Raw genomic sequence first — 43746 nt, 5'->3', positions numbered from 1 at the left:
TTCTTCCCGGGAAAAGTTTTCGACCAAGAAGGTCGCCACCGGCAACCGCTCTTCCCAACAGCCCGGTACATTTCTACAGGGCAAAGAGGATTGAGCCCGGCGGCAGTAGTTGAAGGTAACCATCATTCCCAGGTGGGGACAATAGATTTCTAAAGAGTCAAAGGTTTCATTCATGGTGAAAATAATAGGTCCATGGTCCAAGGTGCAAGGTGCAAGGCCTTTTGGGGCCGAATACCTTACACCTTAAACCTTGGACCTGTTTTTATGGTTTCGGTTTTGGAAAACTTTCCAGGGCTTTCAAGGATTTCTGGATCTCCTCATCGGGGAGTTCATAGTCGGTCAACTTCCCTTCAAAATAGGCGTTATAGGCCATTAAATCCACCAGGCCATGTCCGCTCCAGTTCACCAGAATAGTTTTGGCCTTGCCCTCTTCCTTGCATTTCTTGGCCTCGGTGATCACCGCCGCCAGGGCGTGGTTGGTTTCCGGGGCCGGGATGTAGCCTTCGGTCCTGGCCCAGGTGACACCGGCGGCGAAGGTTTCCAACTGACCCACGGCCCTGGGTTCGATCATTTTGTCCAGGATCAACTGGCTGACAATGGGGGCCATTCCATGATAGCGCAGACCGCCGGCATGAATAGGGGCCGGGACGAAGGCGTGGCCCAGACTGTGCATGCACAACAGGGGGGTCATTTGGACGGTATCCCCGAAATCATAAACAAAGGGGCCTTTGGTCATGGTCGGGCAGGAAGTGGGTTCGACGGCGATCACTTCGACCTTTTTACCGGCGATCTTGTCCCGGATAAAGGGTAGGGCCAGTCCGGCAAAATTGCTTCCGCCGCCGGCGCAGCCGATGACGATGTCCGGATAGTCCCCGAGTTTTTGTAGTTGTTTTTGGGCTTCCAGGCCGATAATGGTCTGATGGAGCAAGACATGGTTTAAAACGCTGCCCAGGGAATATTTGCTGTTCGGGGTGGTCACCGCATCTTCCACGGCTTCACTGATAGCGATTCCAAGACTTCCAGGGGAATTAGGATCCTGTTCCAGGATTTTTCTGCCGGCCTGGGTATCCGGGCTGGGACTGGGGACGCAGGTGGCTCCCCAGGTATTCATCATCAGACGGCGGTAAGGTTTTTGGTCGTAGCTGATCCGGACCATATAGACCTTTAACTCCAATCCAAAAAGGGAACAGGCGAAACTCAAGGCACTGCCCCATTGGCCTGCCCCGGTTTCGGTGGCTATCCGTTTGGTGCCAAAGACTTTGTTATAATAGGCCTGGGGTATGGCGGTATTGGGTTTGTGGCTGCCAGCCGGGCTGACGCCTTCGTTCTTAAAATAGATTTTGGCCGGTGTCTGTAAAAATCGCTCCAGACCGTAGGCCCTGGCAAGGGGGGTAGGCCGCCAGATCAAATACTTTTCCAGGACAGGGTCGGGAATATCGATAAAGCGTTGCGGGCTGACTTCCTGTTCGATCAGATTCATGGGAAAAACAGGGGCCAGATCATCGGGACCGACCGGTTGACCGGTGCCGGGGTGCAGGGGGGGCTGCATGCCGTTCGGCATATCGGGCAAAATGTTATACCACTGGCGGGGCATTTCATCTTCACTCAGGGTTACTTTCTTCTGCTCCATGATTCCTCCTTTTTCGTTAAGGTTGCCGTTTATTTTATTGCTTTGAATTCCGTTTTCTGTGAGAATAATTTTTCCGGGTAAAGGAAATGACCCGCTTGAAACCGGCCTTTCTTAAGAAAATAAAGTTCGTCGTTCGGTTTGTCGAAACCCATTTCAAGGTTGTGGGGCTCCAAAGGAGCATGAGCGTTTAAGAGAATCTGGCATTAAATATCCACTATATACAGGGTCATGAAAAACTGTCAATTAAATTTAAGATGAATAAAGAAATCCTGCCTTTTAAAGCCGTTGTTCAAGAGTTGTTAACCGGAAAGGATGCACTGGTGGATCCTTTGATCCCGGCTGTTATCGATGCCTGGATCCAGGCCGTTCCCGAGTCCTTACGATCGGGAATTTATATGGAAGGGATTCGGGAAGGGACCCTTTACCTATCGGTTTCCAATCCGGTTGTCGGGCAACAGTTCCAATTTCTAAAAGACTCCATTCGGGGAAAGATAAATGAAACATTGGGAAAACCGGTGGTCAAAACGATCCGGTTAAAGCCGGGATCGGTCGAGGTAATGAGCCCCGGCCGAAAAGAAAAAACGGATTCGACACCACCCCGACCCCGTTCCTTGTCAAAAAAAGAAAAATTACGGATCCAACATATTTGTGCCGAAATCAAGGATCCTGAAGTTCGTGAACGGGTCCGGGCGGCTATGGAAAAGAGTCGTTGTTATGAACCGGCCAAGCGCTCCCTGATCCCGTGAAGGTGCCCCCCGGGTCCCGTTTAGCAGGATTAAAGGAAAGTGTTGAAAAATTTACTCCTTTGAACCTGATCGCTATAAACCCCGACTTCCTGGTAAACGATAAGGGGGGGAAGGACCTTAAGCTCCTCACGCCCTTGATAAACAGCCTCCATGAGAATCCATTCGGCCTCTTTGCCTGGAAAGGAATGGACCAATTGGATTGTTTTGGGCTCCAGCCCGTTTTGTCTGGATAAGGTCAGAAGGGTCACCAGCCGCCAGGCCGGGTAAATAACATACCATTTCCCTCCTTTTTTTAATCCGTGGGCTACAGCCTGTAAAAGTTCAGATAAGGTAACCCGAATTTCATGGCGGGCCATGGCTTTCTGAGGGTCGGGGTTTATCCGGCCTGTTCGAAGAGGACGAAAGGGGGGGTTGCAAACAACGGCATCAAAGGTCCCCTTTTTAATAAAAAAGGGGATGTAGCAAAGATCTCCATGGATCAGGGAAATGCGTCCCTGAAGTCCGTTCAGGTCCGTATTGCGTCGGGCCAGATCTAAAAAGGCGGGGGACAGTTCCAGGGCCACAATCCGGGCAAGGGGGTAGGCCCTGGCCAGGAGCAGGGCCAGGATTCCACTGCCCGTTCCCAGATCCAGGACCCGATGATCTTCCTTTATCCGGACAAATTCAAACAGAAGTAAAGAGTCTATGGAAAAACGATAACCGGTTTTTTTTTGAATGACCCGAACAGTCCCTTTTCCCCAGGAATCGAGTGTTTCATCGCTGTTTATCTTTACCCGCTTCTCAAATGATGAATTCATTCAAATTCAGGGGATTCATTACCAGGCCGGTCAGGGTTTTAGGGTAAAAATAGGTTGACTTCCTGGGCATAACCAGGGAGGCTTCGGCAATCTGCCTGACCTGATCGATAGGGGTTGGGTTTAAGATGAAACTCATCTGACTTTGTCCCTTTACCACCAGCTGGAGGACCTCGAAAGCATCATGACGATACTCGATGATGTTTTCCTGATCCAATTCTTCCCGGCGAACGCCTAAGGCTTTTTGAAAGATCAGGCGGCTTAAAATCATGACATCCAATCTTCGTAATAAGGGATGCAGATCTTCTCCCCAGGCACCGTCCAGACTTTCTTGCTTCAGAGTCAGGAGGTAAAACCAGGAGGTTTGGGCCATAAAAAGACCAAATGACTGAGCCACTCTTCCTTTTGCCCCAAGTCTGGACAAAAAATCCCGTGTGACTTGCTTTTTGTTTTCGCCGTTAAAAGGGATTTTTTCTATAAAAAAATCCTGATCCAATTTTTTTTCCAGCAACGAGGGCTCAAGATCCAAAAGACGGTTCAATGCCCGATGAACCGGGAAGATGGTCAACCCCGGATCTTCCATCGGACAGAGAAACATCAGGGTAAAATTAAAGGCTGCGTTTTTTCCCGACTCGGGATGCCTTTTAAGCATATCCGCTTGATAGGCCAGACTGGTCTCGTAACGATGATGGCCATCGGCGATATAAACGGTCTTATCGGAAAAGGTCTTTTGAATGGTAGTTAAGGTCGACGGGTCGGTAATTCTCCAAAGCTGATGGCGGATAGAATCCTGATCGACAAAATCAAGAAAGGGTTCTGCCGGGGCCTGGCCGGAAAGAAGAGAAATGACCCTGTTTTCAGGATCAAGATAAAAAGAAAAGATCGGACAAAACTGCATTTGACACTGCTGGAAGAGCTGATAGCGATCCTGCTTGAAAGCCGAGAAGGTCTTTTCGTGGGGCCGGACCTTCCCTGAATCAAAAGGCTCCAGGCCCAGCAGGGAAATAAACCCGGTTCGAATCCGTAAATTTTCCCCTGGAAGCTGATATTGAATTTTATAAAGATAAATGGCCGGTTCAGGGTCCTGAACCAGGATCTGTTCCTTTTCCCAGATCCGTAATATCCGGGCCGCCCGGGTGTATCGATTGTCTTCAGGTGTATCACTGGGGAAATTTTTGCCAAAATCCAGACGAACAATATTATAGGGATGCTGTTGATAAAACCGTTCCTGTTCCTGAGGTTTGATCACATCATAGGGCGGAGCGACGACCTGGGAATAATCCTTAATGGTCTGAGAATTATAAATAACCCCCCGAAAAGGGGCGATATGTGCCATGGGACTTAATACTCCTCTCTACTCATAAAAATAACTTTTTTGTATAACATTTTCTTATTAGTTGGTAAAGGAAAATAATAGGATAATGTGGTCTCGAAGGGGTGCGAGGGGAAAACGGTATTTATGGGGTCAATAAGTTGATCCGTGAGATATAAAATGGGCCTCTGTCCAAAGATATCTTTTCCTCGGAAAAGGTATCTTTGGACAGAGCGTAACCTAAAGACTTCTTCAATACAATTTTGATGACCGGTGTCGGCTCAGAAGGAGAACCTTATTTCTTTTTGGGAAGAGGTTTTACTTTCCTTCCTTTCAGGTATAATTTTAAAGCCTCGTCGACCACCTCTTTAATTCCTGTTTTTTCCCAGTAGGTAATGGCTTTAATCTTCCCATGATTCGTTTCCCGAATCATGACCGTAGTCCGAACCCATTTTTCCGGAGTTTTCTGAGGTCCTTTGTCTTTTTTCGCAACAGCAGCACTTGTCTTTTTTATTGCCGGTTTCTTTTGGATGGCCATAGTCCTTGCTCCCTCTTAATAAGGATTGGATCGATTAATGGTGTTCTTCCTTGCTTCCCCCTCCTGGTAGTTTCGTGACCTGGGGAAAAGTTATTTTTTCGGAGGAACAACGGCGTCTTTAAAGGCTTTGGCTATCCTCATCTTAGTCACGGTCTTGGCGGGGATCTTAATGGGGTCACCGGTTTGAGGGTTTCTGCCTACCCGTGCCTTTCGTTTGGAAAGAACGATCTTGCCGATGCCCGGCATGGTAAATGATCCGGTTTTCTTGGTCTCAGCAACCGCCAATCGGGCCAATTCATCGAGGATTTCCTTTGACGCATTTTTCGTCATTGAAAATTTTTCCGCCAGGTAAGCAACGAGCTGGGTTTTAGTCAAGGGTTTTTTTGTAGCCATAACCAATCCTCCTTTTTATTATAAATTTTTTTTTAATTTACGCTTCTATATAGAGGAAAAAATGGAAAGGGTCAAGCGAAAAACACACCAATCATCAAAAAAACCGCTTTTTTTCTAAGGTAAACAGGTCAGGGGCTCATGGAAACCCGGATTGGAGCGGGGTTGCCGCTTCTTTGGTCCTCCGGATCAGAGTTTTTGACAGGAAGCACAAAAATGAGTGCCGCGACTGCACACCCGTATTTTTTGAATCGGGGAAAGGCAGAAGGGGCAGGCCAGGCCGGTCCGTCCATAGACCTGATGATAGTTTTGAAATCCACCGGAGGTTCCATCAGGCCTTCGGTAATCTCTCAGGGTGGAGCCTTGTTTTAAAATCGCCTGCCTCAGAACACGCCGGATAATCCGATGGAGGTTTTTAATCCGGTCTGAAGATAGAGCCGAAGCCGGAGTCAGGGGGTGGATTTTGGCTTGAAATAAGGATTCATCCACATAAATATTACCTAATCCGCTGATCAGGGATTGATCCAGAAGAAGGGTTTTAATGGCCTTTTTTTTAGAGTGAATGATCCGGGCGAATTGACCGGCGTTGATTTCAAAAGGGTCGGGGGCCACCTTGCCGTCAAAGGGGTTTGAACCGGAGGGCGCGGCCGGGATCACATCAAAGAAGCCGAATTTCCTGACATCTCGGTATCGGAGCTGGAAATCCGGAGGCAAAAAATCAAAAATGACATGGGTGTGGCGGTCGACAGGGGTTGACGCGGGTTCCAGTAAAACCTGGCCGGTCATTTTCAAATGGAGGATCAGGGTCCTATCGAGATCAAGATCGAAAAGGATCAGCTTGCCTTTACGCCTTATTTCCCGTATGATGCTACCGGTCAGGGTTTGGATGAAAAGCTTTTCGGGCGATCGAAGGATTTTAGGGGTGAATACTTGAACTTTTTGAATCTTCAGGCCGGTCAGATCCGAACGAAGACGGCGAACAATGGTTTCAACTTCGGGCAGCTCGGGCATGGTTTACCTTTCAATCCTTGTGTTCGATTTTAGATGGCCGGTGACCAGCCATCTGAGTTGGCGGCAGATACCGCGGATCATGCGCACCTCCTGAGGATAGAGCCCTATGCGGGAAAAAAAACGCCTGAGGCTCATCATCCAGAGTTCGGGGTTCTGTTCGTCTAAAAAATCCATCAACTGCAGGACTTCCGACAGGTGCTGATACATGCCCTCCAGTTCGAAGGATGTGGCCAGGGGATGTTCGGAGTTCGGAGTTCGGAGTTCGGAGTTGGGAGTGATGGATGACGAGATTTCAAGGTTTAGGGTTTGATCACTCCGAACTCCGAACTCAACACTCCGAACTTTTTCATCACTATGGGCCAGAAGGATTTCATAACAAAGGATCAAAACACCCTGCGCCAGATTGAGAGAGCTGGCCGAAGCCGTAGGGATATTGACCGTGCAATGGCAAAAGCGGAGTTCTTCGTTGCTGAGTCCACGGTTTTCCGGGCCGAATAAGAGGGCAATACGGTTCTGACCGCCAAGGGATTGAATTTTACGGGCTGCCTGGGCAGGGTTTATAATTTCTTTCCGCTGCCCTCCTAAACGGGCCGTTGTTCCAACAATATAGTGGAAAGGTGCCAGGGCCTCGGCCAGAGAGGAATAGCTTTGCATTTTTTCCAGAAGCCCCCGGGCCACATGGGTTGAAAGCTTGGTCATCCGTTCCCAGTCTGTATCTTCCGGATTGACTAAGATGATATGCGGGAAGCCCATATTCCAGGCAGCCCGGGCCGAGGCCCCTATATTTTCCGCAAAACGGGGTTGGTGCAGGACGATGGTGATATGGTCGAAGTTGATGTCAGGAACCATTTTTGATAACCGAAAATATTATTTTAGTAGCTCAAAGCTGAAAGCTCGTAACAATTTAGCCCTATGAAAAACTTGAAACTTTTACTTGAAAATCCTGACTTTCGCACACGTCATTCCGGTGAAAACCGGAATCCAGACGTTATGCTGAGACGAAAAGAACCTGGTTTCCGGTTTTCACCGGAATGACGGAGAGGTTGTCGACGTTTTTTCAAAAAGCGCTAAACTGATACGAAAGCTCAAAGCTCAAAGGAAAGACATTTTCTAACCTTGAACCTTTTTTTATTATCACAGAATCCGAAGGAAAACAATAAACCATTATGTGCTTAGGCCCAGGGAAAAATGGATTCTTACGAGGCATGACCCTTTTTTGGGCTGCCGTGCTGCTTGGCGGCTGCGGTGTCTGGAACAATCCCTATCCGGCCCAGGATCGGGGAGGCAATATCCTCTATTCGGCTTTTTCCGAACGCCCCAAGCATCTTGACCCGGTTCAGTCCTACAGCGAAAATGAATCCACTTTTACCGCCCAGATCTATGAACCTCCCCTGCAATACCATTATTTTAAACGGCCATACACCCTCATACCGGCCACGGCCCAGGAAGTCCCCCGGCCTCAATTTTTTGATGCCGCCGGACGTCCTCTGCCTGACGATGCCGAGGCCGGCCTGGTGGCTTACAGCCTGTATAAGATCAGTATCCGCCCGGGTATTCACTATCAACCGCATCCCGCCTTTGCCAGAGACCACCAGGGCCGTCTGCTCTTTCATAACCTCGATCCTGGTTTTATGGCCTCCATCCGCCGCCTTTCGGATTTTAAACAGCAGGGAACCCGCGAGCTTATCGCCGCGGATTATGTTTACCAGATCAAGCGCCTGGCTCACCCGAGACTGCATTCCCCGATCTTCGGTCTGATGATGGATTATATCGTCGGGCTCAAAGAATTCGCGGCGGTTCTGAGGAAAGCCGACCAGGAACTGGTCCATAACGGTCGCGGTGAAGTCTATTTGGACCTTAACCGGTTTCCCCTGGCCGGGGTCCAGGTCCTGGACCGGTATACTTACCAGGTGAAACTCAAAGGGAAGTACCCGCAGTTTATTTACTGGCTGGCCATGTCTTTTTTTGCACCGATACCGGAAGAAGTGGCCCGTTTCTATTCCCAACCCGGGATGGCGGAGAAAAATTTTTCTTTGGACTGGTACCCGGTAGGCACCGGACCTTATATGTTGACGGAGAACAATCCCAACCGTCAAATGGTGCTGGAGCGTAACCCCTTTTTTCATGGAGAGACCTATCCGGCCGAAGGAGAACTCGGGGACCGGGAGGCCGGGTTTTTTGCAGATGCCGGGAAACCCTTGCCTTTTATTGATAAGGTCGTCTTCAGCCTGGAAAAAGAGGGAATACCTTATTGGAACAAGTTTCTTCAGGGGTATTACGACGCTTCCGGAATCAGCTCCGATAGTTTCGATCAGGCCGTACAAACTACCAGTACCGGAGATATTGCCATCACAGAGGGCATGCGGCGGAAAGGTATCCGCCTCATGACTTCGGTGGCCCCCAGTGACATCTACATGGGGTTCAATATGCTGGACCCGGTGGTTGGCGGAAATTCGGAGCGGGCCCGCAAACTTCGCCAGGCCATTTCCATCGCAGTGGACTACGAAGAGTTCATCAGCATTTTTGCCAACGGCCGGGGTATTGCGGCTCAAGGTCCGATTCCTCCTGAAATCTTTGGTAACCGTTCCGGGAAGGAAGGAATCAACCCTTATATTTATGATTGGGCAAATGGCGGCGCTAAGCGAAAATCCCTTGAGGAAGCCCAAAAATTGCTGACAGAAGCCGGTTATCCCAATGGGGTTGAAACGGAAACCGGCAAGCCTTTGGTGCTCAACCTCGATGTCACAGCCCGGGGGCCGGATGACAAGGCGCGTCTCGACTGGATCCGCAAGCAGTTCCAAAAGCTTAACCTGCAATTAGTGATCCGGGCCACCGACTATAACCGTTTCCAGGACAAGATTAGAAAGGGTAATGCCCAGATCTTCAATTGGGGCTGGAATGCCGATTATCCCGACCCGGAAAATTTCCTCTTCCTTTTATATGGGCCCCAGGGGAAAGTAAAAACGGACGGGGAAAATGCGGCTAACTACGCCGATCCCGAGTATGACCGGTTGTTCGAAAAGATGAAAAACATGGAAAACGGGCCGAAGCGACAGGCCATTATCGACCGTATGGTAGAGATTGTCCGCCGCAACGCCCCCTGGCTTTGGGGGTTCCACCCCAAAGAGTATACCCTGGTCCATTCCTGGGTTTTCAATCCGAAACCGAACCAGATGGCACGTAATGGGCTGAAGTACCAGCGCATCGATGCCGGGCTTCGGGAACGGAAACGGGCCGAATGGAACCGCCCGGTGATCTGGCCGATATTTCTGATCCTGTCCCTCTTGGCCGCGAGCGCCTTGCCGGCCATTTTGTCCTTTCGACGCCGGGAGAATAGGAAGGCCATCTGATGTTGCATTACATTGTCCGTCGTATCCTTTATGCCATTCCGATCCTGATCGGGGTGAATGTCATTACTTTTACCCTGTTTTTCGTTGTCAATACCCCGGACGACATGGCCCGTATCCATCTCGGGGTCAAACGGGTAACCGCACAAGCCATTACGAAATGGAAACAGGAAAGGGGCTACGACCGGCCCCTTCTATTTAATCCTGCTGCCCAGGGTATCAATAAGGTGACCGCCACCATCTTTTTTGAAAAATCAGTCAAGTTATTCGCTTTCAAGTTCGGCCGTGCCGATGACGGCCGGGACATCGCCTACGAGATCAAAAACCGTATGGGCCCGAGCCTGGCCATAGCCCTGCCGGTGTTCCTCCTGGGTCTTATCTGTTATATTTCTTTTGCCCTGATAATGGCCTTCTTTCGCACCACCTATCTGGATCTATGGGGCGTGGTATTGTGCGTCGGGCTCATGTCCATTTCGAGCTTGTTTTATATCATCGGCGGTCAGTATTTGCTCAGTAAACTTTGGAACCTGGTGCCTATTTCGGGATACGGAACGGGATGGAACGCCGTCAAGTTCCTGATATTGCCCGTGCTGGTGGGAATGATCAGCGGAATCGGAGCCAGCGCCCGCTGGTACCGCACCATCTTTCTGGAAGAAATCGGTAAAGACTATGTGCGCACGGCCCGAGCCAAGGGTTTATCCGAGGGACGGGTACTGTTCAAACATGTCCTCCAGAATGCCTTGATCCCCATCCTTACCGGGGCGGTGGTGGTCATTCCGCTGCTTTTTATGGGCAGCCTGATCAGCGAGTCCTTTTTTGGCATACCGGGACTCGGCAGCTATACCATCGACGCTATCAACTCACAGGATTTTGCCGTGGTCAGGGCTATGGTTTTTCTGGGTTCGGTGCTCTACATCATCGGCCTCATCCTGACTGATATTGCCTACACCCTGGTGGATCCGCGGATCAGGCTGGAATGAAAAAATGATGATTCAAGAATCCAGAATTCAGGAGTCAGAATCCAGAATGAAAAGACAACCGTTAATAAATTTTAGAGATTTAACTGTCTGGCAGAAAGCCCAACCATTTGTTTTAGTAGTTTTCCGATACACTGAATTATTTCTCAGGAATGAAATATATGAATTGATATCACAGTTAAGAAGAGCCGCCATTTCCATCGTTGCGAATATGGTAAAGGGTTTCAATTCTGGCTCCTGGCTCCTGAATTCTGGATTCTAATGGAGATGCCCTTTAAACCGATCATACTCTGGACCGATGCCCTGATTTACCTGCTCCTGGCAGCCGGTCTCATCTTTGGCTGGGTGGTGCGGGGCCGCGAACACCTGCTGGCCCCTTGGAAACGGGTGGCCCAGAACCTGAATGCCATGGTGTCCATGGTCGTGTTGGGAGGGTTTCTGGTAGTCGGGCTGCTGGATTCGGTGCATTTTCGTCCGGCTATTGAAACCGGCCATAAAGGCGGGCGGTCCTATGCGGTTGAGGTCTTAAGTTTGCTGGATGTTATGGTCCAACCCCTGAGGAGACAGACTGAAAAAACCTACTCAGCCCCCTTCGCTACCCATCTTTATGCCCGGGAAACTATTGAGTTTCCCGATGGCCGTCAAGTGCGGACCTTCCCCCGTCTGCGTTATGGCGGGGCCCATCTCAATAACCCCGACCGGGATAAGACCGGTGACATCGCCTTGCGGGGCGGGGCCGGTGCGTTGCTGGCGGTTTTGCTCTGGGGGTTGCTCGGCGGTGTATTCTTGTGGCATCTTGCCCGGCGCCGCAGAATCCGTTTCGGCACCTGGGTACCTCTTGTCTTTCGAGGACAAAGCGAGGTTCCCTGGAACGCCTGCCTGCTGACACTACTGGGGCTCCTGCTCCTGGCGGCCCCTACCGCCTTGTTGTGTACCAGGTATCATGTTCTCGGGACCGATAAGGTCGGACAGGACGTGCTTTACCTGGCTTTGAAGAGCATCCGCACCGGTCTGGTGATCGGCACCCTGACCACACTGGTGATGCTGCCTTTTGCGGTCCTGTTGGGGATCATGGCCGGCTATTTCCGGGGCTGGATGGACGATCTGATCCAGTACGTCTATACCACGCTCAATTCCATACCTGCCGTGCTGCTGATTGCGGCGGCGGTGCTGATGACCCAGGTTTATATGGATACCCATCCCAACCTGTTTGAAACCGTCAGCGCCCGGGCCGATCTGCGTCTATTGTTCCTTTGCATTATCCTCGGGATTACCAGTTGGACGGGATTGTGCCGTCTGCTGCGCGGGGAGGCCCTGAAACTGCGGGAGATGGAATATATCCAGGCCGCCCAGGCCTTCGGCGTTTCCGACCTCCGGATCATCTTGCGCCATATTTTGCCGAACGTCATGCATATTGTTCTGATCGCCCTGGTCATGGATTTCTCCGGTCTGGTGTTGGCGGAGGCCGTACTGTCCTACGTAGGGGTGGGCGTTGATCCCTCGATGATCAGTTTCGGCACCATGATCAACAGTGCCCGCCTCGAAATGGCCCGGGAGCCCATGGTCTGGTGGTCGCTGGCCGCCGCCTTCGGCTTCATGTTTCTTCTGGTTTTGTGCGCCAATCTTTTTTCGGATGCGGTGCGGGACGCCTTTGATCCGCGGACGCAAACCCGGACGGTACAGCTTCAGATCCTTCAGACCGAAAAGTCAGGCGGCTCGAAAGAGGGAAATCCGTGAACAGGCCCTTGCTCGCAATCGATCATCTCAGATCCTGGATCGTTACGGCCGGCGGGATTGTGCGGGCCGTGGACGATCTGTCACTTGACATCAGACGCGGGGAGACCTTCGCTTTGTTAGGAGAATCGGGTTGCGGAAAATCCATGACGGCCCTTTCCATCATGCGCCTGTTGCCGGAGGCCGGCCGGATTGTCGGCGGCACTATCCGGCTTGACGGGTTCGATCTTTTGACCTTGCCGGAAACGGAGATGCGTACTATCCGGGGGAAACGGATCGGCATGATCTTCCAGGAACCGATGCTGAGTCTGAATCCGGTGATGACCATCGGGAATCAGGTGGCCGAAATGCTCCAGCAACACACGGCCCTACGGGGGGAGACGGCCGCCGGCCGGGTGAAGGAATTGCTCGAGGCCGTGGGCATCCCCGAGGCGACCCGGCGCAGTAAGGAATACCCCTTCCAGTTTTCCGGAGGCATGAAACAGCGGGTGATGATCGCCATGGCCCTGGCCTGTGACCCGGACCTCTTGATCGCCGATGAGCCCACCACCGCTCTGGATGTTACCACCCAGGCCCAGATCCTCGATTTGTTACAGGGGTTTCAAAAGAGGGCCGCCATGTCCATCCTGCTCATTACCCACGATCTGGGGGTGGTCTCGGAGATGGCCCACCGGGTGGCGGTGATGTATGCCGGGGAAATAGTGGAAAAGGCCGATCGCCAGCGCTTTTTTTCCGGCCCGGCCCACCCTTATTCCCAAAAGCTTTTTGCCTCTCTACCGGCCCGGACCAAGCGGGACCGGTCCCTGGCCGTGATCAGGGGGAATGTGCCCCCCCTGACCCGTGAGTTCAATGGGTGCCGTTATGCTGAACGGTGTGATTTCGCCTGGGATCGTTGCCGAAAGGAAGCCCCTTTGTGGTCCGAATGGTCCGAAGGGCAGGGGGTGCGCTGTCATCTGTATGAAAAAGGCACGAGGGATGAGGCGCGAGGCATGAGGCACGAGGCACGAGACGAGGGGGAGGAAAGAGGTGCGAGGGATGAGGCACAAGGCACGAGAGGGGAGCTGATTCCCGGACAGGATAATGGTTCGTTTATCCTGAAGGTCGCGGATTTAAAGATCCATTTCCCTATCCAAAAGGGGTTTTTGAAGCGAACCGTTGGACAGGTCAAGGCCGTAGACGGGGTATCCTTTTCGATCCCCCCAGGCAAAACTCTGGCCCTGGTCGGAGAATCCGGCTGTGGCAAGACCACGCTGGGTAAGGGCGTCCTTCGGCTCATTCCGGTGACCAGCGGCACTATCCTCTTTCAGGGGATCGATCTCAGGACCTTGAAACCGGCCGGGATGCGGCCCTTGCGTCGCGAGTTGCAGATTATCTTCCAGGACCCTTACGGGTCTCTCAATCCCCGCATGCGGATTATGGAAATCATCGAGGAGGGTATGGCGGCCCTGGGCATCGGCTCCGGAACCGAGGACCGGATGGCCCGCATAGGCCACCTTCTGGAAGAAGTCGGGTTGCCGGCCGGGATCCATTACCGCTATCCCCATGAATTTTCCGGAGGGCAGCGCCAGCGCATCGCTATCGCCAGGGCCCTTTCCGTAAATCCAAAGTTGATTGTCTGCGACGAACCCACCAGCGCCCTGGATATTTCTGTCCAGGCCCAAATCCTCAACCTGCTCAAGGAACTCCAGGACGGACACGGCCTCTCTTATCTCTTTATCACGCACAATATCTCCGTGGTTGAGTTTCTGGCCCACGAAGTGGCGGTTATGTACCTGGGCCGGATTGTCGAACAAGGGAAGGTTGACGAAGTCCTGGGCAATCCAAGGCATCCTTATACCCGGGCCCTCCTCTCGGCGGTGCCGGTAATCGATCGGGATACGAAACGGGAGGTAATCCGGCTTCAGGGAGACCTGCCTTCACCGGTCAACCCTCCGGCCGGCTGTCATTTTCATCCCCGTTGTACGGAAGCCGGGCCGAAATGCCGGACGGATTATCCAGCCCCAAACAGTTCCAGCCCCACCCATAGTGTTCATTGCCATCTGAATTCCGGCTCCTGACTCCTGGATTCCGGAATTTTAAATATCTTTGATTAGAACTTGTCCTCCCTATCCCTTGTTTCCTAATTTTATTGTCTTTAGGTAAGAGTTGTGTTTAAATAAGAAATAAGAGGTTGCATAAATTTTCGATTTTGTAGCAGTCAGCAGAATTCCTATTCATGAAAGGTGATCTATGGGAGTAACAAAAGTAACTGCGACGATTACCAATTTATCCAAGAATTTTCCTTCTTATGAATCTATCTTTCTGGTGGATACCGGGGCGATTGATAGCATGGCACCAGCCAGTGAGCTGATTAAGGCTGGTATCCAAGTGGAAGGAAAAGAGGTGTATGAATTGGCTAACGGCCAGCCCGTAGAATACCCCTATGGGTTTGCCAGGATTTCTTTTATGGGAGCGGAAACCGTGACTCAGGTCATATTCGGTCCTGAGGACTCTGAACCAATCCTCGGAGTTGTCGCTTTGGAAAATACGGGGATTGCTGTTGACCCCGTATCCATGAGCTTGAAAAGAATGACGGCTAAACCATTAAAATAAAACTCACCTTGTTGGAAGCCCTCTTCAGATAGTTCCCTCGGTCCGTTCGTCAAAATCGCTTGCTAAATAATCGTTTCTTCTATAAAATATTTAGTACTAAAATAGGATTCCAGGGTTCGAGGGGTTTTAAATTCCATGCCTTTCACTTGAACCCTTGGCCCCTGGACCCCTTGAATCCTTTTTCTTGCTTAGTGGTGACCCGATGGGTCATGAGTGTTTAATATATATGGACCTGTCCCAAAAAATTTATACCGTCTCCGAGCTGACTCAGGAGATCAAAGACCTGTTGGAGGAGGAGTTTCCTTTTCTGTGGCTGGAAGGGGAGATCTCCAATTTCCGGGTCCCCCCCAGCGGACATTATTATTTTACCCTGAAGGATGTCTCGACCCAGATTCGGGCGGTTTTTTTTAAGTCCGGTCAATCAGGAATATCCTTTAAGCCGGAAAATGGCCTGCAGGTCCTGTGCTTCGGCCGGCTGGGGGTCTATGCCGGGCGGGGGGAATATCAGATTATTATTGAAAGGATGGAATTAAAGGGCTGGGGAACCCTGCAACTGGCCTTCGAGAAGTTAAAAGAAAGGCTTTGGAAGGAGGGGTTGTTCGAGTTGGAGCGAAAGAAACCCTTACCCCTTCTGCCCAGGCGGGTGGCTATAGTTACATCCCCTACCGGCGCGGTTATTCAGGACTTTTTGAAGATTCTTTATCGCCGTTTCCGGAATATCCATGTTTCCATCTTTCCGGTCCTGGTCCAGGGGGAGACCGCTTCTTTTGAAATTGAGGAGGCCATAAAAAAGTTAAATCAATCCGACCTGGGCATAGAAGTCATCATCCTGGCCCGTGGGGGAGGGTCCATAGAGGATCTCTGGCCTTTCAATGAAGAACGGGTCGCCCGGGCCATCGCCGGTTCGGCCATCCCGGTCGTCTCGGCCATCGGCCATGAGGTTGATTTTACCATATCCGATTTTGTGGCCGATCTGCGGGCTTCAACCCCTTCGGCCGCGGCTGAATTACTGATCCAGCCCCAGAGGGAATGGGAATCCAAAATCGGAGATATTCAAGTCCGGTTGGTTCAACCCTTGCGGAGGAAGTTGGGGCTTTATGAAGAAAAGCTTTTCCATTTTCAGAAAAGGATCGGGGATCCCCGCCGCCGCTTGATCGACCTTACCCTCCGCCTGGATGATTACGGTACCCGGCTAAGACTGGCCCTTCGAGGGATTTTGGGAAAAAGACAGGATACCTTGACCTGGATCCAGGAAAAGTTATTGTTGAAGGCCCCGCGGGACAAGGTCCTGGCCGGACAAAACAGCCTGGAAATCCAAAGATTAAAATTAAGAGGTCTGATCAATAGAAAATTGGAACAATGGGAGATGGCCCTGGAGGCTCAGGGAAAAACCCTTCAGGCCTTGAGCCCCTGGGGGATACTGGATCGGGGCTATGCCCTGGTCCGGACCTTGCCGGATTTGGCTTTGCTCAAAAAGGTGGAGGAGGCCCCTCCCGGGAAACACATTCGAGTTTCCATTGCCCAGGGCGAATTGGATTGTCTGGTTGAGCGGACCAGGAAGAAGGAGGACAGGACCTTTGTCCAAAGAACGATTTGAAGATACCTTTAAAAAATTGGAAGGGATTGTCACTAAATTGGAATGCGGAGAGCTTTCCCTTGAAGAATCCATGAAATTGTTTGAAGAAGGGATGCGGTTGTCGCAACTCTGTTCTCAAAAACTGGTGGAGGTTCAAAAAAGAGTGGATCTCCTCCTTAAGGCCGAGGATGGAAGCCTGCAATCCCAATCTTTTTCCTTTGAAGAGGAGAAGGAATAAATTGAAGATTCCGCAGCCCCTGGAACTCAAGAAATTTCAGAAAATGGTCGATGAAGCCTTAATGACCTATTTTCCACAACCGGAGGCTTATGCCCATCAGGTTCGAAAGGCCATGGAGTACAGCTTACTGGCCGGAGGAAAAAGGCTGAGACCGATTTTGTGTCTGTCGGCCTGTAAGGCTGTGGGCGGACCAATGGTCAAAGCCCTTCCGGCTGCCTGTGCCCTGGAATATATTCATACCTATTCCCTGATTCATGATGACCTCCCGGCCCTGGACAACGATGACTATCGCCGTGGGCGATTGAGCTGCCATAAGAAATTCGGGGAAGCGACTGCCATATTGGCCGGGGACGCCTTATTGACCGAGGCCTTTTCCTTATTGACTCGAAAAGGGGTCATGAGGAAGGTCCCGGCAGCGATCAGGCTTGAGATTATTCAAGAGATCGCCCGGGCCGCCGGGATCCATGGTATGGTGGCCGGACAGGAAGTCGATCTTGAGGCCGAGAAAAAAAAGGTCTCTTCGTCCTGTTTACAATATATTCATGAGCATAAAACCGGGGCTTTGATAACCGCTTCCCTGGTTTGCGGGGGTCTGATCGGGGGAGGAACCGCCGGGGAAATCCGGGCCTTACGAAAATTCGGGGAAAAGATCGGCCTGGCCTTCCAGATCAAAGATGATTTGTTGAACGTGGAAGGGCAGGCCGCGCTCATGGGAAAAAAAACAGGGACGGATGAAAAAAAGGCCAAGGCCACTTATCCGGGACTTCTGGGGTTGGAACCATCCAGAGCCCTGGCCCGGCGGTTATTGGTGGAGGCCGAAGGAGCCCTCCGGATCTTCGGAGCGAAGGCCCTCCCTCTGTTGCAAATAGGAGGCTATGTCCTTTCCCGGGACAGGTAAATAAAAGACTGGTTGTTGCGGGTTGCCGGATACAGGTTTGCGGTTAAGACTACAGTGTATTTTTTTGAAAACCCTGGATTCCCGATAAAGACATTCGGGAATGACGGGGAAAGTGTCGCTGTGGTATTAAGAAATGAAAATTTTTTAACCCGTAACCCGTAACCCGTAACTCGATGGTATAGGAATTTCCTTTTTGGACTCAGATCGACGCAGATTGCCAAGATTTTGAATATAAAGATAAAGATATAGTTATCTGCGGGTATCGGCGAAAATCGGCGTCCTAATTTATAACCCGTAATACGCAATGGATTAAGTGATGGATCAAGAAATTAAAATAAAACTTAGCGAAAAACCCTTATCCCTTTTGGAAGGCATAATGGATCCAAAGGATCTTAAGAACCTTTCCCTGCCTCAACTGAAACAAGTGGCCGAAGAGGTCCGGCAACTGATCATCGAGACGGTTTCCAAAAATGGAGGCCATCTGGCCCCCAATCTGGGGGTTGTCGAATTAACCATTGCCCTGCACTATGTGTTTGAGAGTCCGAAAGACAAGATTATCTGGGACGTAGGCCACCAATCCTATACCCATAAGATCCTGACCGGCCGAAAGGCGCAATTTCCGACCCTGAGGACCTTTGGAGGATTGAGCGGGTTTCCCAAGCGACAGGAAAGTCCTCATGATATTTTTGATACCGGCCATAGCGGAACCTCCATTTCAGCCGGGCTGGGGATAACCGTGGCCAACGAATTAAAAAAAGAGCAGTCCAAGGTAATAGCCGTTATCGGAGACGGCTCCATGACCGCCGGCGAGGCCTTCGAAGGCTTAAACCAGGCCGGGCACCTGAACAAAGATCTTATCGTCGTCTTGAATGATAATGAGATGTCCATCTCCCAGAATGTGGGGGCCTTGTCTTCTTTCTTGAGTAAACGATTAACCGGAAGGGGTTTTGTCCAATTCAAAAGAGAGATGGAATCGTTTTTTAAATCCATTCCGGGCATCGGCGAAAATTTACTTCAATGGGCCAAAAAAAGCGAAGATTCCTTTACCGGTTTTTTTACACCGGGAATGCTTTTCGCTGCTTTACATTTCGACTATCTCGGGCCGGTAAAAGGCCATCGGCTGGAGGATTTGATCGCTACCTTTGAAAACATCCGCCATATCCAGGCCCCGGTTCTGGTCCATGTGCTGACTACTAAAGGCAAGGGCTATGGGCCGGCTGAAAAAAACCCGGCCTATTATCATGGGGTGGGTCCTTTTGATCCGGAGGCCGAAGTTCCCTGCCCTCAGAAACCTTCCGGTGCCCCCACCTATACCGAGGTTTTTGGAAAAACCATCGTGGCCCTGGCGGAAAAGGATATCAGGATCCTCGCCATCACCGCCGCCATGCCGGAAGGGACCGGATTGGACCGCTTTGCCAGGCGTTTTCCACAACGTTTTTTTGATTGCGGCATAGCCGAACAGCATGCCGTCACCTTTGCCGCCGGACTGGCCCTGGAGGGATTGAAGCCGGTGGTGGCCATTTATTCCACCTTTATTCAGAGGGCCTTTGATCAGGTGCTTCACGATATCTGTCTGCCCAATATACCGGTGATTTTTGCTTTAGATCGGGCCGGGATAGTCGGCGAAGACGGACCTACCCATCAAGGTCTCTTTGATCTCTCTTTTCTCCGACCTCTGCCCAACCTGATTATCATGGCCCCCAAGGATGAACGGGAATTGCGGGACATGCTCTATTCGGCTGTGCATTACAACCGGCCGGTGGCCATCCGATATCCCCGGGGGGCCGGGGTGGGGGTTTCCCTGGGAGGGGACGCTCAACCTATTCCATTAGGGCAATGGGAGACCCTTAAAGAGGGAACGGATGTGGCCGTCCTGGCTTTGGGTAATACGGTTTATCCGGCCCTGGAGGCCGGGGAGCGCCTGACCTGTAAGGGAAAATCGGCTGCGGTGGTCAACGCCCGGTTTTTAAAACCCTTAGACGAAAGGCTGTTGGCCCAAGTGGCCCAAAGATTTTCCCTGGTGGTTACCGTTGAAGAAAACATGACCCGGGGAGGGCTCGGCAGTGCGGTAATGGAAAAATTGCATGAGTTGCGTGCCGGGGGAATCCGGGTTCGTTCTCTGGGTATCCCAGACCGTTTTGTGGAACACGGTCCCTCTGAGAAAATACGCAGTCTCTATGGCCTTGATGCCGAAGGGATTTTGAGGGTCTTGATGGAGGAATTGGATGTCCCCCAAAACGCCTAAGGTTCGATTGGACCGGCTCCTGGTGGAAAAAGGAATGGCTTCCTCCCAGGAAAAAGCCAGGGCCTTGATCTATTCGGGGCTGGTTCGTATTAATCAGGTGCCGGCCCTTAAACCGGGGAAATCGGTGGATCCCGGATCACCGATTGAACTCAAACAGACCGAGCATCCTTATGTGGGCCGGGGCGGGGTTAAATTAGAAGGGGCCTTGAAGGCTTTTCAGGTCCAGGTTAAGGATAAGGTCGCTTTGGATATCGGGGCTTCCACCGGCGGATTCAGCCATTGTCTGCTTTTGGGGGGAATAAAACGCGTCTATGCCGTTGATGTGGGTTATGGTCAATTAGCCTGGGAGATTCGACAGGATCCCCGGGTTAAGGTTATGGAAAGAAAAAATGCGCGTTTTCTGTCCCGGTCGGAGATCGGGGAGCAGATCGATTTAATCGTGGTCGACACCTCTTTTATTTCATTGAAATTGATCATTCCGCCCCTTTTACCTATTTTAAAGGATTACGGGGAAATTGTCGCCTTGATTAAACCCCAGTTTGAGGTGGGCAAAGGAAAGGTCGGCAAAGGGGGGGTAGTCCGAAATGAGGAGGACCAGAAGACCGTGATCGAAGATTTGAGTCAGTATTTCAGGGAAAAGGGGTTGTCGGTTTCAGGAACCGTAGAATCCCCGATTCAAGGGGCCAAGGGCAACCGGGAATATTTTATTTATATGCAGAAAGGGGTCGAAGGGGTTGTCTTTTAAGGATTTCCCTTCCGGTGAGAGCCTTCTTGACTGAGCAAGAAGGCTCATGGCACCAGGGGATTTCAGGGTTCAATGGCTGATCCCTATCGGGTACTGCGTTTGGAGGCCTTCAGCGGATTGACCTTGGCAGCGGTCTGGACCGGGGCTTTTTTAATATGAGTGGCTAAATTGCAGTTCCCCAATTTCCATTTTTGGGAAGGATCGGGATAAGAAAGGCAATATTTCCCACTACTGAACTCTTTGTTTCGGTCACAGCCGTCACATTGTTCGATTGCAGGATAACAAGATCCTCCGTTAAACGAACAACCCTTGGCGCTCATGAAGGTACATGCGGTTCCGGCTTTTACGGTTGAACAAACCATGATAATCACCCCCTTTTCTAAAATTCTATAAAATATAATTTTTATTTATTATTTGTCAACTATTATTTTCATAAAATTGAAAAATTATTAATTAACACCCCATGTTTAAAAACAAACGTATCGGCGAATTACTCCTTCGGGAACAAAAAATTACCGCCAAACAGTTGGAAGAAGTCCTGGCTGAACAAAAACGGCTTGGCGGCCGGCCCAAAATCGGAACCCTTTTGGTTCAGAAGGGCTTTATTGATGAAAAAACCTTACTGGCTTTTTTATCCAAGCAATTCGGTTTGCCGATTATCGATCTGTCCCGTCTGGAGTTTAAACCGACCTGGATCAGCCTGATCCCGGACAATATTGCCAGGAAATATGAAATCATTCCTATCGGCAAAGAGGGCGCTACCCTCAAGATGGCCATTTCCGATCCTTCCAATATCTTTGCCTTGGATGATTTAAAATTTTTAACCGGGAGCAACATCCAGCTTTTTCTGTCCTCCGAAAAAAACCTTAAGGAAGCCATCGATAAATATTACAGTCTGACCTCGACCCTGACCGAAGCCCTGGAAGATATCAAAGGGTTGGAAGTGGATTATATCCAGCCGGATGAAGAAATGGATGAGGTCAATTTAGAGATTGCCGCCAAAGAGGCCCCGGTAGTCAAACTGGCCAATCTTTTGCTCATCGATGCCATCAAAAGGGGGGCCAGCGATATCCATTTCGAAACCTATGACCGGGCCTTCCGGGTTCGCTATCGGATTGACGGTGTCCTCTATGAAATCATGAATCCTCCGGTTAAACTAAAGAACGCCTTGGTTTCCCGGTTAAAAATTATGTCGAATCTCAACATTGCCGAAAGAAGGCTTCCCCAGGACGGTCGCCTGAAATTACGCTTTGGAGACGGCAATGAAATGGATTTTCGGGTTTCCGTTTTGCCGACCCTATTCGGGGAGAAGGTGGTTTTGCGTCTCCTGGACAAATCAACCCTGCAGGTGGATTTGAGATTACTTGGGTTTGAAAAAGAGGCCTTAACCAAGTATAATGAAGCCATCTACAAACCTTATGGCATGATCCTGGTAACCGGGCCGACCGGCAGCGGGAAAACAACGACCCTCTACTCTACTCTCAGCGAATTAAATAAGCCCACCCAAAATATTTCGACCGTGGAGGATCCCGTTGAATTGAATATTTACGGGATTAATCAGGTTCAGGTGCATGAAGATATCGGGCTGTCTTTTACCAATGTCCTGCGCTCTTTTCTCCGACAAGATCCCGATATCATTATGGTGGGAGAGATCCGGGACAAGGACACGGCCGAAATTTCCATTAAAGCAGCCCTAACGGGCCATCTGGTTCTGAGTACCCTCCATACCAACGACGCCCCTAATACCGTTACCCGATTGTTGGATATGGGTGTTGAGCCTTTTCTGGTCGCTTCATCCATTAATCTGGTAGTGGCCCAGCGGCTGATTCGAAAATTATGTTTGATCTGCAAGAAAAAGATTGAAAAATCAACGGATCTCTTAAAGGAGTTCCATTTAGATCCAGCCAGTCATTCCTTATGGGAAGCCGTCGGCTGCCCAGCCTGTAATTTTACAGGGTTTAAGGGCCGAATTGCGATTTATGAGGTTTTGCCTTTTTTTGAACAACTCAAAGAATTAATCTTTGAAAGGGCCTCGGCGGCTGAAATAAAAAAAGCGGCCCGGGAGCAGGGCATGAAAACCCTGCGTGAAAGCGGCCTGACAAAGGTATTGGAAGGAGTCACCACCCTGGAAGAAGTCATTAAAGTGACGGATAAAGACTAACCAAGGATTCGATTATGCCGACTTATACCTGGCAAGGAAAAACAAAACAAGGGGAGTTGAAAAAAGGGGAATTGGTGGCCGATAATGTAGTCGTCGCCCGCCTTCAGCTTCGCAAACTCGACATCCGCCCCATCCGTATTCAGGAGAAACGGGAAAAACCCGCTCGTAAGTTTGCCCTTCGGAAAAAGATTCCCAAGAAATCGATCGTGGTCTTTACGCGCCAGTTCTCCACGATGATCAATGCCGGACTCCCCCTGGTTCAATGCTTAACCATTTTGGGCAATCAACAGGAAAACGCCGCTTTTTCCAATGTCATAGCCAAGATTAAAGGGGACGTAGAAAGCGGCCAATCCCTGGCCGAGGCCCTTAAAAAGCATCCTAAGGTTTTTGATGACCTTTATGTCAATCTGGTGGAAGCCGGAGAGGCCGGCGGCATCCTGGATGTCATTTTAAATCGACTTTCCAGCTATATCGAAAAGACAGAAAAACTGAAAAAAAAAGTCAAAGGCGCCATGGTCTATCCGGCTGTTGTTACCGGGGTCTCAATAGTCGTAACGGCGATTATTTTACTTTTTGTCATTCCTGTCTTTGAAAAGATGTTTTCGGAGGTCGGTCAAGCCCTTCCGGTCCCGACCCAATTTGTAATCGGACTCAGCCGGTTTGTCAGCAGCAATTTGATTTTTATTGCCCTCGGGATAGGGGGCTTGATTTTTCTGCTACGTTCTGTTTACCGGACTGATAAAGGCAAGTATCTGATCGATGATCTCCTGTTGAAACTGCCCATTTTCGGGATGTTGTTCCGGAAAGTGGCCGTGGCCAAGTTTACCCGGACCTTTGGAACCATGGTCAGCAGCGGGGTGCCTATTTTGGAAGCCATGGACATTGTGGCTAAATCTGCCGGAAATAAGGTGGTGGAAAAAGCTATTTATAAAGCCCGGGGAAGCATCGCCGAAGGGAAAACGATTTCAGAACCTTTAGAGGAAAGTAAGGTATTCCCTCCCATGGTAACCCAAATGATCGGGGTGGGTGAGGCCTCCGGAGAGCTGGACACCATGCTGAACAAAATTGCCGATTTTTATGATGACGACGTAGATGCCGCCGTCAATACCCTGACTTCGATGATGGAACCCATTATGATGGTCGTTCTGGGTGGAATTGTCGGCGGATTGGTAATTGCCATGTATCTGCCTATCTTTAAGATGGGTGAAGCCATTACCGGATAAGGGATTGGTAGGGACCGGATTACGGTTTTTATGCCGGGAAAAGGACGTAACAGGGTGAAAAAACCGATCATTTTTGATCGCCGGAAAATAGAAGAAGGCATTTCTTCAAGACCCTGGTTTTATAATGAAAAAGATTTTTTGCGGAAAACGCAATGGCTTATTTTATGGCGGCTGGTATTTATTTCTTTTTTTCTTTTGCTGACGGTGATCCTTCAGGAGAAAGGAGGCCTTTTCCCTTTTTCCTTTTCCCGGCTATACTTCTTAATCGCCCTCCAATATTTTTTTTCTATCTTCTATATCCTTTTTCTTTTATGGGAGTCTGCCGTCTTAGGGGTAGCTGTTTTTCAGTTACTGCTTGATGGGCTCTTCGTAACCGCAGTGGTCTATCTTACCGGTGGGATAGAAAGCTTTTTCCCCTACCTCTATTTTTTAATCATTTTGGCCGGAGGAACCCTCTTTTACCGATTGGGTGGAATATTGACGGCCTTTGGTATGACGGTTTTGTATGGAGGGCTCCTTTTTCTTCAAGGGTTGGGGAAAATCCCTTTATTGTACGGACGGGCGGTTCAACTGATCCCCTATTCAAAAAACTATTTTTTGTATCAGGTAGTCATGCACGGGGTGGGATTTTTTTTTATCGGTTATCTGAGCAGTGTTTTCACCGAACAGGCCGGAAAACAACGGGGGCAGATTGAGATACAGAAAAAAAATATCGATCAATTGGAGGAATTGAACCGGGTCGTGATCCAGAACATTGATATCGGCTTGATTACTTTAGACGATGAAGATAAAATTAAGAGTATTAATCCGGCCGGGGAGAAAATCCTGGGCCGGCTCTCTGGTGAATTAATAGACCTGCCCCTGAGGGATCTTTTTCCCGATTTGAAAAAAGGCCCTGATCCGAAAGCCTCTGACCCGGGGAATCGGCTGGAAACCTCCTACCAAAATCCAGAAGGCGCACTGGTAACATTAGGGTTTTCCTTTACCTCGATAAAAGGTGACCAACAACCTCACGGGATAGGGAAAATCTTATCCTTTAAAGATATCTCCCGGATCAAAACCATGGAAGACCACCTGCGGAAAGTGGATCGCCTGGCTTTGATGGGAAAAATGGCTGCCGGGATCGCTCACGAAATTAGAAATCCCCTGGCTTCCATCAGCGGCTCCATCCAGGTTTTGAAAGATGATTTTAAGGAGGAAAGGACCGGGGACCGCCTTTTGAAAATCATTTCGCGCGAAGTAACCAAACTGGATTCATTGGTGAATAATTTTTTAACTTTTGCTAAACCGGTTCAGGATATCGAATCCCCGCTTAATATATCTGATTTTATCCGCGAGACGGTTGAATTGATAAAAAGGAATCCCGGGATCCCTCCTGACCTGGTTTGGAAATGGGATATCGAACCCGATCTCAAGGTCCGTATTTCAACCGGAGAATTGTCCCAAATTTTATGGAATCTTTTGACTAATGCCTTGCAAGCGGTTCCTTCCTCCGGTGAGATCTTTATCGGGGCACGGCTCTATCAGGCCGGATCTCAGGAGGATGGGATAGAAATCAAAATCAGAGACAATGGATCGGGCATTCCCGAGAAGGATCAGCCTAAGATTTTTGAACCTTTTTTTACCACAAAAGACCAAGGAACCGGACTGGGATTAAGTATCGTACAAAAAATTATTTCCGACCGCGGGGGACAGATTCGGATGGAAAGTTTTCCGGGGCAAGGTGCTGAATTTGTCATTCTATTTCCCCAATTCAAAGATAGGACATTGACAACGGATGGTGATTTAGGTTAAAAAATTGACATTGGTTGATATGAACGAATTTTTTTAATAAAAGAGAAGCACCCTCATGATCAGTATCATAGATTATAAAGCAGGCAATTTGACCAGTGTGGAGCGGGCCTTAAAAATGTTGTCCATACCCTGTCGGATCACGCATGATCCGGAATTAATTCTGGAAGCGGATCGGGTTATCTTCCCCGGGGTCGGTGCCGCCGGCGAGGCCATGAAAGCCCTGCGGGGGGATGGCCTGGATGAAGCCGTCAGGGCCTATTTTAAATCCGGACGCCCTATCCTGGGAATTTGTCTGGGTACCCAGGTCATCCTGGATTTCAGTCAGGAAAATCAAACCTCCTGTCTCGGTATCCTTCCCGGAGAAGTGGTTCGGTTTCCCAATCCGCACCGGGATGAGAAGGGAAGGATTTTAAAAATTCCCCACATGGGCTGGAATCGGGTGGAATGGGTTCGTCAACACCCTCTTATTCGAACCATCCCACCCCAGAGTAACTTTTATTTTGTCCATTCCTATTATCCGGTTCCCCGGGAAGAAAGCCATATTCTGGGCCGGACCGATTATGGTTTTCTTTTCCCTTCGGCCCTGGCCTACAGGAATCTGGTAGCCCTCCAATTCCACCCTGAAAAGAGCGGGCCTCCGGGGCTGGCCCTGTTAAAGGCCTTTTCAGAATGGGAGGGGCGTGATGCTGACTAAAAGAATTATTCCCTGTCTGGATGTACGGGACGGGAAAACCACCAAAGGTATTCGTTTCAAAAATAATATCGATATCGGGGACCCTGTCGATATGGCCCGTTTTTATTATGAAGAAGGGGCGGATGAACTGGTTTTTTACGATATAACCGCCTCGGCGGAGAAAAGGGCCATCATGATTGAGGTGGTTCAAAAAGTGGCTGAAGAAATCTTTATCCCCTTTTCGGTTGGAGGAGGAATTGCCAGTCTGGAAGATATGCGGCAGGTTTTGTTGGCCGGGGCGGAAAAGGTCAGCATCAATTCCGCGGCCATAAAAAACCCTTCGTTGATTCAAGAAGGGGCTTTATCCTTCGGTGGGCAATGCATCGTTTTGGGCATGGATGTAAAGAAAGTTCCTCTTTCCCAGGCTATTCCATCCGGATATGAAATGGTTATCCATGGAGGCCGGACCTTTACCGGGATTGATGCCCTGTGGTGGGCCAGAGAAGCCGAGCGTCTGGGGGCCGGTGAAATTTGTTTGAATTCCATTGATGCCGATGGAACTCAGACAGGATACGAAATGGGGCTGACGCCAATGATTTCCGAGGCCGTTTCCATACCGGTCATTGCCTCCGGTGGGGCCGGTCTTCCGGATCATCTTTTTCAGGTCCTTAGCCAAGGGAAAGCGGATGCCGCGCTGATTGCTTCCATGACCCATTATGGGACATTTACCATCCGGCAAATTAAGGATTATTTGCAAGAACGGGGAATTCCGGTCCGGTATCTGTGGTAGATTGATAGTATAGGAAATTCCTTTTTAGACGCAGGTCGACGCAGATTGCCAAGATTTTGAATATAAAGAATAGTTATCTGCGGGTATCGGCGAAAATCCGCGTCCCAATTTAAGAAGCCTGTGGGTGAGGAGATATTCGGGATGTTCAGTCCTCAAAAATTTTTTGATTTAACAGATTGGGAACACCAGGAACTTTTCGATGGTGTCGAACAGGTCTGGAACGTCTTACCAAAGATAAAACCCTATTTGCGGTCCAAGATAGAATCCAATCTGGGTGGGATACTTTCCGATGGGCCGTTTTTGACCAGGATGGTTGTTTTATGGCAGGGTCAGGTTTTTGAAAAGGGGTTCTCGCTGATTCCCGGCGATGCCACCAAAGGGGAATGTAAAGTGATTTGTGATAATCAGGAGCTGGAGGGCGCTATCATCCTTTTCGGAGGAGTCACCCTGGTAGGAAGAGATATTCATATCGGTCCGGGGTCGGTGGTGGAAACCGGGGCCTATATTCAAGGTCCGGCCTTTATCGGACGGCAAACCGAGGTGCGCCAAGGGGCTTATATGCGTGGGGGGTGTCTGGTGGGGGATCGCTGTGTCGTGGGCCATGTGACCGAAATGAAAAATTCGGTTATGCTGAACGATGCCAAGGCCGGTCATTTCGCCTATATCGGCGACAGTATTTTAGGCAACCATTGCAATCTGGGAGCGGGAACCAAGCTGGCCAATCTTAAAATGGTCAAAAATACCATCAAGGTAAAAGGCGCTGACAAAATGGTCGATACCGGACTCAGAAAATTCGGGGTCATTATGGGGGACGGAACGGAAACCGGATGCAATTCCGTTACCAATCCCGGGACCCTGTTGGGACCGAAATGCATCGTCGGGCCAAATGCCACCGTTAAGGCCGGTTATTATCCCCCCAAATCGATAATTCGTTAAGGCGATCCCGGATTTCCGGTTACTGGTATAGGAGTTTAAATTTGTTATGACTAACGGTCCTTCCATTACTTTCAGTCATCGTTTTAAAGAATGTCCGGATGTAACGATCATTAAGGCCTGGCCGAATTTCTCCGATTACAGTGAGGAAGAGAAACAGCGGATAAGGACGGCTGAAAAGATCTACTACCCCACGCCACTCTATATCGATCTTTTTATTACCCTGGGGAAAAAAATATTCCCCAGCCGGGAAACGTACGTTTACTCAGGAGATAAGATCAAACAAACAGCCCTATTTCAATTTTTAAGGATTCCCCATCCCCGAACCCGAATATATTTCGGTCAACAGAAGAGCAGGATCAAAAAAGAATTCCCCTTTCCATTCATTGCAAAAATTCCCAGGGGCTCTTCTATGGGTCGGGGGGTATTCTTGATTCGTGATGAGGAAGGGTTGAACCGTTATCTTCGCCGCTCCCCGGTGGCCTATATCCAAGAATATCTCCCTCTGGACCGGGATCTCCGAGTGATACTCATTGGTCACCAGATGGTCCTGTCCTATTGGAAAATTGCCCGCGAAGGGGAATTCCGGAATAATTTGGCCCAAGGGGCCTTACTCGGGTTTAGTGATATACCCGACGAGGCTCTGGAGTTTGCCCTGCAGGTTACACAAAGGTGCAATTTTGATGACGTAGGATTGGATTTATGCCATACTCCCGAGAAGGGATGGATGGTTCTGGAGGCTAATATGAACTACGGCCATCAGGCCTTGAAAGAAAAAGGGTTGAATATCCGTCAGGTGCTGAGGGACTTAATGATACAAGGAAAAATTTAATATGATGGTTTTAGAGTTAAAATGCGCCAATGCGCATCATTTTGAAGGCTGGTTTGCCAGTACCGAGAATTTTTTAAGGCAAAAGTCTGCGGGGGAAATCCATTGCCCGGTTTGTGAGGATAATCAAATCAGCCAAGCCCTTTCACCTGTGGCCATAAAACGCCATCCCCGATTTCCCCAGGAGGTGGAAGAAACGCCTGATCCTTTTAAGAAATTACAACAATTTTATAAATATATTGAAGAAAATTTTGAAGAGGTAGGGACTGAATTTACCAAAGAGGCCTTAAAAATACATTATGGGGTGGCTGAAAATCGAAATATCCGGGGGACCTCGACAGCCGAAGAAGAAAAAACCTTAACAGAGGAAGGAGTTGAATTTTATAAAATCCCTGTGCCCAAGGCGGACCATTAGAGACCTTCGGCGCTGCATGATACCGGACCAAGTGAAGTGGGGTATCAGTTTAACTAAATCATCCTGCGGACAGAAATCTTTCTTCCTCCGACGGAGGATGGAAGTTGCTCAGTATCCTATGGAACCTGAGCAAAACATGTAAATCCCGTTAATCCTGTCTAATAATTTTTCAAAAATCTAAAATGTTACGGTGTGGGTGTTTATGCACTACCCGATAACAATCCGCAATCTGAAATCCGCAATCGTTTAGTGGTAATACCCGGAATGGATCATGCCTAATTTTTTTATCTGGAAAATTTTGCCCAGTTCCTGAAGGAGATGATTGGTAGATTCTTCGATTTTTTCAAGGTCCCGTTCACTTAAAAGCTCAGGTTGAAAATGGGTTATCAAGTCTCTCAAGTTTTCCAATTGATGAATGATATCCAACTGGATAGCCTGTCCTCCCATAAATTCATGGACTTCTAAAATAGTTTGGAGACAATTTTGCAAACGGACTTGCCTCTGGTGCGTTTGGGTTTTAACGGGTTGAATTGCTCTCATGATGTCAATATCAGGGGGTGTTATTCTAAAACCCGTTGATTTGGAGCCGGGTTTGTACAAACACCTGATACATCTCCTTCCACAGGATCCAGGATTTTTTTATACGGTCGATAATATCGGTCAGTTTTTCCGGTTCGAGCACTAAATTCACGCTATGGGAAAAGGCGGAAAGCCTGTCTCCGGATTTGATATTTTTGCCGATCCAAACCACAAACAGTTCTCTTCTCGGGACGGCGGGCATTCTTTGGATATATTCCAATAATTGATTTTGTCCGCTGTCGTTGTCCATAAAACCTTCGGAAAGGATTAAAAGGGTCGGTTGACCAAACCGGAGGATAGAAAGGACCTCATCTATTTGGCCTGCAATTAAAGGGGATCCCCCGGCGGCCTGAAGGGCTTTGACCACCGGTTCAACCCAGAGGGTTTGAACGGCAACCTCAACCGTCAACTCCGCCAAAGGAAACTCGTCGCTATTGGTCCACAGTTGGTTTATGCCGGTCTTCATTTCCGATATTCCTGATCCAACCCAAGACCTTCGATGTCGGTGGTTTTTTCTCCCCGACGGCTCTTTATCTGATCCAGACCCCGCTGAACGACCGCCCGTTTGGAGGCAAAGAGCATGGCCGTTTCTTCGGCAATAAGCTCTTGATGAAATTTTGAAATAATATCCTGATCGAAGGTCTGACATCCGAAGGGCCGACTGGTCTCAATGACCTCATAGAAGGTCTTGTCCTCGGTTTCTCCATGAACGATAAGATCTTGAATCCGAAGGTTGTTGGTCATAATTTCAAAAACAGCTACCCGGCCCTGATCGCTCCGGGGCAAGAGTCTTTGACTGACAATCCAACGCAGGGCCCCGGCCGTGCGGGCCCGGATCTGCCTTTCTTCTTCCTGATTAAAAAAGCCCAGAATCCGGTTTAGGGTTTGGGTGGCATCAACCGTATGGAGGGTGCTGAAGACCAGGTGGCCGGTTTCAGCGGCTGTCAAGGCGATTTCCATGGTCTCCCGGTCGCGGATTTCCCCCACCAGGATGACTTTCGGTGCCTGCCGCAAGGCAGCCCTGAGCCCATGGGCAAAAGAATCGAAATCGGTGCCTAATTCCCGCTGGTTAACAGTGGCCTTTTTGTGGGTATGGACCAGTTCCACAGGGTCTTCCAGGGTGATTACATGAACCGGGAAATTTTCATTGATTTCATCGATAATAGAGGCCAGGGAGGTGGTTTTGCCTGTTCCGGTGGCCCCGGTAAAAAAAATAATCCCGTTTTTTTCCTGGGCCAATTTTTTAAAAACCAAGGGCAGACCCAGTTGGCTGATGGTCGGCACGTCGACCGGAAGTTTGCGCATAACGATACTGTAACTGTTTCTTTGGGAAAAGATGTTTACCCGAAAGCGGGCCTTTTCCTGGATGGTATAGGAAAAGTCACAAGAACCTTCTCGGACCAGGGTATCTATTTTCCGGCGGTCCGACTGTAACAGATTCAGGGCAATGACCTCGGTTTGAAAGGGGGTCAATACTTTGGTCGATAAATTTAATTGAACCGGTACCAGGTTGCCATAGATTTCCACCTGTAACGGACAACCAACGGTCATATTGATGTCCGAAATTTGTGGGTAGGTATCGACTATTTTTGCTATGAGGCTGTCCAGTTCTGCCTGTCGCATATTTTTAATTCTTCTCTAATTGTAACGAAGTAGTTGTCGTTCCTTTGATCTTTCATCTCCTGGCTATATTTCCGTAAAGTCTGTTACCATTTCTCCCAAATAGGGTTTAAATTTTTCTTTATCGACACACTTATTATAGGCTTCTTCCCCGGAAATCCATCTTTTTTTTAAGTACTCCATTATGGCATCATCCAGCGATTGCATGCCGAATTTTTTGCCGGTCTGGATGACCGAAGGAATTTGATAGGTTTTTCCCTCCCGGACCAAATTGCGTACGGCATGGGTGGCGATCAGGATTTCCATGGCGGCTACCCGGCCTTTCCGGTCAATGCGCCTAAAGAGGGTTTGGGAGATAACGGCACGCAGGGCATCAGCCAGAGTAGCCCGAATCTGGGCCTGTTGATCGGCTGGAAAAACCTCTATGATGCGATCCACTGTCTTGGAGGCACTGATCGTATGCAAGGTCGCAAAAACCAGATGGCCTGTTTCGGCGGCTTCTATGGCCAGGGAAACCGTTTCGAGGTCTCTCATTTCCCCCACCAGGATGATGTCCGGGTCTTCCCGCAAGGCCCCCCTCAAGGCCGTGGCAAAAGAGCGGGTATGTCTCCCGATTTCCCGGTGATTTACCGTGCAATTGATATTTTGATGCACGAATTCGATCGGATCTTCTATGGTCAAAATATGATCTTTCCGGGAACGGTTGGCCTGGTCGATAATGGCTGCCAAGGTGGTCGATTTGCCGCTCCCGGTTGGACCGGTCACCAAAACCAATCCTTTGGGCAAAGAAGCCAGTCGTTTAATGACCATCGGGAGCCCGAGGTCCTCCACGGTCAATATTTGACTGGGGATCTCCCGGAAGACCGCGCCCACCCCGTAAAGTTGACGGAAAAAGTTGCCCCGATAGCGGGCCAGTCCGGGGATTTCATAGGCGAAATCCAGATCTCCGGTTTCTTCAAACAGTTTTATTTTTTCTTCCGGGGTTATTTCATAAAGCAGGGCCTTCAGTTCGTCATTCTCCAGGATTTTATATTTTACCCGTTCCAGCTCTCCTCGTATCCGGAGGATGGGCTGGGAGCCTGAAGACAGATGAAGGTCAGAAGCCCCTTGCTCATGCATTAATTTAAAAAAGGCGTCTATCTGGGCCATTGGTCGTCTCGTTCCATGACAGGATTAAACAGGATTTACAAGTTTTTTGCACTGGCTCCGAAGGGTCATGAGCGCCTTCGATCCGCATCGTTTCTTATCCCTTATCTTTCAGACATCCGGATTCATGGATGGCATTAATGAATCAACCAGTTAATAATCCAACTGACCAGACTGATTATCAAAGCACCGATGACCGCCGGCCAAAAGCCTTCAATAATAAAGCCTTTAATCAGAAGGGATACCGTATAAAGCATCATTCCGTTAATGATCAAAGTGAACAATCCCAGGGTCAGGATATTAATCGGGAGAGTCAATATAATCAGGATGGGGCGGATAACGGCATTCAGGATCCCCAACAAGGCCGCCGCCACCAGCAAAGACCAGGAACCGGAAACCGCTATTCCCCTGACCAGATAGGTGGTGATATAAAGGGCCAGGGCGTTGATCAGCCATTTTATTAAGATGGTTTTCATACTTTATTAATTAGCATATTTGCTCAGGGGAGTAAATTTTATTTTTATTGACTCGGGCCCTTGAAATTTGATAATAAATTGAAGGAAATTGTATCCTTTGTTTATAATAAAATCAGTTTATCTGTTGGAAAGGAGAAATTCATGGCGGCGAAAATAATCAGCGGTGCAGAAGTAGCCAAACAAATTCGAGAAGAATTGAAACAGGAGGTGGAACAACTTAAGGCACAGAAAGGGGTTGTTCCCGGTTTAGTGACCATCCTGGTAGGGGAAAACCCGGCCTCGGTCAGCTATGTAACGGCCAAACAAAAGACCTCAAAAGAATTAGGTTTTTTTTCCATTCAGGACAATCAACCTGCCGATATCAGCGAAGAAGCCCTTTTGGCCTTGATCGACCAATATAATAAAGACCCAAAAATTCATGGAATCCTGGTCCAATTACCCCTCCCAAAACATGTTAATGAAACGAATGTACTCTATGCCATTGATCCTAAAAAAGACGTGGACGGGTTTCATCCGGTCAATGTCGGCAAATTGATGATCGGCGAAGCCGATTACCTCCCCTGTACCCCTGCCGGTATCCAGGAACTCCTGGTTCGCGCCGGCGTCAAGACCAAAGGGGCCGAACTGGTAGTAGTCGGTCGTTCCAATATCGTTGGAAAACCCATTGCCAACATCATGCTTCAAAAGAAAGAGGGGGCCAATTCCACGGTGACTATCGTCCATACCGGTACGCCTCCGGAAAAGGTGATCGAACACTGCCGCCGGGCCGATATCCTGGTCGTAGCAGCCGGGGTAGCCAAATATGTTAAAGCCGACTGGGTCAAAGAAGGAGCCGCGGTGATTGACGTAGGCGTTAACCGGATCGGTATGAGCGAATCGGGCAAGGCCATCCTGGCTGGAGATGTGGATTTTGAAACGGTCAAGGAAAAGGCCGGATTGATTACTCCCGTACCGGGTGGGGTAGGGCCTATGACCATTACCATGCTGATGAAGAATACGGTTAAAGCCGCCAAACTGGCGGCAGGAAAATAACGATTTAAAGAACGTTCGCTTTTCCCGAACGTAAGTATTAAGGTTCTTAAACCGCTTGGATCCATAAGATGGACTGGGACGGGGAGATAAAGAAAAAAGACCCCTGAACACTGTCCAGGGGTCTTTTTTTTGGGGGGAGCGTAGTATGGGCTTAGCCTTCAGTCATTTTTCAATATAAAAACCCAATTTTCCGAACATTGAACATTTTTACCGAATCAAGGAGGGGGCATGGAACGAAAAAAGGTTACGATTCAAGATTTACAGGCCAAGAAAAAGGAAGGCAAAAAAATAACCATGTTGACCGCCTACGATTGCGCTATGGCCTCTTTTATTGATCAGGCCGGGATAGATATGATCTTAGTCGGCGATTCGGTAGGCATGGTGGTTTTAGGCTATGATTCCACGGTTCCGGTGACCATGGAGGAGATGATCCATCACTGCAAGGCGGTGCGTAGAGGAATGCGCTTTGCCTTTCTGGTGGGGGATATGCCCTTTATGTCTTATAATATCTCCCGGGAAGAAGCCATCCGGAACGCCGGCCGGTTTATGAAAGAGTCCGGTTGCGATGCGGTTAAATTGGAAGGGGGGGGGGAGGTAGCGGAAACAATCAAGGCTATTGTAGAGGCCGGGATCCCGGTAGTGGCCCACATCGGGTTGACTCCGCAAACCGCCGGTAAATTAGGGGGCTTCCGGGTCCAGGGAAAAGACCTGGCTTCGGCTCGTAAACTGTTGGATTCGGCCCTGGCCATCGAAGAAGCCGGGGCTTTTTCAGTGGTTATGGAATGCATCCCGGACAAGTTGGCCGGTTTGATTTCACAGTCTTTAAGAATACCCACTATCGGCATCGGTGCAGGTCCGGAATGCGACGGGCAGGTCCTGGTTACCAATGACCTGTTGGGATTATTTGAGAAGTTCCTGCCTAAATTTGTCAAACAATATGTTCAGTTTTTCCCGATGATTAAAGAAGCACTGGCAACCTATAAACAGGAGGTGGAAACCGGTACATTTCCCGGCCCGGAGCATTCCTTTGTCATGGATGGCCAGGAATTAAGGGGGCTAAAGGATAAGAAGAAAGGTCAAAAAAAATAAGGAGAAAGCCAATGAAAATCGGGATCGTCGGCCCTGGGGCCATGGGTTGCCTCCTGGCCGGGAATATGGTCCGGGCCGGAAATGAGGTTTTGCTTCTGGATCATGAAAAAGAACGGGCCGAAGTCATTAATCTGCAAGGTCTAAGCGTAGAAGGTATCCGGGGAGCCTTTCAAGTCAAGGTTCCGGTTACTTTGAATCCTTTGGAACTATCGCAGGTGGAATTGATCATTAACTGCGTCAAGGCTTATGATACGCGAACCGTGGCCCGGACCCTAAAGGACATCGATCCAGGGCCTTATTTCTTAACTCTCCAGAATGGTGTGGGCAACGTAGAACACCTTGGAGAATATCTCCCAAAAGAAAAAATTCTGGCCGGCATTACTTCTCACGGGGCCACTGATCTAGGACCGGGTCAGGTGCGTCATGCCGGGCAGGGAGATACCTTTATCGGTTATGGTTTCCCGGAAATGGATAGAGGACCGGATTCCGACTCTCTATTAAAAATGATCCAGGAGATGCTTACCCAGGCCGGATTTAAGACCAAGTCGGTGCCCAAGGTTCAAAACCTTATCTGGAGCAAACTGTTGATCAATGTCGGTATCAACGCCCTGACCGCCCTGACCCGGTTGCCGAATGGAAAACTTCTTGATTTCCCTGGGACCCGGATAATCCTGGAAGAGGCCGTTCAGGAGGGACTCTTGGTCGGAAAGCAGAAGGGAATAGAATTCATCTATGCCGATCCCCTGGAACAAGTTAAAAAGGTTTGCCGGTTGACCGGTTCCAATGTTTCCTCCATGCTCCAGGATGTCTTAAAGCAAAAGAGGACCGAAATCGATTTTATTAACGGTGTGATTATGAAGGAGGGGGCGATTTACCATATCCCGGTTCCGATTAACCGGGTACTGACCTGTTTGATTAAGACCATTGAGGAATCCTATGGACAGAGCGTCTGGGACGGTTCTTTTATTTCCCAAACCACCGGAAGTCTTTAGTACGAAAATAACGTTCAGGGATCGGGGGTCAGGGATCGGGGGTCGGCGAAAGACATTTTCATTCTTCGTAGTGCCCGACCCGGGCATGAGCGCTTAATAGGAAAATACGGTTCAGGGTTCAAGGTTCAAGGTTCGGAAAAACCTATTTTCATCTTTTGTGGTGCTGGCTTGAGGCCTGCATGAGTGCTTAGTTCGAAAATAGTATTCAGGGGTCGGGGGTCAGTTAAAGAATAGAGTTGCAAGATGCAAGTTTCAAGTTGCAAGGGGAAAACCTTGTACCTTGCCTTTCGCCTATTGCCCATAGCCCATCGCCTTAAAACATTTACATGATTCGTGGCACCCCCCTCATACCTCCTGGCCCATTGCCTATAGCCTATTGCCTGTCGCCTCCTACATTTAAATTTCCATGTTCCATGCCATCCCACAAGGGGCATGAGTTTAATACCCCCATTAAAAACATTCCCGAAAATAAAAATTGTGCAACATGACTTGCTTTTTGTGCATTCTGAAGGTTTGATTTTAACGCCTGTTCAATGTATCTTGCTTAAATAATTGAATATTTATATTTGAGGGTCCCTGGCATAAGATTTGCTAAATTAAATCTATTTAAAGATTTACAAATTCCCCTTTTTCACCTGGGATGGAGAAGGGCGCATTTAATAATTAAGAAGAGGGAAATTCTATGGCCAGTCTGGAAAAATTGATTAAGGAGTATTACTCGACAAACAGGGATAAACTGATCGATTGTCCTTTACAACCCGGGAATTTAAAAATAACGAAAAGGGCCTGCCTTAAACGGATAAAATCAGCCCAAAAGAAAAGATTTGAAAACCCCAGACCCGAAGACCTTTTTAATTATTTCGTTTATCAAGGGTTATTGCGCTGCCAACAATGTCCGATTATTAATAATGGGATGCCTGTTAAAAGGAGCCATGGATAGATAACCATGGATCATCCGATCATGATTCTGCATATAGATAAAGACTACCAGGCCTTTTATTGGATTCTCCGGGATCCAGGCAAGATTATCTCTCAGATTACCATTCCCCAGGCTATGCAGCTTTTAAAGACCTTTGAATTTGATCTGATTGTCTCAGAACCTCAGAACCTGGCCATTCTCAAATCAGCCGTTGCAGACAAGGCCAATCCGGAGGATGGTGATTTTAATGCCGACTCCCAAATCCTGCAACCGCCGCGCCGGCCAGCAACTTCTTAGACCCTGCGTCGGGAGGGCTGAAGAAATTGGGATCTCACGGGCTTTTTACGAATCCATCAAGAATAGTTATCTGCGGGTATCGGCGAAAATCTGCGTCCTAATTTAAATTACGAATGGAAGCCATGAAAAATACCGGTCTGAGGATTATAACAGGATCAGTCATTTTATTTTGTACCTATCTGACCAGTCTCTACAGCTTCCTCCTGTTTCATACCCTGGTGGAAATATTCAGCATCTTAATCGGTTTCGGGATTTTTCTGATCACCTGGAATACCCGCCGATTATTGGACAATAATTATCTGATGTTTTTAGGTTTGGCCTATCTCTTTATTGGGGGACTGGATCTTTTTCATACCCTGGCTTATAAAGGCATGAATATTTTCACGGGATACGGTCCAAATTTGGCGACAGCCCTTTGGATTGCCGCCAGATATTTACAAGGTTTTTCCTTCCTGATCGCTCCTTATTTCCTGGGCAAAAAACTCAAGCCTTTATTCGTTTTGAGTAGTTACGGTACCGTTACCGGATTGTTCCTGATATCTATTTTTTACTGGGGTATCTTTCCGGTCTGTTATGTTGACGGGATTGGATTAACCCCTTTTAAAATAATCAGCGAATATATTATCTCAACGATCTTATTGCTTTCCATAATTTTGTTACTGCAAAAAAAGGCCGATTTCGATCTTCTGATAATACACTATTTAATTGCTTCTTTGTTGCTGAGTGTCGGAGCAGAGTTGATGTTCACTTTTTACATCGGCGTTTATGACTTTTCTAATATAATGGGGCATCTGTTAAAATTGCTTTCCTCTTATTTTTTATATAAGGCCATCATCGAAACCGGCCTGACCAAACCTTACAGCCTTCTTTTCAGAAGCTTAAAACAAAGGGAAGGGGACCTTGAATTTAAAAAAAATGAGGCCGAGGAAGCGATGGTCCAAGCGAAATCGGCTAACCGGGCCAAGTCGGATTTTTTGGCCAATATGTCTCATGAACTATGGACCCCTTTAAATTCCATTATCGGTTTCACTGAAGTCCTGCTGGACCAGTTGTTTGGAAAACAAAACGAAAAACAAATTACTTACTTGAAAAATATCTATAGCAGCGGCCGGCACCTCCTGAAACTGATCAACGATATCCTGGACCTGTCGAAGGTAGAGGCGGGGAAGATGGAGCTTGAATCCAGCCGATTTCCTTTGAAACAGGTGTTAGAAGCTTCGCTAACCATGCTCAAGGAAAAGGCCATAACGCACAATATAAAAATAAATCTGGAAATAACCCCTGATGCGGACCAGGTGATCGAGGCCGATGAACGTAGACTCAAACAGATTCTCTTTAATCTCCTGAGCAATGCCGTGAAATTTACGCCGGATGGAGGCTCAGTTCGTCTGACGGCGAAACGAATTCGGAGTGGGGAGTCCGGGGTTTGGAGTAAAGGAGTCTACGGACTCCATACTAAAAACATCGAACCGGATATTGATTTCATCGAAATCAGCATCGAAGACAACGGTATCGGCATCAAAAAAGAAGATCTCTCCAGGCTCTTTAAGGAATTTACGCAACTGGAATCGGTTTATAGTAAAAATCACGAAGGCACAGGATTGGGTCTGGCCCTGACCAAACGTTTGGTGGAACTCCATGGGGGGAGAATCCGGGTCGCAAGTGAAGGAGAAGGGAAGGGGTGCAGGTTTTGGTTTGAAATACCCCTTGAACGAAAAATCGGAGACGAAAGGTAATGCCACAGGCGGCTGTTCATCGCGGCCTAAGGGAAAAGAGGGAAAAAATGAGCGCCAAGATATTAGTGATTGAAGACAATCCTTCAAACCGTCTTCTGGTCAAGGATATTCTCGAATTCAGGGGCTATCTGGTGATCGAAGCCGAGAATGGAAAGGAAGGGATTATGGCTGCCGGGGAACATCTCCCGGACTTGATCTTTATGGACTTGCAGATGCCGGTGATGAATGGATTTGAGGCCTGCCGAAGAATCAAGGATGATCCCCGGACCCGGCATCTGAAAATTGTTGCCCTGACCTCTTTTGCCATGAAAGGAGAGCAGGAGAAGGTTATGGCCTCGGGGTTTGATGGCTACATTCCCAAACCGATTGATACCCGGGAGTTGCCGTTGAAAGTCGAAAAGTTTTTGGAAAAGGGAGTGTAGCATTCTTCAATCACATAAGAGGACCCATAAAAAGGAAGCCTATATGGATAGGGATTTGAAGAAGTCGTTAGAAAAACTGGAAGATGGACTTTTTAAAAGCCCGGCGGTCATCTATTGCTGTAAGGCCGGAGAAGATCGGGTGGTCACTTTTGTCAGTAAAAATGTTCAGGAACAATTAGGCTATGACCATCAACAGTTCCTCAAAAATTCCAGGTTTTGGGTTGAGCACCTTCATCCGGAAGATATCCCTCTGGTTCTAAGCGAACTCTCTTGTCTCTCCGAAAGGGGTAGCCTTATTCTCGAATACCGATTTCTTCACCGGAACGGATCTTATCGCTGGTTGCGGGATGATCTGCGCCTGATTCCTGACTCCCGGGGGACTTCGTTAGGGTATGTCGGCACCTGGGTGGATGTGACCGATTACAAGGAAATGAAACAGGAATTGGCGGAGCGAACGAGGCTGGCCGGTTTTATCGCCGAAATAGGATTTGTTCTGACCCGGACCGAATCCTTAAAAGAAGTGTTGACCTATTTCCCTGAGGCCATGGTGCGACATTTGGAAGGGGTTTTTGCCAGGGTCTGGACCTTTAACCAGGCGGAGCAGGTGTTGGAACTCCAGGCCAGCGCCGGGCTTTACACCCGGCTCCATGGGAGCTATAGTCGAATACCACTCGGAGAATTTATGGTCGGTCGTATCGCTCAGAAAGGAGGCCCTTATCTGAGCAATGATTTACAAAACGATCCTTGGATCCAGGATAAAGACTGGGCCAGGGAAACGGGGATAACCTCTTGCGCCGGATATCCCTTGATTATGGAGGATGATCTGATCGGGGTGATCATTTTATTCGCACGGCATCCCCTTTCGGAGCATACCCTGAATGCCCTGGATACCGCCCGCGATATGCTTTCCATCAGCCTGGATCGTTATCACAAAATGGAGGAGGTCAAACGATCGGAGGAGCATTTTAAACAGCTTTTTGAATCTGCCCCTGATCCCTACTACCTCATTGATTCCCAGGGGATTTTGGTGAACACCAATAAGGCTGCCGAGGATCTGACCGGTTATAAACGAGAGGAAGTAATTGGGGCGAATATCCTTCAGACACCACTGATACCTCCCGGAGAGTTGGTAAACGCCGCCTCCCGTTTAGCTAAGAGGCAGAAGGGTGAAAGTGTGGCTGCGGAAGAACTTACCCTTTGCCGGAAAGATGGCCGGATCGTAACCGTGGAACTTCGATCCGTTCCCATAGAAAGCAACCAGCAAACACTCTTTTTGGGCCTTGCCCATGATGTTACCGAACGGAAACAGAATCAGGAGACCCTGCATAAACTCAATGAAGAACTCCATAGACAATTAATGGAGAAAGAAGAAGCCAAACTCCAGGCCGAAACCGCCAACAAGGCCAAAGACGACTTTTTGTCCAACATGAGTCATGAACTGACCACGCCCCTGAATGCTGTTATCGGTTTTTCCGAGGTCCTGGTCGATGAATATTTCGGCAAACTCAATGAAAAACAAAAAGTGTATTTACAAAATATTTTGAAGGGAGGGCATCATCTCTATGAACTGCTCAAAAATGTCCTGGACATCTCCCGTTTCGAAGCCGGAGAGACCGATTTCTCTCAAACCGATTTTCGATTAAAGGATCTTTTGTATTCATCCTGGCTACTATTTAAAGAGAAGGCTACCAAGGCAGGGATTTCCATGAATTTGGAAATAGCCCCCGAAGCGGACCTGATCATCGAAACCGATCAAATGAAACTGAAACAAATCCTGATGAATCTCTTAAGTAATGCCCTGAAGTTTAATCGGGAAGGGGGTTCTGTTCGCTTGACGGCCAAATGCGTTCGGGGTTCGGAATTCGGAGTTCGAAGTGAAGAACTCTCCGAATCCGCTGATTTTGATACAATCATAATCAGCATTGAAGACACGGGTATCGGGATTAAAGAAGAGGATTTACCGAAACTCTTCAAGGATTTTGTGCAACTCGAATCCCCAGAAACAAAAAAACACAGGGGCGCCGGACTGGGACTGGCTTTGACCAGAAGATTGGTGGAATTGCTTGGCTGTCAAATTCGGGTGGAAAGTGTCCTTGAGAAGGGTTCTAAATTCAGTTTATTCATTCCGATTCATTAAGAAAGGATCTAAGATGGACCCCAAAAACCAAAAAATACTCTGTGTAGATGATGACCTGACCAATCTGACCTTACTCGAGGCCATGCTGAAGCCAAAGGGGTATCAGGTCATTACTGTGGACAGCGGGCAGGATGCCTTGGAGAAATTAAAAAGCGAAGCCTTTGACCTGGTGCTATTGGATGTCATGATGCCGGAGATCAACGGTTACGAGGTCTGTCGAAGGATCAAAGAAGACCCTTTGATTAAGGACATCCCGGTTGTTATGGTGACCGCCTTAGCCGATAGAGGCTCCAAAATTAAAGGTCTGGAGGCGGGAGCCAATGAATTTCTTTCCAAGCCCCTCGATGGGGTGGAACTCCAGGTAAGGACCCGGAACTTGTTAAGAATAAAGGAGGTGGAAGATTTTCTCAAAAATCACAATCAACATCTGGCCTATCAGGTGGCTGAAAAGACCAAAGAACTCCGCGATGCCTTCATCGATACCATTTTGCGGCTGACCCTGGCTGCCGAATATAAAGATGAAGACACTGCCCTCCACATTACCCGGACCAGCTACTATACCCAATATTTAGCCCGGAAACTGGGGTTTTCCGAGGAGGAGGTTCAAACCATGTTTTATGCCTGTCCCATGCATGATGTAGGAAAAATAGGCATCGCCGACGGCATCCTTTTGAAACCGGACCGTCTTACCTGTAAGGAATTTGAGGTCATGAAGACCCACACGACCATCGGGGCTTCTATATTGAAAGGATCTCCTTCACCCATTCTGGTTTCTGCCGAGCGGTTCGCCCGTTATCATCATGAATGCTGGGATGGGAGCGGGTATCCTCAGGGGCTTAAAGGGGAAGAGATCCCCATGGAAGGCAGGATCTTTAATCTCATCGATCAATATGACGCCCTGCGCAGCCGGAGGCCCTATAAATCGGCCTTCAGACATGAAAAGGCTTTCGAGGTCCTGACCGAAGGGGATGACCGGACCATGCCCACCCACTTTGATCCCAGGGTCTTTGAAGCTTTCAGGGATAATCATCAGGTTTTTGCAACCATATACGAACAGCATTCGAATGAGAAATGAACTTGGTAAGGGCCTCACCTGCAAATCCACCGACGGCCTGGATCAAACCCAGGCCGTCGGTGGATTTAAAAACGATGCTGGATACTTGATTAAAAAGTAAGAGAGCTTTGCGCTTGTTTTAAATAAGGCAGCAGTCCTCCGGACAAGAGGATATCGATCTTGTCTGCCGGCACCATGGCCCGGAAGAGTATTTTTTTCTTCTTGGTTTGATTGATGACTTCAATAGATAGCCCTTTCCGGATGGCCTTTTTTACCCTTTGAAATTCAAGCCGGTCATCCTGGTCCAGGGTATCATAGTCCCCGGGTTCCACAAAAACCAGGGGGATGATCCCGTAATTGATCAAATTACTTAAATGGATTCGGGCAAAGGATTTGGCCAGCACGGCCTGAATACCCAGGTACATGGGGGCCAAGGCCGCATGTTCCCTGGATGAACCCTGGCCGTAGTTTTCTCCCCCTACAATCACCCCACCCCTGGCCTTCAAGGCCCTTTCTGAAAAAGCCGGATCCAGGCGGTGGAAGGTATATCGGGAAATGGCCGGGATATTGGACCGAAAGGGTAAGACTTCCGATCCTCCAGGAAGGATATCATCGGTTGTAATGTGGTCTCCCGCTTTGATCAAGACCTGCGCCTT

Annotated in this window: 43 protein-coding genes; 29 read left to right on the top strand and 14 right to left on the bottom strand. The window is 48.9% G+C overall.

The genetic code is table 11. The features are described from left to right. Positions 1–262: 262 nt before the first annotated feature. Positions 263–1630 carry a TrpB-like pyridoxal phosphate-dependent enzyme gene (locus HY879_16295; GenBank protein ID MBI5604900.1) on the bottom strand — a complete coding sequence of 456 codons (1368 nt, stop codon included), beginning with the start codon at positions 1628–1630 and terminating at the stop codon, positions 263–265. Positions 1631–1884: 254 nt separating this feature from the next. Between HY879_16295 and HY879_16290 the strand changes: the two genes are divergently transcribed. Beyond that, positions 1885–2376 carry a DUF721 domain-containing protein gene (locus tag HY879_16290; GenBank protein MBI5604899.1) on the top strand — a complete coding sequence of 164 codons (492 nt, stop codon included), beginning with the start codon at positions 1885–1887 and terminating at the stop codon, positions 2374–2376. 29 nt (positions 2377–2405) lie between these two features. Here the strand turns inward: HY879_16290 and HY879_16285 are convergent, their stop codons facing one another. The 6 genes from HY879_16285 to HY879_16260 all read right to left on the bottom strand — a co-directional run bounded on the left by HY879_16285 (position 2406) and on the right by HY879_16260 (position 7270). Then, positions 2406–3173 carry a tRNA1(Val) (adenine(37)-N6)-methyltransferase gene (locus HY879_16285; protein MBI5604898.1) on the bottom strand — a complete coding sequence of 256 codons (768 nt, stop codon included), beginning with the start codon at positions 3171–3173 and terminating at the stop codon, positions 2406–2408. Next, a complete protein-coding gene (locus HY879_16280) occupies positions 3157–4506 on the bottom strand; it encodes a DUF1015 domain-containing protein (protein MBI5604897.1) in 1350 nt (449 codons plus the stop codon). The genes HY879_16285 and HY879_16280 overlap by 17 nt, the downstream gene beginning before the upstream one ends. A gap of 271 nt (positions 4507–4777) precedes the next feature. Further along, on the bottom strand, positions 4778–5020 hold the full coding sequence (locus HY879_16275; GenBank protein ID MBI5604896.1) for a hypothetical protein: 243 nt from the start codon (positions 5018–5020) through the stop codon (positions 4778–4780). A gap of 90 nt (positions 5021–5110) precedes the next feature. Continuing rightward, positions 5111–5413 carry an HU family DNA-binding protein gene (locus tag HY879_16270; protein ID MBI5604895.1) on the bottom strand — a complete coding sequence of 101 codons (303 nt, stop codon included), beginning with the start codon at positions 5411–5413 and terminating at the stop codon, positions 5111–5113. A 186-nt stretch (positions 5414–5599) separates the two neighbouring features. Further along, complete coding sequence (gene mutM, locus HY879_16265; GenBank protein ID MBI5604894.1) at positions 5600–6421, bottom strand: bifunctional DNA-formamidopyrimidine glycosylase/DNA-(apurinic or apyrimidinic site) lyase; 822 nt, start codon at positions 6419–6421, stop codon at positions 5600–5602. 3 nt (positions 6422–6424) lie between these two features. Continuing rightward, the gene (locus HY879_16260) at positions 6425–7270 is read right to left on the bottom strand and encodes an RNA methyltransferase (GenBank protein MBI5604893.1); all 846 of its coding nucleotides are present in this window, start codon (positions 7268–7270) and stop codon (positions 6425–6427) included. A 356-nt stretch (positions 7271–7626) separates the two neighbouring features. Between HY879_16260 and HY879_16255 the strand changes: the two genes are divergently transcribed. The 11 genes from HY879_16255 to HY879_16205 all read left to right on the top strand — a co-directional run bounded on the left by HY879_16255 (position 7627) and on the right by HY879_16205 (position 20773). After that, positions 7627–9771, top strand: a complete 2145-nt coding sequence (locus tag HY879_16255; protein ID MBI5604892.1) for an ABC transporter substrate-binding protein — start codon at positions 7627–7629, stop codon at positions 9769–9771. After that, positions 9771–10748, top strand: a complete 978-nt coding sequence (locus tag HY879_16250) for an ABC transporter permease (GenBank protein ID MBI5604891.1) — start codon at positions 9771–9773, stop codon at positions 10746–10748. The genes HY879_16255 and HY879_16250 overlap by 1 nt, the downstream gene beginning before the upstream one ends. Before the next feature lie 46 nt (positions 10749–10794). Continuing rightward, positions 10795–11007 (top strand): four helix bundle protein, encoded by a 213-nt coding sequence (locus tag HY879_16245; GenBank protein MBI5604890.1) that lies wholly within the window; start codon positions 10795–10797, stop codon positions 11005–11007. A 5-nt stretch (positions 11008–11012) separates the two neighbouring features. After that, complete coding sequence (locus HY879_16240) at positions 11013–12482, top strand: ABC transporter permease (protein MBI5604889.1); 1470 nt, start codon at positions 11013–11015, stop codon at positions 12480–12482. After that, positions 12479–14536, top strand: a complete 2058-nt coding sequence (locus HY879_16235; protein MBI5604888.1) for a dipeptide ABC transporter ATP-binding protein — start codon at positions 12479–12481, stop codon at positions 14534–14536. Before HY879_16240 ends, HY879_16235 begins: the two co-directional genes overlap by 4 nt. A 172-nt stretch (positions 14537–14708) precedes the next feature. Beyond that, complete coding sequence (locus HY879_16230; protein MBI5604887.1) at positions 14709–15071, top strand: clan AA aspartic protease; 363 nt, start codon at positions 14709–14711, stop codon at positions 15069–15071. Between the two features lie 226 nt (positions 15072–15297). After that, entirely contained in the window at positions 15298–16668 is a 1371-nt protein-coding gene (gene xseA, locus HY879_16225) for an exodeoxyribonuclease VII large subunit (GenBank protein MBI5604886.1), read from the top strand. Continuing rightward, positions 16649–16885: an exodeoxyribonuclease VII small subunit gene (gene xseB, locus HY879_16220; GenBank protein MBI5604885.1), complete on the top strand. Its 237-nt coding sequence runs from the start codon at positions 16649–16651 to the stop codon at positions 16883–16885. The genes xseA and xseB overlap by 20 nt, the downstream gene beginning before the upstream one ends. A gap of 19 nt (positions 16886–16904) precedes the next feature. Beyond that, the gene (locus HY879_16215; GenBank protein MBI5604884.1) at positions 16905–17783 is read left to right on the top strand and encodes a polyprenyl synthetase family protein; all 879 of its coding nucleotides are present in this window, start codon (positions 16905–16907) and stop codon (positions 17781–17783) included. A 316-nt stretch (positions 17784–18099) separates the two neighbouring features. Beyond that, the gene (locus tag HY879_16210) at positions 18100–20028 is read left to right on the top strand and encodes a 1-deoxy-D-xylulose-5-phosphate synthase (protein MBI5604883.1); all 1929 of its coding nucleotides are present in this window, start codon (positions 18100–18102) and stop codon (positions 20026–20028) included. Continuing rightward, positions 20009–20773: a TlyA family RNA methyltransferase gene (locus HY879_16205; GenBank protein ID MBI5604882.1), complete on the top strand. Its 765-nt coding sequence runs from the start codon at positions 20009–20011 to the stop codon at positions 20771–20773. The genes HY879_16210 and HY879_16205 overlap by 20 nt, the downstream gene beginning before the upstream one ends. 83 nt (positions 20774–20856) lie before the next feature. On the opposite strand, the gene HY879_16200 is transcribed toward HY879_16205, so the two are convergent. Further along, positions 20857–21135 carry a hypothetical protein gene (locus tag HY879_16200; protein ID MBI5604881.1) on the bottom strand — a complete coding sequence of 93 codons (279 nt, stop codon included), beginning with the start codon at positions 21133–21135 and terminating at the stop codon, positions 20857–20859. 101 nt (positions 21136–21236) lie between these two features. Here HY879_16200 and pilB point away from each other — a divergent pair, with 101 nt between their 5' ends. The 8 genes from pilB to HY879_16160 all read left to right on the top strand — a co-directional run bounded on the left by pilB (position 21237) and on the right by HY879_16160 (position 29591). After that, positions 21237–22934: a type IV-A pilus assembly ATPase PilB gene (gene pilB, locus HY879_16195; GenBank protein ID MBI5604880.1), complete on the top strand. Its 1698-nt coding sequence runs from the start codon at positions 21237–21239 to the stop codon at positions 22932–22934. Between the two features lie 14 nt (positions 22935–22948). Next, entirely contained in the window at positions 22949–24157 is a 1209-nt protein-coding gene (locus HY879_16190) for a type II secretion system F family protein (protein ID MBI5604879.1), read from the top strand. A gap of 54 nt (positions 24158–24211) precedes the next feature. Then, positions 24212–25951 carry a hypothetical protein gene (locus HY879_16185; protein MBI5604878.1) on the top strand — a complete coding sequence of 580 codons (1740 nt, stop codon included), beginning with the start codon at positions 24212–24214 and terminating at the stop codon, positions 25949–25951. Positions 25952–26006: 55 nt separating this feature from the next. After that, positions 26007–26645: an imidazole glycerol phosphate synthase subunit HisH gene (hisH, locus tag HY879_16180; protein MBI5604877.1), complete on the top strand. Its 639-nt coding sequence runs from the start codon at positions 26007–26009 to the stop codon at positions 26643–26645. Next, complete coding sequence (gene hisF, locus HY879_16175; GenBank protein MBI5604876.1) at positions 26635–27414, top strand: imidazole glycerol phosphate synthase subunit HisF; 780 nt, start codon at positions 26635–26637, stop codon at positions 27412–27414. The genes hisH and hisF overlap by 11 nt, the downstream gene beginning before the upstream one ends. A 141-nt stretch (positions 27415–27555) precedes the next feature. Continuing rightward, on the top strand, positions 27556–28350 hold the full coding sequence (locus HY879_16170) for a glucose-1-phosphate thymidylyltransferase (GenBank protein MBI5604875.1): 795 nt from the start codon (positions 27556–27558) through the stop codon (positions 28348–28350). 46 nt (positions 28351–28396) lie between these two features. Then, positions 28397–29179: a RimK family alpha-L-glutamate ligase gene (locus HY879_16165; GenBank protein ID MBI5604874.1), complete on the top strand. Its 783-nt coding sequence runs from the start codon at positions 28397–28399 to the stop codon at positions 29177–29179. A 1-nt stretch (position 29180) separates the two neighbouring features. Continuing rightward, positions 29181–29591, top strand: a complete 411-nt coding sequence (locus HY879_16160) for a DUF1178 family protein (GenBank protein ID MBI5604873.1) — start codon at positions 29181–29183, stop codon at positions 29589–29591. Positions 29592–29837: 246 nt separating this feature from the next. Here the strand turns inward: HY879_16160 and HY879_16155 are convergent, their stop codons facing one another. From HY879_16155 to HY879_16135, 5 genes are all read right to left on the bottom strand, one after another. After that, positions 29838–30131: a hypothetical protein gene (locus tag HY879_16155; GenBank protein MBI5604872.1), complete on the bottom strand. Its 294-nt coding sequence runs from the start codon at positions 30129–30131 to the stop codon at positions 29838–29840. 25 nt (positions 30132–30156) lie between these two features. Further along, complete coding sequence (locus HY879_16150; GenBank protein ID MBI5604871.1) at positions 30157–30636, bottom strand: hypothetical protein; 480 nt, start codon at positions 30634–30636, stop codon at positions 30157–30159. Continuing rightward, on the bottom strand, positions 30633–31793 hold the full coding sequence (locus HY879_16145) for a PilT/PilU family type 4a pilus ATPase (GenBank protein MBI5604870.1): 1161 nt from the start codon (positions 31791–31793) through the stop codon (positions 30633–30635). Before HY879_16145 ends, HY879_16150 begins: the two co-directional genes overlap by 4 nt. A gap of 63 nt (positions 31794–31856) precedes the next feature. Next, on the bottom strand, positions 31857–32939 hold the full coding sequence (locus HY879_16140; GenBank protein MBI5604869.1) for a type IV pilus twitching motility protein PilT: 1083 nt from the start codon (positions 32937–32939) through the stop codon (positions 31857–31859). A 134-nt stretch (positions 32940–33073) separates the two neighbouring features. Continuing rightward, positions 33074–33412 carry a phage holin family protein gene (locus HY879_16135; GenBank protein MBI5604868.1) on the bottom strand — a complete coding sequence of 113 codons (339 nt, stop codon included), beginning with the start codon at positions 33410–33412 and terminating at the stop codon, positions 33074–33076. Between the two features lie 141 nt (positions 33413–33553). Here HY879_16135 and HY879_16130 point away from each other — a divergent pair, with 141 nt between their 5' ends. From HY879_16130 to HY879_16090, 9 genes are all read left to right on the top strand, one after another. After that, complete coding sequence (locus HY879_16130) at positions 33554–34444, top strand: bifunctional 5,10-methylene-tetrahydrofolate dehydrogenase/5,10-methylene-tetrahydrofolate cyclohydrolase (protein MBI5604867.1); 891 nt, start codon at positions 33554–33556, stop codon at positions 34442–34444. Positions 34445–34672: 228 nt separating this feature from the next. After that, positions 34673–35533, top strand: coding sequence for a 3-methyl-2-oxobutanoate hydroxymethyltransferase (gene panB / locus HY879_16125; GenBank protein ID MBI5604866.1), 861 nt, complete (start codon positions 34673–34675; stop codon positions 35531–35533). Positions 35534–35544: 11 nt separating this feature from the next. Continuing rightward, a complete protein-coding gene (locus HY879_16120; GenBank protein MBI5604865.1) occupies positions 35545–36525 on the top strand; it encodes a 2-dehydropantoate 2-reductase in 981 nt (326 codons plus the stop codon). Between the two features lie 682 nt (positions 36526–37207). Next, the gene (locus HY879_16115) at positions 37208–37465 is read left to right on the top strand and encodes a hypothetical protein (GenBank protein ID MBI5604864.1); all 258 of its coding nucleotides are present in this window, start codon (positions 37208–37210) and stop codon (positions 37463–37465) included. Positions 37466–37471: 6 nt separating this feature from the next. Further along, complete coding sequence (locus tag HY879_16110) at positions 37472–37741, top strand: hypothetical protein (protein MBI5604863.1); 270 nt, start codon at positions 37472–37474, stop codon at positions 37739–37741. Between the two features lie 122 nt (positions 37742–37863). After that, complete coding sequence (locus HY879_16105) at positions 37864–39477, top strand: hybrid sensor histidine kinase/response regulator (GenBank protein ID MBI5604862.1); 1614 nt, start codon at positions 37864–37866, stop codon at positions 39475–39477. A 47-nt stretch (positions 39478–39524) separates the two neighbouring features. After that, entirely contained in the window at positions 39525–39899 is a 375-nt protein-coding gene (locus HY879_16100) for a response regulator (protein ID MBI5604861.1), read from the top strand. Between the two features lie 43 nt (positions 39900–39942). Beyond that, a complete protein-coding gene (locus HY879_16095; protein ID MBI5604860.1) occupies positions 39943–42036 on the top strand; it encodes a PAS domain S-box protein in 2094 nt (697 codons plus the stop codon). A gap of 13 nt (positions 42037–42049) precedes the next feature. Further along, positions 42050–43111 carry a response regulator gene (locus HY879_16090; GenBank protein ID MBI5604859.1) on the top strand — a complete coding sequence of 354 codons (1062 nt, stop codon included), beginning with the start codon at positions 42050–42052 and terminating at the stop codon, positions 43109–43111. Between the two features lie 89 nt (positions 43112–43200). On the opposite strand, the gene HY879_16085 is transcribed toward HY879_16090, so the two are convergent. After that, positions 43201–43746 (bottom strand): aconitate hydratase (locus tag HY879_16085; protein ID MBI5604858.1); only part of this gene is annotated, 546 nt, incomplete at its 5' end.

The sequence above is a fragment of the Deltaproteobacteria bacterium genome, assembly GCA_016219225.1.
In the GTDB taxonomy this organism is placed as follows: domain Bacteria; phylum Desulfobacterota; class RBG-13-43-22; order RBG-13-43-22; family RBG-13-43-22; genus RBG-13-43-22.
Note: the sequence above shows the minus strand (reverse complement) of the source record. Positions and strands in the feature narration are given on the sequence as shown.

Excerpts from the sequence above, each read along its gene's own strand:
- HY879_16190 (MBI5604879.1), top strand. The coding sequence starts at position 22,949 with ATGCCGACTTATACCTGGCAAGGAAAAACAAAACAAGGGGAGTTGAAA.
- HY879_16260 (MBI5604893.1), bottom strand. The coding sequence starts at position 7,270 with ATGGTTCCTGACATCAACTTCGACCATATCACCATCGTCCTGCACCAA.
- HY879_16210 (MBI5604883.1), top strand. The coding sequence starts at position 18,100 with ATGGATCAAGAAATTAAAATAAAACTTAGCGAAAAACCCTTATCCCTT.
- HY879_16170 (MBI5604875.1), top strand. The coding sequence starts at position 27,556 with ATGTTCAGTCCTCAAAAATTTTTTGATTTAACAGATTGGGAACACCAG.
- HY879_16155 (MBI5604872.1), bottom strand. The coding sequence starts at position 30,131 with ATGAGAGCAATTCAACCCGTTAAAACCCAAACGCACCAGAGGCAAGTC.
- HY879_16230 (MBI5604887.1), top strand. The coding sequence starts at position 14,709 with ATGGGAGTAACAAAAGTAACTGCGACGATTACCAATTTATCCAAGAAT.
- mutM (MBI5604894.1), bottom strand. The coding sequence starts at position 6,421 with ATGCCCGAGCTGCCCGAAGTTGAAACCATTGTTCGCCGTCTTCGTTCG.
- HY879_16140 (MBI5604869.1), bottom strand. The coding sequence starts at position 32,939 with ATGGCCCAGATAGACGCCTTTTTTAAATTAATGCATGAGCAAGGGGCT.
- HY879_16090 (MBI5604859.1), top strand. The coding sequence starts at position 42,050 with ATGGACCCCAAAAACCAAAAAATACTCTGTGTAGATGATGACCTGACC.
- hisF (MBI5604876.1), top strand. The coding sequence starts at position 26,635 with ATGCTGACTAAAAGAATTATTCCCTGTCTGGATGTACGGGACGGGAAA.
- HY879_16145 (MBI5604870.1), bottom strand. The coding sequence starts at position 31,793 with ATGCGACAGGCAGAACTGGACAGCCTCATAGCAAAAATAGTCGATACC.
- HY879_16100 (MBI5604861.1), top strand. The coding sequence starts at position 39,525 with ATGAGCGCCAAGATATTAGTGATTGAAGACAATCCTTCAAACCGTCTT.
- HY879_16240 (MBI5604889.1), top strand. The coding sequence starts at position 11,013 with ATGCCCTTTAAACCGATCATACTCTGGACCGATGCCCTGATTTACCTG.
- hisH (MBI5604877.1), top strand. The coding sequence starts at position 26,007 with ATGATCAGTATCATAGATTATAAAGCAGGCAATTTGACCAGTGTGGAG.
- HY879_16130 (MBI5604867.1), top strand. The coding sequence starts at position 33,554 with ATGGCGGCGAAAATAATCAGCGGTGCAGAAGTAGCCAAACAAATTCGA.
- HY879_16205 (MBI5604882.1), top strand. The coding sequence starts at position 20,009 with ATGTCCCCCAAAACGCCTAAGGTTCGATTGGACCGGCTCCTGGTGGAA.
- HY879_16120 (MBI5604865.1), top strand. The coding sequence starts at position 35,545 with ATGAAAATCGGGATCGTCGGCCCTGGGGCCATGGGTTGCCTCCTGGCC.
- HY879_16290 (MBI5604899.1), top strand. The coding sequence starts at position 1,885 with ATGAATAAAGAAATCCTGCCTTTTAAAGCCGTTGTTCAAGAGTTGTTA.
- HY879_16255 (MBI5604892.1), top strand. The coding sequence starts at position 7,627 with ATGACCCTTTTTTGGGCTGCCGTGCTGCTTGGCGGCTGCGGTGTCTGG.
- HY879_16115 (MBI5604864.1), top strand. The coding sequence starts at position 37,208 with ATGGCCAGTCTGGAAAAATTGATTAAGGAGTATTACTCGACAAACAGG.
- HY879_16275 (MBI5604896.1), bottom strand. The coding sequence starts at position 5,020 with ATGGCCATCCAAAAGAAACCGGCAATAAAAAAGACAAGTGCTGCTGTT.
- HY879_16110 (MBI5604863.1), top strand. The coding sequence starts at position 37,472 with ATGGATCATCCGATCATGATTCTGCATATAGATAAAGACTACCAGGCC.
- HY879_16295 (MBI5604900.1), bottom strand. The coding sequence starts at position 1,630 with ATGGAGCAGAAGAAAGTAACCCTGAGTGAAGATGAAATGCCCCGCCAG.
- xseA (MBI5604886.1), top strand. The coding sequence starts at position 15,298 with ATGGACCTGTCCCAAAAAATTTATACCGTCTCCGAGCTGACTCAGGAG.
- pilB (MBI5604880.1), top strand. The coding sequence starts at position 21,237 with ATGTTTAAAAACAAACGTATCGGCGAATTACTCCTTCGGGAACAAAAA.
- HY879_16105 (MBI5604862.1), top strand. The coding sequence starts at position 37,864 with ATGAAAAATACCGGTCTGAGGATTATAACAGGATCAGTCATTTTATTT.
- HY879_16095 (MBI5604860.1), top strand. The coding sequence starts at position 39,943 with ATGGATAGGGATTTGAAGAAGTCGTTAGAAAAACTGGAAGATGGACTT.
- HY879_16245 (MBI5604890.1), top strand. The coding sequence starts at position 10,795 with ATGAAAAGACAACCGTTAATAAATTTTAGAGATTTAACTGTCTGGCAG.
- HY879_16270 (MBI5604895.1), bottom strand. The coding sequence starts at position 5,413 with ATGGCTACAAAAAAACCCTTGACTAAAACCCAGCTCGTTGCTTACCTG.
- HY879_16250 (MBI5604891.1), top strand. The coding sequence starts at position 9,771 with ATGTTGCATTACATTGTCCGTCGTATCCTTTATGCCATTCCGATCCTG.
- HY879_16200 (MBI5604881.1), bottom strand. The coding sequence starts at position 21,135 with ATGGTTTGTTCAACCGTAAAAGCCGGAACCGCATGTACCTTCATGAGC.
- HY879_16165 (MBI5604874.1), top strand. The coding sequence starts at position 28,397 with ATGACTAACGGTCCTTCCATTACTTTCAGTCATCGTTTTAAAGAATGT.
- panB (MBI5604866.1), top strand. The coding sequence starts at position 34,673 with ATGGAACGAAAAAAGGTTACGATTCAAGATTTACAGGCCAAGAAAAAG.
- HY879_16150 (MBI5604871.1), bottom strand. The coding sequence starts at position 30,636 with ATGAAGACCGGCATAAACCAACTGTGGACCAATAGCGACGAGTTTCCT.
- HY879_16285 (MBI5604898.1), bottom strand. The coding sequence starts at position 3,173 with ATGAATTCATCATTTGAGAAGCGGGTAAAGATAAACAGCGATGAAACA.
- HY879_16280 (MBI5604897.1), bottom strand. The coding sequence starts at position 4,506 with ATGGCACATATCGCCCCTTTTCGGGGGGTTATTTATAATTCTCAGACC.
- HY879_16160 (MBI5604873.1), top strand. The coding sequence starts at position 29,181 with ATGATGGTTTTAGAGTTAAAATGCGCCAATGCGCATCATTTTGAAGGC.
- HY879_16135 (MBI5604868.1), bottom strand. The coding sequence starts at position 33,412 with ATGAAAACCATCTTAATAAAATGGCTGATCAACGCCCTGGCCCTTTAT.